53 protein-coding genes and 1 pseudogene (2 of these 54 running past the window's edge) are annotated in these 57,495 nt (G+C 65.0%); 22 read left to right on the forward strand and 32 right to left on the reverse strand.

All coding sequences use genetic code 11. The annotated features are described in order from the left end of the window. Positions 1–586 carry the 5' portion of an SDR family NAD(P)-dependent oxidoreductase gene (locus tag BM374_RS23465; protein ID WP_092297291.1) on the reverse strand. 173 nt of this gene lie to the left of the window's left edge, so 586 of the gene's 759 nt are visible here — the first part of the coding sequence; the start codon lies at positions 584–586; the stop codon falls past the left edge of the window. Between the two features lie 163 nt (positions 587–749). Here BM374_RS23465 and BM374_RS23470 point away from each other — a divergent pair, with 163 nt between their 5' ends. From BM374_RS23470 to BM374_RS23495, 6 genes are read left to right on the forward strand one after another with little or no spacing between them, the layout of a single operon-like run. Then, positions 750–2,009 (forward strand): ABC transporter substrate-binding protein, encoded by a 1,260-nt coding sequence (locus BM374_RS23470; protein WP_092297294.1) that lies wholly within the window; start codon positions 750–752, stop codon positions 2,007–2,009. A 2-nt stretch (positions 2,010–2,011) separates the two neighbouring features. After that, positions 2,012–2,953 carry a carbohydrate ABC transporter permease gene (locus BM374_RS23475; protein ID WP_092297297.1) on the forward strand — a complete coding sequence of 314 codons (942 nt, stop codon included), beginning with the start codon at positions 2,012–2,014 and terminating at the stop codon, positions 2,951–2,953. Next, positions 2,946–3,794 (forward strand): carbohydrate ABC transporter permease, encoded by an 849-nt coding sequence (locus tag BM374_RS23480; RefSeq protein ID WP_092297300.1) that lies wholly within the window; start codon positions 2,946–2,948, stop codon positions 3,792–3,794. Before BM374_RS23475 ends, BM374_RS23480 begins: the two co-directional genes overlap by 8 nt. A gap of 22 nt (positions 3,795–3,816) precedes the next feature. Next, positions 3,817–4,914 (forward strand): Gfo/Idh/MocA family protein, encoded by a 1,098-nt coding sequence (locus BM374_RS23485; RefSeq protein ID WP_092297303.1) that lies wholly within the window; start codon positions 3,817–3,819, stop codon positions 4,912–4,914. 10 nt (positions 4,915–4,924) lie between these two features. Then, positions 4,925–5,569, forward strand: a complete 645-nt coding sequence (locus BM374_RS23490; protein ID WP_092298007.1) for a ThuA domain-containing protein — start codon at positions 4,925–4,927, stop codon at positions 5,567–5,569. Then, a complete protein-coding gene (locus BM374_RS23495; protein WP_092298010.1) occupies positions 5,566–6,615 on the forward strand; it encodes a LacI family DNA-binding transcriptional regulator in 1,050 nt (349 codons plus the stop codon). The genes BM374_RS23490 and BM374_RS23495 overlap by 4 nt, the downstream gene beginning before the upstream one ends. Positions 6,616–6,638: 23 nt before the next feature. Here BM374_RS23495 and BM374_RS23500 read toward each other — a convergent pair whose 3' ends face one another. From BM374_RS23500 to BM374_RS23610, 24 genes are all read right to left on the reverse strand, one after another. Further along, complete coding sequence (locus BM374_RS23500; RefSeq protein ID WP_092297306.1) at positions 6,639–7,265, reverse strand: FMN-dependent NADH-azoreductase; 627 nt, start codon at positions 7,263–7,265, stop codon at positions 6,639–6,641. A gap of 3 nt (positions 7,266–7,268) precedes the next feature. Beyond that, positions 7,269–8,846: an isochorismatase family protein gene (locus tag BM374_RS23505; RefSeq protein WP_092297309.1), complete on the reverse strand. Its 1,578-nt coding sequence runs from the start codon at positions 8,844–8,846 to the stop codon at positions 7,269–7,271. Between the two features lie 22 nt (positions 8,847–8,868). After that, on the reverse strand, positions 8,869–9,717 hold the full coding sequence (locus tag BM374_RS23510) for an MBL fold metallo-hydrolase (protein ID WP_092297312.1): 849 nt from the start codon (positions 9,715–9,717) through the stop codon (positions 8,869–8,871). Positions 9,718–9,748: 31 nt separating this feature from the next. Then, on the reverse strand, positions 9,749–10,633 hold the full coding sequence (locus BM374_RS23515) for an amidohydrolase family protein (RefSeq protein ID WP_092297315.1): 885 nt from the start codon (positions 10,631–10,633) through the stop codon (positions 9,749–9,751). Beyond that, positions 10,630–11,751 (reverse strand): vWA domain-containing protein, encoded by a 1,122-nt coding sequence (locus BM374_RS23520; RefSeq protein ID WP_092297318.1) that lies wholly within the window; start codon positions 11,749–11,751, stop codon positions 10,630–10,632. The genes BM374_RS23515 and BM374_RS23520 overlap by 4 nt, the downstream gene beginning before the upstream one ends. Further along, positions 11,748–12,629, reverse strand: coding sequence for an AAA family ATPase (locus tag BM374_RS23525; RefSeq protein WP_092297321.1), 882 nt, complete (start codon positions 12,627–12,629; stop codon positions 11,748–11,750). Before BM374_RS23525 ends, BM374_RS23520 begins: the two co-directional genes overlap by 4 nt. An 11-nt stretch (positions 12,630–12,640) precedes the next feature. Further along, positions 12,641–13,663: a xanthine dehydrogenase family protein molybdopterin-binding subunit gene (locus tag BM374_RS23530; RefSeq protein ID WP_092297324.1), complete on the reverse strand. Its 1,023-nt coding sequence runs from the start codon at positions 13,661–13,663 to the stop codon at positions 12,641–12,643. Next, entirely contained in the window at positions 13,664–15,256 is a 1,593-nt protein-coding gene (locus BM374_RS23535) for a xanthine dehydrogenase family protein molybdopterin-binding subunit (RefSeq protein ID WP_092297327.1), read from the reverse strand. Positions 15,257–15,267: 11 nt separating this feature from the next. After that, positions 15,268–15,744, reverse strand: a complete 477-nt coding sequence (locus tag BM374_RS23540; RefSeq protein ID WP_092297329.1) for a (2Fe-2S)-binding protein — start codon at positions 15,742–15,744, stop codon at positions 15,268–15,270. Positions 15,745–15,750: 6 nt separating this feature from the next. Continuing rightward, entirely contained in the window at positions 15,751–16,569 is an 819-nt protein-coding gene (locus BM374_RS23545) for an FAD binding domain-containing protein (protein WP_092297332.1), read from the reverse strand. Beyond that, positions 16,570–17,013: an SRPBCC family protein gene (locus tag BM374_RS23550; RefSeq protein ID WP_092297336.1), complete on the reverse strand. Its 444-nt coding sequence runs from the start codon at positions 17,011–17,013 to the stop codon at positions 16,570–16,572. Positions 17,014–17,018: 5 nt separating this feature from the next. Further along, positions 17,019–17,456 carry an SRPBCC family protein gene (locus BM374_RS23555; protein WP_092297339.1) on the reverse strand — a complete coding sequence of 146 codons (438 nt, stop codon included), beginning with the start codon at positions 17,454–17,456 and terminating at the stop codon, positions 17,019–17,021. An 11-nt stretch (positions 17,457–17,467) separates the two neighbouring features. Continuing rightward, positions 17,468–20,368, reverse strand: coding sequence for a flotillin family protein (locus tag BM374_RS23560; protein WP_092297342.1), 2,901 nt, complete (start codon positions 20,366–20,368; stop codon positions 17,468–17,470). 28 nt (positions 20,369–20,396) lie between these two features. Next, positions 20,397–21,230: a phosphoenolpyruvate hydrolase family protein gene (locus BM374_RS23565; RefSeq protein ID WP_092297345.1), complete on the reverse strand. Its 834-nt coding sequence runs from the start codon at positions 21,228–21,230 to the stop codon at positions 20,397–20,399. A gap of 3 nt (positions 21,231–21,233) precedes the next feature. Next, positions 21,234–23,450 (reverse strand): ABC transporter permease, encoded by a 2,217-nt coding sequence (locus tag BM374_RS23570; protein WP_092297348.1) that lies wholly within the window; start codon positions 23,448–23,450, stop codon positions 21,234–21,236. Continuing rightward, a complete protein-coding gene (locus BM374_RS23575; RefSeq protein ID WP_092297351.1) occupies positions 23,443–24,225 on the reverse strand; it encodes an ABC transporter ATP-binding protein in 783 nt (260 codons plus the stop codon). Before BM374_RS23575 ends, BM374_RS23570 begins: the two co-directional genes overlap by 8 nt. Then, complete coding sequence (locus BM374_RS23580) at positions 24,218–25,306, reverse strand: branched-chain amino acid ABC transporter permease (RefSeq protein WP_092297354.1); 1,089 nt, start codon at positions 25,304–25,306, stop codon at positions 24,218–24,220. Before BM374_RS23580 ends, BM374_RS23575 begins: the two co-directional genes overlap by 8 nt. A 1-nt stretch (position 25,307) precedes the next feature. Further along, positions 25,308–26,318, reverse strand: a complete 1,011-nt coding sequence (locus BM374_RS23585; RefSeq protein ID WP_092298013.1) for a branched-chain amino acid ABC transporter permease — start codon at positions 26,316–26,318, stop codon at positions 25,308–25,310. A gap of 195 nt (positions 26,319–26,513) precedes the next feature. Continuing rightward, entirely contained in the window at positions 26,514–27,341 is an 828-nt protein-coding gene (locus tag BM374_RS23590) for a helix-turn-helix transcriptional regulator (RefSeq protein ID WP_092297357.1), read from the reverse strand. A gap of 131 nt (positions 27,342–27,472) precedes the next feature. Then, on the reverse strand, positions 27,473–28,723 hold the full coding sequence (locus BM374_RS23595) for an ABC transporter substrate-binding protein (protein ID WP_092297360.1): 1,251 nt from the start codon (positions 28,721–28,723) through the stop codon (positions 27,473–27,475). 244 nt (positions 28,724–28,967) lie between these two features. Continuing rightward, positions 28,968–29,645, reverse strand: a complete 678-nt coding sequence (locus BM374_RS23600) for a carbohydrate ABC transporter permease (RefSeq protein WP_210188590.1) — start codon at positions 29,643–29,645, stop codon at positions 28,968–28,970. Continuing rightward, entirely contained in the window at positions 29,626–29,766 is a 141-nt protein-coding gene (locus tag BM374_RS39190) for a hypothetical protein (protein WP_210188591.1), read from the reverse strand. Before BM374_RS39190 ends, BM374_RS23600 begins: the two co-directional genes overlap by 20 nt. Next, entirely contained in the window at positions 29,763–30,641 is an 879-nt protein-coding gene (locus tag BM374_RS23605; protein ID WP_092298016.1) for a carbohydrate ABC transporter permease, read from the reverse strand. The genes BM374_RS39190 and BM374_RS23605 overlap by 4 nt, the downstream gene beginning before the upstream one ends. A 164-nt stretch (positions 30,642–30,805) precedes the next feature. After that, entirely contained in the window at positions 30,806–32,593 is a 1,788-nt protein-coding gene (locus BM374_RS23610; RefSeq protein WP_177248489.1) for a peptide ABC transporter substrate-binding protein, read from the reverse strand. A gap of 441 nt (positions 32,594–33,034) precedes the next feature. Here BM374_RS23610 and BM374_RS23615 point away from each other — a divergent pair, with 441 nt between their 5' ends. Beyond that, positions 33,035–35,356, forward strand: coding sequence for a molybdopterin guanine dinucleotide-containing S/N-oxide reductase (locus tag BM374_RS23615; RefSeq protein WP_092298019.1), 2,322 nt, complete (start codon positions 33,035–33,037; stop codon positions 35,354–35,356). Positions 35,357–35,380: 24 nt separating this feature from the next. Here BM374_RS23615 and BM374_RS23620 read toward each other — a convergent pair whose 3' ends face one another. Then, positions 35,381–35,956, reverse strand: a complete 576-nt coding sequence (locus BM374_RS23620; protein ID WP_092298021.1) for a TetR/AcrR family transcriptional regulator — start codon at positions 35,954–35,956, stop codon at positions 35,381–35,383. 141 nt (positions 35,957–36,097) lie between these two features. On the opposite strand from BM374_RS23620, the gene BM374_RS23625 reads away from it, so the two are divergent. From BM374_RS23625 to BM374_RS23670, 10 genes are all read left to right on the forward strand, one after another. Then, positions 36,098–37,540: an MATE family efflux transporter gene (locus tag BM374_RS23625; RefSeq protein WP_092297366.1), complete on the forward strand. Its 1,443-nt coding sequence runs from the start codon at positions 36,098–36,100 to the stop codon at positions 37,538–37,540. Positions 37,541–37,716: 176 nt separating this feature from the next. Continuing rightward, the gene (locus BM374_RS23630) at positions 37,717–38,499 is read left to right on the forward strand and encodes a MetQ/NlpA family ABC transporter substrate-binding protein (RefSeq protein ID WP_092297369.1); all 783 of its coding nucleotides are present in this window, start codon (positions 37,717–37,719) and stop codon (positions 38,497–38,499) included. Between the two features lie 131 nt (positions 38,500–38,630). Next, positions 38,631–39,665, forward strand: coding sequence for a putative FMN-dependent luciferase-like monooxygenase (locus tag BM374_RS23635; protein WP_092297372.1), 1,035 nt, complete (start codon positions 38,631–38,633; stop codon positions 39,663–39,665). Between the two features lie 35 nt (positions 39,666–39,700). Beyond that, the gene (locus tag BM374_RS23640) at positions 39,701–40,303 is read left to right on the forward strand and encodes a CMD domain protein (protein ID WP_092297375.1); all 603 of its coding nucleotides are present in this window, start codon (positions 39,701–39,703) and stop codon (positions 40,301–40,303) included. A gap of 14 nt (positions 40,304–40,317) precedes the next feature. After that, complete coding sequence (locus BM374_RS23645) at positions 40,318–40,896, forward strand: alkylhydroperoxidase domain protein (protein WP_092297378.1); 579 nt, start codon at positions 40,318–40,320, stop codon at positions 40,894–40,896. 33 nt (positions 40,897–40,929) lie between these two features. Beyond that, positions 40,930–42,084 (forward strand): ABC transporter substrate-binding protein, encoded by a 1,155-nt coding sequence (locus tag BM374_RS23650; protein WP_092297381.1) that lies wholly within the window; start codon positions 40,930–40,932, stop codon positions 42,082–42,084. A 54-nt stretch (positions 42,085–42,138) separates the two neighbouring features. Next, positions 42,139–43,962: an ABC transporter permease gene (locus BM374_RS23655; RefSeq protein WP_092297384.1), complete on the forward strand. Its 1,824-nt coding sequence runs from the start codon at positions 42,139–42,141 to the stop codon at positions 43,960–43,962. Then, a complete protein-coding gene (locus BM374_RS23660) occupies positions 43,962–44,810 on the forward strand; it encodes an ABC transporter ATP-binding protein (RefSeq protein WP_177248490.1) in 849 nt (282 codons plus the stop codon). The genes BM374_RS23655 and BM374_RS23660 overlap by 1 nt, the downstream gene beginning before the upstream one ends. Continuing rightward, positions 44,807–45,547 (forward strand): ABC transporter ATP-binding protein, encoded by a 741-nt coding sequence (locus BM374_RS23665; RefSeq protein ID WP_092297390.1) that lies wholly within the window; start codon positions 44,807–44,809, stop codon positions 45,545–45,547. Before BM374_RS23660 ends, BM374_RS23665 begins: the two co-directional genes overlap by 4 nt. A 253-nt stretch (positions 45,548–45,800) precedes the next feature. Beyond that, the gene (locus tag BM374_RS23670; RefSeq protein WP_177248491.1) at positions 45,801–46,814 is read left to right on the forward strand and encodes a HoxN/HupN/NixA family nickel/cobalt transporter; all 1,014 of its coding nucleotides are present in this window, start codon (positions 45,801–45,803) and stop codon (positions 46,812–46,814) included. Between the two features lie 28 nt (positions 46,815–46,842). On the opposite strand, the gene BM374_RS23675 is transcribed toward BM374_RS23670, so the two are convergent. From BM374_RS23675 to BM374_RS23690, 3 genes and pseudogenes are all read right to left on the reverse strand, one after another. Continuing rightward, positions 46,843–48,354 (reverse strand): helicase HerA domain-containing protein, encoded by a 1,512-nt coding sequence (locus BM374_RS23675; RefSeq protein WP_092297396.1) that lies wholly within the window; start codon positions 48,352–48,354, stop codon positions 46,843–46,845. Positions 48,355–48,593: 239 nt separating this feature from the next. Continuing rightward, positions 48,594–49,658, reverse strand: a complete 1,065-nt coding sequence (locus tag BM374_RS23680) for a ketopantoate reductase family protein (RefSeq protein WP_092297399.1) — start codon at positions 49,656–49,658, stop codon at positions 48,594–48,596. Positions 49,659–50,400: 742 nt separating this feature from the next. After that, a pseudogene (locus BM374_RS23690) lies at positions 50,401–50,768 on the reverse strand (MarR family winged helix-turn-helix transcriptional regulator); the annotation flags it as partial. Positions 50,769–51,082: 314 nt separating this feature from the next. Between BM374_RS23690 and BM374_RS23695 the strand changes: the two are divergent. Both BM374_RS23695 and BM374_RS23700 read left to right on the forward strand, forming a co-directional pair. Then, a complete protein-coding gene (locus BM374_RS23695; RefSeq protein ID WP_244552676.1) occupies positions 51,083–51,454 on the forward strand; it encodes a hypothetical protein in 372 nt (123 codons plus the stop codon). An 88-nt stretch (positions 51,455–51,542) separates the two neighbouring features. Then, on the forward strand, positions 51,543–52,430 hold the full coding sequence (locus tag BM374_RS23700; protein ID WP_092298024.1) for a dienelactone hydrolase family protein: 888 nt from the start codon (positions 51,543–51,545) through the stop codon (positions 52,428–52,430). 25 nt (positions 52,431–52,455) lie between these two features. On the opposite strand, the gene BM374_RS23705 is transcribed toward BM374_RS23700, so the two are convergent. The 3 genes from BM374_RS23705 to BM374_RS23715 all read right to left on the reverse strand — a co-directional run bounded on the left by BM374_RS23705 (position 52,456) and on the right by BM374_RS23715 (position 55,340). Next, a complete protein-coding gene (locus BM374_RS23705) occupies positions 52,456–53,313 on the reverse strand; it encodes an SDR family oxidoreductase (RefSeq protein ID WP_092297401.1) in 858 nt (285 codons plus the stop codon). 90 nt (positions 53,314–53,403) lie between these two features. After that, positions 53,404–53,811: a nuclear transport factor 2 family protein gene (locus BM374_RS23710; protein WP_092297404.1), complete on the reverse strand. Its 408-nt coding sequence runs from the start codon at positions 53,809–53,811 to the stop codon at positions 53,404–53,406. Positions 53,812–53,900: 89 nt separating this feature from the next. Continuing rightward, the gene (locus BM374_RS23715; RefSeq protein ID WP_502689457.1) at positions 53,901–55,340 is read right to left on the reverse strand and encodes a mannitol dehydrogenase family protein; all 1,440 of its coding nucleotides are present in this window, start codon (positions 55,338–55,340) and stop codon (positions 53,901–53,903) included. Between the two features lie 171 nt (positions 55,341–55,511). Between BM374_RS23715 and BM374_RS23720 the strand changes: the two genes are divergently transcribed. The 3 genes from BM374_RS23720 to BM374_RS23730 all read left to right on the forward strand — a co-directional run. Next, entirely contained in the window at positions 55,512–56,306 is a 795-nt protein-coding gene (locus BM374_RS23720) for a FadR/GntR family transcriptional regulator (RefSeq protein ID WP_092297410.1), read from the forward strand. An 87-nt stretch (positions 56,307–56,393) separates the two neighbouring features. Next, positions 56,394–57,353, forward strand: a complete 960-nt coding sequence (locus BM374_RS23725; protein WP_092298027.1) for a sialic acid TRAP transporter substrate-binding protein SiaP — start codon at positions 56,394–56,396, stop codon at positions 57,351–57,353. Positions 57,354–57,485: 132 nt separating this feature from the next. Beyond that, on the forward strand, positions 57,486–57,495 hold the 5' end (the start) of the coding sequence (locus BM374_RS23730) for a TRAP transporter small permease (protein ID WP_092297413.1). It continues 569 nt past the right edge of the window; the window shows 10 of its 579 coding nt (coding positions 1–10); its start codon is at positions 57,486–57,488; its stop codon lies beyond the right edge, outside the window.

Consider the following 57,495-nt stretch of genomic DNA (forward strand, 5'->3'; position numbering starts at 1 on the left):
GCTCCGTCATGATCCAGCCCGGCGCGATCGCGTTGACGCGGATATTGTAGGGACCGTAATCGCGTGCCAGCGAGCGCGTCAGGCCGATCACGCCTGATTTGCTGGCGGTGTAGGCCGCCATGCCGCCTTGTCCCGCGATCCAGGATACCGAGCCGAAATTGATGATGGCGCCGGCGTTCGCGGCCTTCATGTCCGGCAGCACGGCTTGCGATGCGAAGAACTGGTGCTTCAGGTTCACCGCGATGCGGTCGTCCCAATATTCGGGCGTCATCTCCTCGGTCGTGTGCCGTTCGTCATGCGCGGCGTTGTTGATCAGGATGTTGATCGCGCCGTGTGCCTCGCGCGCCTCCGCGACGCCCGCGCGCAATGCGGGGATGTCGGTCAGGTCGACGTGCTGGAAATACGCAGCCAGTCCCTGATTGGACAGCTCGCGCGCCAGGCGCTGGCCTTCGTCGGCCTTGATGTCGAAGAATACGACCTTCGATTTCTGTTCTGCGAACCGCCGCACGATCGCAGCGCCAATTCCCGCTGCACCTCCGGTGACGAGCACGACCTTGCCGGCGAGGTCGGAATAGATGGCAGCCATGGGAACCTCTCAGTTTTGCTGCGGACGCCGCGACGGGCCCCGACTCTTTTCCAGACCCTATAGCCACTCCGCTCGTGAGGTGCATAGGTCAGAATTTTAGTTGCGCACCTCAAAAACTGAAGGCAGGATTGCAGTCAACAATAAACGTCGTCGGGAGGATGTGATGAGGCTGCTCGCCAAGCTCGGACTCACTGCTGCCGCATGCCTGCTTTGGGCGGGTTCCGCGTCGGCCGATACGACCGTCAAATGGCTGCACATCGAGGTGAATCCGGCCCAGGTGAAGATCTGGGAGGAAGTCGCGCGTGCCTATGAGGCATCGCATCCCGGCGTGAAGGTTGAGATGCAGTTCCTCGAGAACGAAGCCTACAAGGCCAAGCTGCCGACCATTCTGCAGTCCAAGGACCGGCCGAACATCATCTACAGCTGGGCCGGCGGCGTGTTGAAGACGCAGATCGATGCCGGCGTGCTCGAAGACATCACGGACCAGGTCAAGGGCTATAGTGACAGCATCACGCCTGCAGCGCTCGCTGCGTTCACGAGCAATGGCCGCGTCTATGGGCTGCCCATTTCGCTGTCGCAAGTCGGCTTCCTCTGCAACAAGGACTTGATGGCCAAAGCGAAGGTAGATCCGGCGGCCATCAAGACGTGGGACGATCTGCTGGCCGCGGTGAAGACGATCAAAGCCGCAGGCGTGACGCCGATCGTGGTCGGCGGTGCCGACAAATGGCCGCTGCACTTCTACTGGACCCACCTTGCCGTGCGCATCGGTGGTAAGGCGGCATTCGATGCGGCGCTGCGCGACGAGAATGGCGGCTTCGCCGGCGAGACCTTCCAGAAATCCGGCGAGCTGTTCAAGCAGCTCGTGGATCTCCAGCCGTTCCAGAACGGGTTCCTCGGCTTCAAGAACCCGCAGGCCGTCGGCTATTTCGGTGACGGCAAGGCGGCGATGACGCTCGCGATTAGCTCAGTCTACAATTTGCAGCGCGCGCTGGCCGCCGACAAGGTCGGATTGAGCGAAGACAAGATCTGCTGGTTCGATTTCCCTGTCATCCCGGGTGGCAAAGGCGCGCCGACGGATACGCTCGGCGGCATCACCGGCTGGCTGGTCACCAAGGACTCGCCGAAGGAGGCGGTTGATTTCCTGAAGTACTTCATCTCCAAGGACGTGCAGACGCGGCTTGCTGCGGGCAATTTCATCATCCCCGTGGTGCAGGGCGCGGAGGCCGGCCTCAACAACTCCTTCATGAAGATGATCGCGGCCAATCTCGCAAAGTCGCAGTATCACCAGAACTTCTATGACCAGAGCCTCGGCCCCTCGGTCGGTCGCGTCGTCAACGACGTTTCGGCGGAGATTGCCGGCGGCAGCATGAGCCCGCAGGACGCGGCGAAAGCGATCGAAGCGGCGTACAAGCAAGGTAACTGACCGTGGCGCGACGGATCGCGATGTCCTCGCCGGTCGGTGTTGCCGGCGAGGCGGCCCCTCTGGCCGCCGTGCGCGGCCCGAACTGGGACAGTCGTTTCACGGTTCTGATCCTGTTCCTGCCGCCGGCGTTGCTGCTGTTCACGCTGTTCGTTGTGCTGCCGATCGGCGAGGCGGCATGGTACTCGGGCTTCAACTGGAATGGTTTCGGCAGGCCGACCCATTGGATCGGCTTCGGCAATTATCGCTTCGTGCTGGAGACGCGCGCCTTTTGGCTGGCGCTGCGCAACAATGCGTTGATCATCGCGGTCTCGCTCGCGATCCAGCTGCCGCTTGCGCTAACTTTGGCCTTGATGCTCGCCGATCGCTTTCGCGGCGCGGTGGCGCTGCGCATGCTGTTCTTCATGCCCTATATCCTGGCCGAGATCGCAACCGGGTTGATCTTTTCGTTCGTCTATGACGGCGATTACGGCCTCGTCGCTTCGATCTGGCGGACCTTCGGCGCCGACCCGCCGCATCTCTTGGCCTCGACCGACACGGCCATGCTGGCGGTGCTGATCGTGATCGTCTGGAAGTATTTCGGTTTCCATATGATGCTGTTCATCGCAGCGCTGCAGAGCCTCGACAAGACTCTAGTCGAGGCAGCGCGGATCGACGGCGCTACGCGCACGCAAGCCCTGCGCCATGTCGTCATCCCCCTGCTGTACCCGACGATCCGCTTGTCCGTCTTCTTCGCGGTCGTCGGGTCGCTGCAGTTGTTCGATCTCGTCATGCCGCTGACGCGCGGAGGACCTGCGGATTCCTCCAATACCATCGTGAGTTTCCTCTACAACAACGGCATCTCCCGCATGCGGGTCGGCTATGGCAGCGCCATCGGTGTCATCCTGTTTGTGATCTGCGTGACCTTTGCCTTCACCTACAAACGATGGTTCATGCGCGATGAGTAGTGCCGAGGCGAGCCGTGCGCCGTTCGATCCCGCCGTGCTGTTCAAGGCGGCGTTCCTCGCTGCCGTTGCCATCTTCGTGCTGGTACCGCTGCTGGCGACCTTGCTCGGCGGCTTCAAATCGCTTGGCGAATTGCGCGTCCATCCGTTCGGCCTGCCGCAGCACTGGGAATGGCAGAACTACGCCGACATTTTGTTCTCGGGGCGCTACTGGCAGCTCTTGCGCAACTCGTTGATCATCTCGACGCTCACGGTGACATTGACCCTGATCACAGCCTCGATGGCGGCGTTTACCTTCGCCCACATCAAGTTCTTCGGCAGCTCGATGCTGCTGAGCTATCTGACGCTTGGCCTGCTGTTTCCGGCCGCAACCGCCGTGCTGCCGTTGTTCATCAAGGTGCGGGATCTCGGACTGCTCGATACCTATTTCGGCGTCGCGCTGCCGCAGGTCGCGTTCAGCCTCGCCATGAGCGTGCTGCTGCTGCGGCGCTTCTTCAGGGACATTCCCCACGAACTGCTCGAAGCCGCACTGGTCGACGGCTGCAGCTACATCAAGTTCTTTCGCTACGTGACGCTGCCGCTGTCGCGGCCGATCCTGGCGACCGTCGGGACCATCACCTTCGTCAACAGCTGGAACGCTTATCTTCTGCCGCTGGTCATGCTCAACACCGATGCGCTCTATCCCTGGCCGCTCGGCATCATGGTCTATCAGGGTGAATATTCGTCCGAATGGCACCTGATCCTGGCCTTCATCACGCTCACCATCCTGCCGACGATCATTCTGTTCCTGCTGGCGCAGAAGCACATCGTCGCCGGCCTCACGGCGGGCGCCGTCAAAGGGTGAGCAGGATTTCACGGAGATAAAAATGAGAAAAGTCGGCGTTGGAATCATCGGCTGCGGTGTGATCAGCACCGCCTACCTCAAGGCGGCGCAGCGCTTCCCGGTCATGGAGGTGAGGGCGCTGGCCGACATGCGCAGCGATGTCGCGGAGCGGCAGGGCGCTGCCTTCGGATTGCCGGCGATGCGTGTCGACCAGCTGCTCAAACGCGAAGACGTTGAGATCGTCATCAATCTCACCGTGCCGCTGGCCCACACCGATGTCAGCCTTGCGGTGCTCAATGCCGGCAAGCACGTTCACTCCGAGAAGCCGCTCGGCATCAATGTCACCGAGGCGCGCAAGGTGATGGATCTCGCCGCGCAGAAGGGCCTCCGCGTCGGCTGCGCGCCCGATACCTTCCTCGGCGGCGGCCACCAGACCGCGCGCAAGCTGATCGACGATGGCGCCATCGGCACGCCAATCGCCGGCAGCGCCTTCTTCGGCTGCCCCGGTCACGAGCGCTGGCACCCGGCGCCGGGGTTCTATTACCTACGCGGCGGTGGGCCGATGCTCGACATGGGGCCCTATTACATCACCGATCTCGTGCAACTGCTCGGCCCCGTCGCCAGCGTGATGGGCTCGAGCGCACGCCCGAAATCCGAGCGCCTGGTCACCAGCCAGCCGATGAGCGGCACTTTGATCCCGGTCGAGGTTGCGACCCATGTTGCCGGCACGCTCGAATTCGAAAGCGGGGCGGTCGTCTCGATCGCCATGAGCTTTGATGTGCCAAAACACCGGCATACGCCAATCGAGATCTATGGCGACAAGGGCAGCATGCTGGTGCCGGATCCAAACCGCTTCGGCGGCGAAGTGCAAGTCGCGAAGACCGGCGGCGAATGGGAATCGATGCCGCTGACGCACGCTCATGTCGAAGGCGAGTTCCGTTCGATTGGTGTCGCCGACATGGCCTCCGCGATCCTGAACAACCGGCCGCATCGTGCGAGCGGCGCGCTCGCATTCCACGTGCTGGAGGTGATGGAGGCGTTCCAGACATCGGCCGACGAGGGGCGGCGCGTCAAGATCGAGAACCGCGTCGAGCGGCCGGCGATGCTGCCGGCCGGACGTGACACCGGACAGATCGACTGAGGGAATGACCATGCGCAAGGCAATGATTGTATGGGGCGGCTGGCCGGGGCACGATCCCGATCTCTGCGCTTCCATGATCCGCGGCTGGCTGAAGGCGGAAGGTTTTGAGGTTCGGATCGAAACGACGACCGAGGCATTCGGCGACCCCGGGATTCACGACCTCTCGCTGATCATCCCGATCTACACCATGTCGAAGATCGAGAAGGCGGACGCGCTCAATCTCTGCGCCGCCGTGCGCGGCGGCGTCGGGCTCGCCGGGCATCATGGTGGCATGTGCGATGCGTTCCGCGATTCTGTGGATTACCAGTTCCTGTGTGGCGGGCAGTGGGTTGCGCATCCCGGCAACATCATCGATTACAAGGTCGACGTGACCAGGCCCGACGATCCCATCATGAAGGGCCTGACGAGTTTCGAGCATCGTTCCGAGCAATATTACATGCATGTCGACCCCGCCATCGAGGTGTTGGCGACCACGACCTTTACCGGCGAGCACGCATCCTGGATCGAAGGCGTGGTGATGCCGGTCGTCTGGAAAAAGCGATATGGCGCGGGCAGGGTGTTCTATTCCTCGCTTGGCCACCGTGCTTACGAACTCGACGTGCCGGAGATCCGGACGTTGATGACCCGCGGCATGCTATGGGCGGCGCGCGAATGACTGCTGGTGCGACGCAGCCGGCGCCTCGTGCCACGCTGGAGGACGTCGCGCGTGCGGCGGGCGTTTCTCTCGCCACTGTCGATCGTGTCGTCAACCGGCGCGAGGGCGTCCGTGCCAAGACCGTCGCGCGTGTCGAGGCCGCCGTCGCCAAGCTCGGCTACCGAGCCGACGTTGCGGCAGCGCGGCTGGCGCGCGGACAGACGTTCCGTTTCGCGTTCGTGCTGCCGACCGGCAGCAACAGCTTCATGACCAACCTGACCGAGCAGGTCCAGCGCACGGCGGACTGGCTCGCCGGCCAGCGCGGCTTCATCGACATCGTTCATGTCGACGTGTTCGATCCGGACGTACTGGCTCGCGCGCTGGAGAACCTTTCTCCGGCCTATCAGGGGGTCGCCGTCATCGCGCTCGATCATCCCCGGGTGCGCGCCGCGATCGACGAGCTCACCGCGCGCGGCGTCGCCGTGGTGACGCTGGTGTCGGACGCACCGAGTTCGCGCCGTCTGCACTATGTTGGTATCGACAACCCGGCCGCGGGGCGAACCGCGGCAACGCTGATGGGGCGCTTTCTCTCTGGCCGCGAGGCAAAAGTCGCCGTGGTCGCGGGATCGTTGTCGCTGCGCGATCACGCCGAGCGGCAGTTCGGCTTCCATCAGATATTGTCCAGCGAATATCCCAACCTGACGGCATTGCCTGTCATCGAGGGCCGCGACGACAGCGAGCTGACGCGGGAGCTCACCGCCGCGCTGCTCAAGCGTCATGCGGACCTGCGTGGCATTTACTGCTGCGGCGCCGGCAATCGCGGAATCGCCGAGGCGCTGGAAGCGTCCGGCCGCGCGCGCGAGGTGGTCTGGATCGCCCATGAGCTCACCCAGCACACGCGGCGCTTCCTGGTTCGCGGCACGCTCGGTGCCATCATCAACCAGGATCCCGGCCACGAGGCGCGCTCCGCGGCGCGGGTGTTGCTGGCGCATTGCATGGGAGAGCCGATCAGCCCCGATCAGGAGCGCATCCGTATCGACATTTTCCTGCGGGACAATCTGCCGTAAGCTCCAGCTCGCGCGCATCTCGCTCAGAATCGCTTCGCCATCTCCGCCAGTCGGCGGTGGGCAGAGCTGCGGGCAGCGCGGACCGGTTCATCAGGGCCCGTCGTTGGCCCGATCGGCACGAAGCGCACGTCGCTGACGCCGATGAAGCGAAGCGCCTCGCGCAAGTACGGCGTTGCCATATCGATCCGGCCGCGGTTCATGCCGGTGGCGAAATCGCTGCCGGAGGCGAGGATGATGATGGTAGGTCGGTCCTTCAGGAGAGGGAGATATCCCTGTGCCGGGTCGAACCGGAACGTCAGGCCCGGCTGAATGACAATGTCGAGCCACTGCTTCAGCTTGTAGGGAATGCCGAAATTCCACATCGGCGTCGAGATCAGCACGCGCTCGGCCAGCGAGAACCGCAGCGCCATTCGTTCGGCCTCGGCAAAACTGTCCCGCTGCGTGTCGTTGAAGGCCTGCGCCTTCATGCGTGCATATTTTGCATCGACGATGGGCCCCGCGAATTCCGGCATCCGCTCGCGCCAGAGATCGACGACGTCGATGTCCCAGTCGGGGCGGGCCTGGCGGAACCCGTCAAGGAAGGTGCGCGCGCCGGCGCTCGACTCCGAGTCGGCGCGTGGCGAGCAGGACAGGTGCAGGAGCTTTGCCACTGCTCATCCCAGCGCTCTGATGACGGCATCTGCCCGGGTGACGACCGCAACGTTCTGCATGGCGAAGTTGATCGAAGCTGAGTGCCAATCGGCATTCATGGTCGAGCAGCAATCTTCCGGCACGATCATGAAATAGCCCTTGTCGGCACCGGTGCGAGCGGTGTGCTCGACCGACATGTTGGTCCATGCGCCGGTATTGATGATCATGTCGCGGCCTGTGGCCTTGAGAATCGTCTCGAGCCGCGTGCCTTCCCAGGCGCTCATCCGCATTTTCTCGACGACGAAGTCGCCGGGACGCGGCTCGAGGCCCGAGACGGGCGCCGCACCCCAGCTTCCGCGCACCATCGCCTTGCTGTCGACGAGACCCTCGAACAGCGGCGCGTTCAGCGTCACGCCGGGCGCGCCGGGCTCGACCACGAACCAGACATGGATGATGACAACGCCGCGGGCGCGGGCCGCCTCCGCGAGGCGCCGGACGTTTTCGACCACATGCTGCTGCTTCGCGTGGCGGGGTGCACCGGACTCGGCGAATGCACCGCCGTCCATGATGACGTCGTTCTGGAGATCCTGGATGATCATGGCGCAGCGGGCTGGATCGAGCCGCATCTCGCCGTCGGCGAGGATCGGTGCGGTGGCCGCAGGGCCCGCGCTCGTCGCCCCGCTGCCGACGCGCCTGCCGCTCATATAGGGTTCGTGCCGCGGTCCGGTCCTGGTCGGAATCGCATAGACCGAATGCGTCGCGGTGAGATAGAGCGTGCGGAAATCAGGGCCGCCCCAGGCGAGATTGGCAACCAGCTCGGGCACGCGGACCTTGCCGAGCAGCTCACCACGCGGCGAATAAACCCAGACGCCGCCGGGGGCGGTCACCCAGACGTTGCCGTGCTGGTCGCACTTCATGCCGTCGGGCACGCCCGGCTCCAACTCGGAGCGGATGCCGGTTGCGAACACACGTGCGTTCGCCAGCGTGCCGTCGGCATTGACGTCGAACACGCGGATCAGCGCCTGCACGGTGTCGTTGACATAGAGCAGTGTTTCGTCGGGCGAAAAGCATAGTCCATTGGGTTGATCAAACAGGTTGCGATCGACCACGAGCTTGGGCTCGCCGCCGGGCACGACGCGATAGACGCCCTGGAATCCGAGCTGGCGCGGTCGCTCGACGCCGTAGACTGGCATACGGCCGTACCAGGGGTCCGAAAAATAGATCGCGCCGGAGGAGTGCACGCAAACGTCGTTGGGACTGTTGAGCTCCTGTCCTCCAAAGTGCGAGGCGAGAACCTCGCGCTGTCCGTTCGGCCGTTCACGGATCAGCGACGAGGTCGCGTGTTCGCAGACGATCAGATTGAGCTCGGCATCATAGGTCATGCCGTTGCACTTGTTCGACGGACGCTTGACCTCGGCGACGCCCCGCCGCGCGTCCCAGCGCCTGCGCACGTCGCCGGGCATGTCCGAGAACAGCAGATAGTGATCGGCTGGATGCCAGATCGGCCCTTCCGTGAAGTCAAAGCCGGTGCCGACCTGCGCCACGGGCGCATAAGGATCGATCAACGTTTCGAAGTCCGAGCGCAAGGTGACGTGGGTCATCGGCCGATATCCTCAGGTCATGTCAGGCTGGGAACCAGTTGCGCGCGGGCAGGGACTGCACGATCGGTCCGGGGACCTGGTCGTGCAGTCGGCCCACGACATTGCCGCCTTCGATCCTGGCGGGGCGGTCGTGCACCGGCAATAGATAGCGCGAATTGCTGAGCAGCTTCTTGATGGCGGCCTTCTCGGCGCGCTTGCTGGTGCCGTGATTGCCTGTCGTGCGTGGCTCCCAATCGTGGATTTCGTTGAACGGCGTGACGATTTGGTCGTTGAAATCGTAGATCACGTCGCCGCAGATGGTCGCGATGCCGTCGGCGGTCTCGACGATGATGTTCATCGAGCCCTCGGTGTGGGCGCCGGCAGCGTCGCAATAGACGCCGGGCATCAGCTCGATCGGGCCGGTGATCTCCAGGTCCAGGAAGCGCAGCGCGCTCTTGGTGTGCAGGCGGTCGATCAGATGCTTGATATCGGGTGCCGGGTATTGCGGATGCATCAGGCCGGAGACGGAATATTCGAGCTCCTTGCGGTTGAGCACGACGGTCGTGTTCATCGGGAACAGATCGTCCTTGCCGGCGTGGTCGATGTGGAGATGGGTGTGGCAGACGAAGCGGACATCGCCCATGCGCACGCCGTGGCGGGCCAGCTGGTTCTCGATCATGTTCTCGTGGTACTGCAAACCGCGCATGCCCAGCGTCTCCATGATCTGGTTGGAGCGATAGCCAGTGTCGACCACGACAGGATATTTGCCGCCGAGAATCAAAAAGCCCAGCGTGAGGACGCGGCGGACGCGGCCGCAGTCGCGACCGAGCACCAGAAAGCTCGATTCCAACTCGATATCGCCATAGTCCAGGATCTTGATCTCCAGCGCCATTCGTTCCTCTCCCTAATCGGTTTCTTGTCCGTCAAAGCCGGTAGACGCGCATTGCGGTGCTCCGGAAGATCGCGTCCTGTTGCTCGGTGCCCAGCGGCGCGGCCGCGGCGCGAAATGCGTCGACGAGCTCGCGGTAGCTGGTCCACAATTTCTCGATCGGAAAATTGGAGCCGAACAGGCAGCGCTCGGCCCCGAAGATTGCGACGGTGTCGCCGACCACGGCAGCGATATGCGCGGGGTCGTTGCGATGGATGAAGGTGCCGAGTCCGGACAGCTTTGAAACCACGTTCGGGCAGGCTGCGAGCCGGGCCATGCCGGCGCGCCAGGCGGCCCGGCCCGCCGGCGAAAGATCTTCGAGCATGCCGGCGTGCTGAAGGATGAAGGTCACCTTGGGGCAGGATTCGGCAAGCTGCGCTCCGTCGGGCATCTGCGGCGTGAAGAGCTGCAGATCAAAGCTCCAGCCATAGTCGGCGAGATGCGCAATGTTGCGGCGGATGATGGGATCAATGCAGAGGTCGGGCTTTGCCGCGAAACGATAGAGCGGGTTCTCGTGCCAGTGCAGCTGCATGCGCACACCGCGCACGAGAGGATAGCGCTTCAGGCGGTCAAGCTGCGGGCGGACGTCATCAACCGCGAAATTGGCATAGGCGACGACGGCGTGCGGCCAGCCGTGCTCGTCGGCGGTCCGCTGCACCCAGGCAGTCTCGTCCTCGAAACGGTCGTTGGCCCAGTTGGTCTGGACATAGACCGAGCGGGTGACGCCGCTGCCCTTGAGATCGTCGAGATATTCCTGGATCGGATAGTCACGCCGGATGGCCTCGTACGGTCCGAAGATGCGGGGCTGCATCGGGCCGACCAGCCAGGGCAGGTCGCCCTGCCGCCAGATGTGATGATGGCCGTCGACAATCCCGGTCACGCAACCCTCCTTCGTCCCAATGCCAGCACATGCGCGACGATCGACGCGGTGGATCCGCCGTCGACCAGGTCGTCGACGAAGCGTTCGATGGCAACGAGCGCTTCGGTCTGCGGACGGAAACCGGGGCCGCTCGCCAGCGGCGTCAGCCAGCTCACGCGCCAGGCCCGTCGCGACAGCTTTGCCACGGCGTCCCGTAGCGCATCGACCTCACCGCGCTCGAGCCCGTCCGAGACGATGATCACGGCCGCCCCGCGCGCATAGCCGCCGAACCGAGGCACCGCGAGGAAAGCCTGCAGCGCGTCGCCGATGCGGGTGCCGCCATCCCAATCGCTGACGAGATGCGCGGCCGCATTCAGCGCCTGCTCGCGCCGCTTCAGCCGCAGCGCGCGCGTGACGCGGGTCAGCCGCGTGCCGAAGGTGAAGACCTCGACGTTGGGCGCGGCCTGCACCAGCGCATGCGCGAGCTTCATGTTCTCCTCGGTACGGCTTTTCATCGAACCGGAGACGTCGATCAGCAGCAGGAACTTTCTCGGGCGCTGGCGCCGCTTCATGTGGCCGAGGCGCAAGATCTCGCCGTCGCTTCGGACAGAGTCGCGCAAGGTGCGGCGCAGGTCGGCAAAGGGACCATTGCGGGCCCGCATGCGGCGGTGACCGCGCCGCCTGGGCAATCGCCGCGGCGCTTCGCGCGCCAGGCGCCGTAGCGCGTCGGTTGTGGAGAGCTGGGCGAAGCGGCGCTCGACCAGCGCCTCGGTGCGCGTTGCCGTCAGGCCGGATTCATTGGCCTCATCGGAGAGCTGCGGCTCCTCGTCGCCGCGGCCTTCCTCCTGGAGGCGAACGGTCTCGTCGTCCTCGCCCTCGTCGGAATGTTCAATCGCCTCGCTGCCGCGGAAGTGGAGATCGAACAGGCGGTCGAAGGTCGCGCGGCGCTCGGGCGGCGGGGCGAGGGTGGCCAGGGCCGCCTGCCTGACATCGCCGACGTCGCGCGGGCCGAGCAGCTCGATCGCAGCGAGGAACGCGGTGGTTTGCTCCGGCGCGATGGCAAAATTGTTGGCGCGCAGCAGCGCGACGAAGGAGACGAACACGCGCGCGGCGCGCGGCAGCTGCGGCTCGGTGTTCATGCGGTCGCCTCCGCAAGCATGGCGTCGAGCCGGGGCGAGATGAAGTGCAGATCCTCCTCGTCCTTCAGCGCGACACCGATCGAGCGCTTGAACGCGTCGGGCCAGCGCGCGCCGCCCTTGTATAGAAGGGTCGCGGCTTCGGCCCAATCGACCGCCTCGGCAATCCCCGGGGCCTTGCTGAGCGGTTCGCGGCGCAATTTCTCGACTGCCGCCACCACGGCCCGTGCGGTAGCCTCCGCAACACTGGAGGCGCGCATCATGATGATCCGCGCCTCGCGCTCGGCGGTCGGATAGTCGATCCAGTGATAGACGCAGCGGCGGCGCAGGGCCTCGTGCAGGTCGCGCGTCCGGTTCGACGTCAGCACCACGACCGGGCGCTCGGCAGCACGCACGGTGCCGCGCTCGGGGATCGAGATCTGGAAGTCGGACAGGAATTCGAGCAGGAATGCCTCGAACTCCTGGTCGGCGCGATCGATTTCGTCGATCAAGAGCACCGTGGAATCGGGCGCACGCAGCGCCGCCAGCATCGGGCGCTCGATCAGGAATGTCTCGCCATAGATGTCGACGCTCTCGTCGCCGGCCTGGCGGATCGCCAGCATCTGCCGCGGATAATTCCATTCGTAGAGCGCCGCGGAGGCGTCGATTCCCTCGTAGCATTGCAGGCGGATCAGGCGGCGCCCGAGCACGGCAGCGATGGCTTTTGCGGCTTCGGTCTTGCCGACACCGGGTGCGCCCTCGAGCAGCAGCGGCTTGCCCAGCGCGAGACCGAGATAGGCTGCTGTGGCAAGACCCTCGTCGGCGAGGTAGTAGGCCGCGCGCAGCGCCTTCTCCAGCGCCTCCGGGCTATCGATGCCGACGATGTTGCTGCGGACCGCCATGACCCAAACCTTTAGCGCCGCGCCTGCGGCCGCGCGCCGCCTTGGGCCTTGATCGCGCGCAGCACTTTTTCAGGTGTGATCGGCAGATCATCGATGCGGACGCCGACGGCGTTGAAGATCGCATTGGCAACCGCCGGCAGCACCGGGTTGGCGCACATCTCGCCGGGTCCCTTGGCGCCGAACGGGCCGTCGGGGGCAGGGCGCTCCAGCACGGCAATGTCGTGCGGGCAGATGTCGCCAGGGCCGGGCATCAGATATTCGACGAAGTCGCGCGGCCCGTGTACGGGCTCGGGATAATACGGCTCCGGCGTCTCGTACAACGCGTGGCTGACGCCCATCCAGGCGCCACCGACGAGCTGCTGCTCGACGAGGCGCGGATTGAGCGCGCGGCCGAGCTCATAGGCGGAATCCATCCTGACCATCGCGACCTCGCCGGTCTCGTCCTCGACCTCGACCTCGGCGACGAGACAGGCATGGGCGTAGCAGGTCGCGGGCGACATCTCGCCGGTTTCCGGATCGACGTCCGAGAGCGGCACCAGGAAGATGCCGCGACCGGAGATGGTCTTGCCCTGCTTGAACTGCGCGGCAATCGCGACGTCCTTGGTCGAGATCGAGCGATGCGGCGCGCCTTTGACGTGGATGTTGCCGCGACCGTCGGTCTCGAGATCGGCGGCGTTGACCTCCAGCTCTTCAGCGGCAGCTTCCATCATCACGCCGCGAGCTTCGCGCGCCGCCGTCATCACGGCATTGCCGACGCGGTGCGTGCCGCGCGAGGCGAACGAGCCCATGCAATGAGGGCCGGTGTCGGAATCGGCGGTGTCGACATAGACGTCCTCGATCGGCACGCCCAGCGTTTCTGCACAGATCTGCCGCGTCACCGACTTCATACCCTGGCCGAGATCGATCGACGACAGCGCCACCGTGAACTTGCCGCTCGGGTTGGAATGCACCAGCGCCTGGCTGGGGTCGCCGCCGAGATTCATGCCGATGGGATAGTTGACCGATGCGATGCCGCGTCCGCGATGCCGGGCCATCTAGCGCCTCCTGGTGCCGAAGACAGAGGAGAAGCGGGTGGCGCCATGCGAGGGTGCGGCCGGCCGCGGCGGAGTAGGCGGCGGCGCGGGCGGTGGCGGCTCGCGCGGCGGTTCGCGGGTGACGGTCGGCGGGAGCCGGTCGTAGCTGGTTCGCTGCTGAACAGGGACAGTTGGCCTTGCGCGGGAGTCCGTTGGGGTCGGCGGGATCACGGCGCGGTTGCCGCCGCCATCCTTGCGCGAGGACGCGCGCTTGAACTCGTCGCGCAGTGGCCATTTGGCCTTCTCGGCCGCGACCTGGACGCATTCGATCAGCGCAGTGTTCTTGGCCTCGCGCCGGTGCGCCTTCATGTCGCCATCGCGATAGGCGTTGAGGATCCGGAATTCCATCGGATCCATGCCGACGAGGTTGGCGAGCTTGTCCATCTGACACTCGATGGCAAAATCCATCGCGGTAACGCCGAAGCCGCGCATGGCGGTGGCCGGGGTGCGATTGGTGAAGACGCAATAGACGTCGCCGTAGACGTTCGGGATGGTGTAGGGCCCCGGCAGATGCGCCGCACATTTCACGGCGGCGTAGCTGGACAGGCGCGTATAGGCGCCGCTGTCGAAATAAGCGCGGACCTTGCGCGCGACGATGCGGCCATCGCGCATCACGCCGTCCTTGATGTAGATGCGCTCGGCGCCGCGCGGTGGGCCGTATTGCATTTCCTCCTCGCGGCCGAACACGTAGCGCACGGGCCGCCCGGTCAGCATTGCCCCGAGGATGGCGAGCGGTTCTGTCAAGGTGTCGACCTTGCCGCCAAATCCGCCGCCGACCGTGCCGCCGATGAAGTGGAAGGTGTTGGAGGGCACGTCCAGGATCTTGGCGCAGGTGTCGACCGAGAAGAACAGCGCCTGGGTCGAGGTGTAGACCACGTAGCGCCCGTTGGTATCGGGCGCCGCAATCGCGCCGTTGGTCTCGGTCGGCGCGTGCTCGATCGGCGACATCTGATAGCGCTGCTCGAGCACGTGATCGGCGGTCGCGAGCGCCGCGTCGGCATCGCCGAAGCGCAGCCTCTGGTGATCGTAGGTCTCGTGATAGGTGAACGTGTTCTTCGGATAGGTCTCGTTGACCACGGGGGCGCCTGGCTTCAGCGCGTCCTCGACGTCGAACACAGCCGGCAGCGGCTCGTAGTCGATCCTGACTTTCGCGATCGCCTCGAACGCCTCGCGCTCGCTGTCGGCGACGATGGCAAGGATCGGCTCGCCCTTGTAGCGGACCTTGTCGACCGCGAGCGACGGCTCGTCGTCCTTGCCAAAATTGATCAAGCTGAGCAGCGTGTTGAGATTGACCGGCACATCAGTGCCGCGAATGATCCGGCGCACCCCGGCCGAACGCTCGGCCTCTGATGTATCGATGCGGCGAATGCGTGCATGGGCCTGCGTTGAGCGGACGACCTTCAGATGCAGCATGCCCTGGAGCTTGTGATCGCCAAAGTAGCTCGACGTGCCCGTGACATGGCCGAGCATGTCCTGGCGCTGCGTGCCCTTGCCGATTTCCTTCAAATTGTCGTCGCGCTCGTCGACGAAAATGTCCTTGCGCAATTCCAGCATGATCGCACTTCCTAGGCACTGATCCGGCCGCCGGCAGCGGCGAGAATGGCATTGATGATCGGCTCATAGCCGGTGCAACGGCAGATATTGCCCGAGATGGCCTCGATGACCTCGTCACGGCTTGGCGCGGGATTGCGGTCGAGCAGCGCCTTCGCGGCCATCAGCATGCCCGGCGTGCAATAGCCGCACTGGGCCGCGAAATTGTCGGCGAAGGCGCGTTGGAGCGGGTGCAGGTTGGGGCCCTGTTTCATGCCGTCGAGCGTCTCGATGGAGCGGCCCGCGACCGTCTCCGCCAGCGTCAGGCAGGAGAGGTGGAGCTCGCCGTCAACAAGCACGCTGCAGGTGCCGCAACCGCCCTGGCCACAGCCGAATTTGGGTGTCATGTCGCCGATCAGCTCGCGCAGTGCGACCAGCAAATTGGTGCCGCCGTCGACGAAGATCGCGACGTCGCGGCCGTTGTGACGAAATTGCAGGGGAATCTTCGACATGGCGATCTAGTCCTGTCCCGACAGCAGGCGGCGCAGATGCACGCCGACGATCTCGCGGCGATACCAGGCGCTGCCGAGTGCGTTGTCGGCTGGTGATGTTCCCTCGGTGGCGGCGGACGCAGCGGCTGCGATGGTTGCGGCATCCAGCGAGCGACCCTCAAGGGCCCGCTCGGCAGCGCGGGCACGGATCTGCGTTGGCGCCATCGAGCCGAGCGCGACCCGCGCGCCGGCGATGCGGCCGCCGGAGATTGGCAGATGCGCGGCCAGCGTGATGACCGAGCCGCCCTTCGGCTTGATGCGCGCGATCTTGCGATAGCGGAACGCCTCGGTGCTCGCCGGTCGGGTGCAGGAGACCGATAGCACCAGGGTCCCGGCCTGCCGATCGCGCGATTGCAAGAACTCCTCGATTGGAATATCGCGCGAGCCGAAGCCGCCAGCGACAGCGACGGACGCATCGAGCGCCAGCAGCGCCACGGTGAAATCGCCATAAGGATTTGGTGCGAACAGATTGCCGCCGACGGTGCCCATATTGCGGACCGCGGGGCCGCCGATCGAACGGGCAGGGGCGTGCAGGAAGCCGAGGTCGCGTTCGGCAAGCACGCGCGCGAAGGTCACGCCGGCGCCGAGCGTGATGCGCGGGCCCGAGGCGTCAATGCGGGTCAGCGCTTGGTCCTGGGCGCGGACGACGGTCGAGATCGACACATCGCCCTCGTTCAGCGCCCGCATCACCAGCGTGCCGCCGCCGAGATAGCGCGCGCTGCGGTCCGAGGACAGCGCACCGGCCGCCTCGCTGGCGCTTGAAAAGGTCTTCACGGTCACGGCCATCTAGGCGGCCTCCTTCAGTTGCCGGCGGATTGCGTCGAACCCGGCCTGGTAAATGTCCTCGGCCACCATGAGGGTGATGCGGTCGCGATCCTCGGGCCTGGTGGTGAAGCGCGATTCCCAATGCCAGAAGGTGCGATCGCCGTCGGTGACCGGCAGCAGGCGGACATGGGCGACGTAGTTGAACATCGGAATCGGGGTGTCGAGCAGGCAGTAGCTGAAGCTTTGTTCGAGGTCCGACAAGGCCAGCAATTGCTCGCGCAGCTCGGCGCCATCCCTCAGCTTGAATCGCCTGATACAGCCGATCTTGTCGGAAGGATGCGCGCGCTCGATCGAAGAGGTCGCAACCGCCGGATGCCAGCGATCATGCCCGTTGAAATCGCGCAGCAGCGCCCACGCTGCATCTGTCGACGCATCCAGGATGGTACTTTTGACGATATGCGGCACAGCCGTCAGCCTCCGAAAACGCGCTTCAGGGCATCGAACCCGCCCTGGAAGACGCCGCCGCCGATATTGCCGACGAGCTCGGCCTCGCGTTCCGGCGCGCAGTCGAACTCGGCGGTCCATTCGACAAAGGTCTGGTCGCCGTCGGTGACGGGCGTGAGCCGCAGGGTCGCGACGTAGTTCTCGACGCCCATCGGCGATTCCAGGATCGAGTAGGTGCAGAACATGTCGTAGTCGGAGAGGCCGAGCAGCTTCTCGCGCATGCGGTCGCCGTTGCGCAGGCGAAAATCGCGCACGCATCCGATCTTATCCGAGGGCTCGCCGCCCTCGATCCGGCTCTCGGCGATGGCCGGATGCCAGTTCGGCAGTCCGTTGAAGTCGCGCACGCGTGCCCAGACGCGGTCGTTGCGCGCATTGACGACGGTAGAGACGTAGACGCGGGCCATGGGGTCAGACCTCAGCTCTTCTTCCGCGGACCGCGCTCGGCCGGCGGTTCACCGCCACCTTCTGTCGTGGGTGGCGCTGCCGCCGGCTTGTCGCCGCTGCCCTTGCGTGCGGAATCCTTGATGCCCTGCATGTCCCGCGCCTCGCGGATCAGTCCCGGCATCTTGGCGAGGCTGCCGCCCTCGACGCCAATATCCGACAGGATGGAGTCGATCAGCGGCGCCTGGACGCGGTAGCGCAGCGCGGAGTCGATCACCTCGTCGGTGGCGCTGCGGCCGCCATTGCCGCCATTGCCGTTGCCGTTGAGGCCGTCGACCTGGAGGATGCGGATGCCTTCGATCTTCTCCATCGGTTTGACGCTCTCGCGCACGATGCCCTCGATGCGGTCGAGCAGTTTTCTGCGGAACAGCGAGTAGCGCGCCTGGTCGGTGAGCACGTTCTCGGCCTCGTTGAGCATCCGCTGCGCCTCGGCCTCGACCGCGGCGCGGACACGCTCGGCTTCGGCGGCGATCCGCGTCTCCTCTGCCTGCTTCTCCGCGAGAAGCACCTCGACCGTCTTGCGGCGTTTTGCGATCTCGCTCTCGCGGGCGGTGACGACGCGCTCGGCCGCTTCGGTCGCGCGCATGCGGGCCTCTTCGGCCGCGGCACGCGCTGCTGACTCTTCGAGCGACTTCTGATGAATGGCAATCGCCTTCTCCATCAGGACGGTCTCGACCTCCTTCTCGCGATTGACCTCCAATTTGCGCAGCTCGCGCTCGCGGCCGATCCGGGCCTCGTCGAGGCCGCGATCGGAAGCGATGCGGGCGCGTTCGACCTCCTCGCGGGAGGCGATCTCGGCCTCCTGCAGCGACTGGACGCGTGCGACCTCGAGCTGCTCGATCGCGCGCCGCCGTTCCAGGCGCGCGGCTTCCAGCGCCTGCTCGCGCGAGACATCGGTGGTCTCGACCTCCTTGCGGGCGACGATCTCGGCCTGCCGCACCTGTCGGTCCGCATCGATCCGCTCGGACTTCTTCGCCGAGAGGGCGATGACGCGGTCCTCGTCCGCGATCTCGATCGCTTTCTTCTGCTCGATGTTGAGCACCTCACGCTTCTTGGACGAGTTGATCCGCTCGGCCTCCAGCGCGAGATCGACGGTAATGCGCTGGCGCTCGATCGCGTCGCGCCGCTTCAGCTCGGCCGCCTCGAGAATGCCGGTCCGTTCGATTTCCAGTGAACGCGTGTCGCGTTCGGCCTGGATCCGCTCGGCGGCGACCGCCTTCTCCTGGGCGATGCGGGCTGCTTCGATGGCCTCGCGGGAGGCGATGTCGGCTTCCTCGACGGCGCGGTTGCGGGCGATCTCGAGCGAGCGCACGCGCTCTTCCTGCGCGATGCGGCTGGCCTCGGTGGTCTCGCGCGCGGCAATGCCGGCGACATCGAGCGCCTGATTGCGCTCGATTTCCAGCTGCCGCGTGTTCTGTTCGGCGGCGATGCGCTCGGCGGCGAGGGTGCGTTCGCGGCCGATGCGGGCGGCTTCGACCGCGCGCTGCGCCTCGATTTCGGCCTCCTGGATGGTGCGCACCTGCTGGATCTCCAGCGCGCGGGTGCGCTCGTCGGAGGAGATGCGCTCGACATTGACGATCAATGTTTGGGCGATGCGCGCCTTTTCGGTGGCCTCACGCGCGGCAATCTCGGCTTCGTCCACGGCTCGCGTGCGCTCGATCTCGCGTCGCCGCGTTTCCTCCTCGTTGGCGATGCGGGCATCGGTGACGACGCGGTCCTGCTGGATGCGGGCCTTCTCGATGGCTTCGCGCGCCGCGATTTCGGCTTCCTCGACGGTGCGCATCCGCTCGATCTCGCGCTGACGGACCTCGCGCTCGGAGGCGATGCGGGTCGTGTCGATCGAGCGCTGGTTGGCAATCCTTGTCTTCTCGATCTCCTCGCGCGCCAGCAGCTCCTTCTCCTCGATGGTGCGGGTGCGCTCGATCTCCTTCTGGCGCGTCTCGCGCTCGGAGGCGATGCGGGCTTCTGCAATGGCTTGGTCGTTGGCGATGCGGGCACGCTCGATGGCTTCGCGCGCGGAAATCTGCGCCTGCTCGGCCTCGGTCTCGCGCAGGGCCCGTTCGCGGGCGACTTCCGTGCGCTGCAGCGCGCGGCGCATCTCGATATCGCGTTCCTGCTCGAGGCGCGCTGTCTCGCTTTCGCGCTCGATCTGGAGAGCCTGCCGCTCGGCTTCGAGATTGCGGGTGCGGATCTTGATCATCGAGTCCTGCTCGATGTCGTTGCGCAGCTTGCGCCTTTGTTCGATATCCTCCATCAGCCGGGTCAGGCCTTCGGCGTCGAAGCGGTTCGAAGGATTGAAGAATTCGAGGTCGGTCTGGTCGAGATCGGTGATGGCGACGGATTCGAGTTCGAGGCCGTTCTGGGCGAGGGCTTCCGCCGCATTGGTCTTGACCCGGGCGACATAATCGCCGCGGCGCTCATGCATCTCCTCCATGGTCATTTCGGAGGCGACGGAGCGGATCGCGGAAATGAACTTGCCTGCGAGCAACGTGTGGAGCTGTTCCGGCTCCATGGTGCGGCGCCCGAGCGTTGCAGCTGCAATCGAGACGGCTTCGCGGGTGGGCTGCACGCGGACGTAGAAGTCGGCCTCGATGTCGACGCGCATGCGGTCGCGGGTGATGACGGCATCCTGCCGCGACCGTACGATGCCCATGGGCAGCACGTTCATATTCACGGGCGTGTAGGCGTGGATGAAGGGCAGCACGAAGGCGCCGCCGTTGATCACCACGCGCTCGCCGAGGAAACCGGTCCGGACGAACGACACCTCCTTCGAGGAACGTTGATAGAGCCAGTTGACGATATAGACGCCAACCACGATCACGATAACAGCGACGATCAGCCAGAGGATGAGCTCGCCGACCAGGATCCCTGACATGTGTTTCCCTCCCTCGATCTTTCAGGCGTTATGGCGCGCCGATCGCCTTGAATTTGCGGACCTGCTCCGTCAAAGCGCGCTCCACCGGCAGTCGCTCCATCGAGGAGGCGCCGTAAAAGCCGTGGCAGTAACGGGTGTTCTTCATGATGAAATCTGCGTCCGCGGGGTCGGCGATCGGGCCGCCATGAGCGAGCACCAGGATGTCCGGATTGACGCTGAGTGCGGCCGAGGCCCAGGTGTCGATACGCGCGGGGCAATCCGTCAGCTTGGGCGCGGTCTGCGCGCCGATCGTGCCGCCGGTTGTGAGCCCGAGATGACAGACGATGATGTCGGCGCCGGCGATCGCCATCGCGGCGGCTTCCTTTTCGCTGAAGACGTAAGGAGTCGTCAGGAGGTCTTTCTCGCGTGCCTTGGCGATCATGTCGATCTCCAGCGCATAGGACATGCCGGTCTCTTCGAGATTGGCGCGGAAGACACCGTCGATCAGCCCGACGGTCGGAAAGTTCTGCACGCCGGCGAAGCCGAGCGCCTTGAGCTGGTCGAGGAACACGTCCATGTCGCGGAACGGATCGGTGCCGTTGACGCCGGCGAGCACCGGCGTCTTGCTGACCACCGGCAGCACTTCGCCGGCCATCTCCAGCACGATGGCATTGGCGTCGCCATACGGCATCAACCCTGCGAGCGAGCCGCGCCCGGCCATGCGGTAACGCCCGGAATTGTAGATGACGATGAGATCGACGCCACCGGCTTCCTCGCATTTGGCCGACAGGCCGGTGCCGGCGCCGCCGCCGACGATGGGCTCGCCGCGCTTCGCCATCTCACGAAACCGTTTCAACAAGGCTGCGCGTTCAAACCGGGCCATCTATCACCTCGCTAATCTCCGGCGCGCCCCGGCACGGCCGAACAGCGTTCGGAATGCACTCACGATGGTCGAGGCGAACTCGGGATCGTTGATGTTTTGCTTGAGGCGGATCAGTTGCCGGTTGCCGGTCTGCCGCACGGTGCGCTCCAGCGCGCGGAACAGGGCGGCATCGGCTTCCGGATCCCAGAATGGCTGGCCGCGCGCATCGAGCGCGGAGACGCCGCCCTCGGGCAGGAAGAAGCGCACCGGGCCGTCCATCTGGTTGAGCCGCTCGCCGATCCAGCGCCCGATACGCTCGTTCTCCCCCACTGTCGTCCGCATCAACGTCACCTGCGGATTGTGAACGTGGAATTTGCGGCCGCGGTAGCGCTCGGGGATGGTGTCGGGTGCGCCGAAATTGACCATGTCGAGCGCGCCGACCGAGCCGACATAGGGCACGCGGGTGCGGATAACGGCGCCGAAGCGGTCTTCGGTGGCGGGGAACACGCCGCCCATCAAGAGGTCGCAGATTTCCGTCGTGGTGAGATCGATGATTCCGGCGAGCTGGCCGGACTCCACCAGCTTTTCCATCGAGCGGCCGCCGACACCGGTAGCGTGGAAGACGAGACACTCGAAGTCGTCGCGCAAGTCGGCGGCAATCCTCTGCACCGACGGCGTGGTGACGCCGAACATGGTGATGCCGACCGACGGCAGGGCGGCGCTCGCACTTCGCTCGCTGGTCTCACGCTGATCGAGTCGCGCCTTGACCATGCCGGCGATCGCATGGGCGCCATTCGACAGCACGGCGCGCGAGATCGAATTGAGACCCTGCACGTCGGTGACCGAATACATCATGGTGATATCGGCAGGACCGACATAGGGCCCGACGTCGCCCGAGGCGACCGAGGAGATGATCAGTTTTGGCACGCCGACCGGAAGGGCGCGCATGGCCGGCGCGACCAGCGATGCCGCGCCCGAGCCGCCCGCCGAGATCACGCCGGCGATATTGCCCTGGCGCTTGGTCCAGTTCGCGAACGCATCCGCCATCGCCGTCACCGCAACACCGCGGTCCGGGCCGAACACGGCAGAGCCGCCGCGGCCGTGATTCAGCGCGATCTCCTGGGCCGAGACATCGCATGTGGCCTGCTTGCCGCTGGTGGAGACGTCCACCAGCCGCGTGCGCAGGCCGGTCTCGGCGACGATATCTCTGATAAAGCGCAGCTCGCTGCCCTTGGTGTCGAGCGTGCCGACGACCAGCACGACCGGCGGTCCTGATGTCTGCGCCGTCGCCGGCTCCCGCTTGCGCCGCGCCGTCTCGTCGAGGCGCGCGACCTGCGTCGAGAGCGTGCGAGCCGCCGCCTCGATGCGTCCGATCGGGACCGGCTGCGACCAGCGGGTCGGCGGCACAGGGTTGGAGATGTAGATGCGGATCGGGCCGCCAGCGCGTGACGGCTGCGGGGCGGGCTTGGTTTCGCCGTTATTGGCGGGCGCATCGATCTCGGGCTCGAGCTCGGCATGAAGCCCGACGCCGAGCAGCCGCTGCTGCAGCTCGCGGTCGGCGGCCAGCCGCACGGAGTCGATGATGCGGTTGATGCGACCGTTGACCATGATCGCGACATTGCGCGAGATCGCAGTGGCGACGCCAATGTTCTGCTCGATCACGAGCACGGACATGTCGCCGTCCTCGCCGAGCTGGATCAGCATCTCCTCGACCTGGGCGACGATGACGGGCGCAAGTCCCTCGGTCGGCTCGTCCATGATCAGCAGATGCGGATTGGTCAGCAGCGCGCGCGAGATCGCGAGCATCTGCTGCTCGCCGCCGGAGAGCTGGCCGCCGCCGTGATCCCGCCGCTCGGCGAGCCGCGGAAAGGTGTCGTAGATGCGCTCGACCGTCCAGGCGCCAGCGCGTATGCCGCCGGCCAGCCGCAGATGTTCGTCGACGCTGAGCGAGCGCCAGAGCCGGCGGCCCTGCGGCACATAGCCGACGCCGAGGCGCGCTATCTGGGCCGGCGGTCGCCGGGTGATGTCCTCGCCGCGCACGCGGATCGAGCCCCCGCTGACGGGCACCAGGCCCATGATCGCCTTGCACAGCGTGGTCTTGCCCATGCCGTTGCGGCCGACGACGGAGAACACGCCGGTATCGAGCGAGAGATCGACGCCCTGCAGCGCGTGCGAATGGCCGTAATAAACGTCGAGACCCCGGACCTCGAGTGCTGCAGGGGAGCGGCGGACCTCACTCATGGCCGCCTCCGAGATAGAGTTCCTGCACCTCGGGGTCGGACTGGATCTCTTCCGGCACGCCTTCCTTGAAAATGCGGCCGTTGTGCATCATCGTCACGCTCTCGACGACGCGCAGCGCCACGTCCATGTCATGCTCGATGATGATGTAGCCGATATGGGCCGGCAGCGAGGTGAGGATCTCCACCAGCTCGGCCCGTTCGGTCGGCGAGAGACCGGCGGCCGGCTCGTCGAACAGCACGAAACGCGGGGCACCGGCGAGCGCCAGCGCGATCTCGAGCTGGCGCTGCTGCCCATGCGCAAGCTCGGCGACGCGCTGGTCCTTCACCCCACCCAGATGCACGGCCTGCACCAGGCTGTCGGCGGCGTGCATCAGCGCATCGTTCTGACCCGGCCGCAGGAAGGAGAACCTGCCGCGCGAGACGCCGCGGCAGGCGAGATAGACATTGTCCTGCACGGTGAGGCCGGGAAACAACGCAGAGATCTGATAGGTACGCCTGAGCCCGCGCCGGATGCGCTCATAAGGCGGGAAGTGCGTGACGTCCTCGCCGAAAAAGCGGATCGTGCCTGAGGTCGGCGGGAAGTCGCCGGTGATGCAGTTGAACAGCGTGGTCTTGCCGGCACCATTGGAGCCGAGCACGGCGCGCCGTTCGCCGGGTCGCACCGTGATGGTGATGTCGGTGAGCGCCGCCAGCGCGCCGAACAGCCGGGTGACGCCGCGCAGCTCGAGCGCTGCACCGGCACCGACCGCGGAGAGGCGCTGGGCGACGCTATCCATGGCTGCGCCCTCCACCCGGGCGATCCGGCTGAAGACGATGGCTCTGGCGCCAACGCTGCCACAGGCCGATGACGCCGTCCGACGACCAGAACACGATGGCGAGGAAGCCGAGCCCGATCAGCAGGCGAAAGCGATTGCCGTCGAGCCCGATCTTGACCAGGAAGTCGAGCGCAAATGTCCGCAGGAGTACGAACACCAGCGCGCCGATATACGGACCGACCGGCCGCGTGATGCCGCCGACGACGGCAATGATGAGGATATCGATGCAGGCGCCGACGCTGACCGAGCCCGGCGAAATCTGGCGATAGTTCCAGACTTGGAGGACACCCGCGAGGCCTGCGATGAAGGAGGCGACCGCATAGGCCGCGACGCGATGCGCATTGACGTTGAAGCCGAGCGCGGCCATGCGGCGCGGATTGTCGCGGACGCCCTGGAGTGCCAGGCCGAACGGTGCACGGGAGATGTAGTCCACCGCGAAGTAGCAGAGCGCGGCGATCGCCAGCACGACATAGTAGAAGGGAATGTCGGCCCGCCAGTCGACGCCCCAGAAGTGCGGCGTTGCGACATTGTTGATGCCGGTGTGGCCGTTGAAGATCGCCCAGTTCTGGTTGGTGAAGTAGTAGAAGGCCGCGCCGATCGCGAGCGTGATCATGATGGTGTAGATGCCCTCGGTGCGCACCGCGAGCGCGCCGCCGAGCGTGCCGAAGATCGTCGCCAGCGTCAGCGCCAACGGCACGGCCAGCCACCACGGCCAGCCCAGGCTGATATTGGCATTGCCGCTGACGCCGAACACCGCGACCATATAGGCGCAGAAGCCCGCAATGGTGAGCTGCATCAGGCTGACCATGCCGCCATAACCGGCGAGAAACATCAGGCTGAGCGCCATGGTGCCGAGGATCAGCGTGGTCGCAAATATTTCGATCAGAAAGAAGCCGTTGGCGATCAAGGGCATGATCAGGAGGATGATCGCCACGATCCAGACCGCGGGATTGTCGGCGTCGGGCCAGCTGCGAACGGCCGGCCGCTGCACCGTCGAGGCGGGGGGGCGGATCTGAATGCGCGCATCGTGGGTGACCGACATGTCAGCGCCTCGCAAGCAGGCCCTGCGGCCGAAGCGCCAGCACCAGCACCATGATCAGGAAGGTCACGACGATGGCGTAGGTCGGGATGTAGACCGAGCCGAGCTGCTCGGCGAGGCCGATGATCAGCGCGCCGAGCGCGGCCCCCGGGATCGAGCCCATGCCGCCGACGATCACGACGACGAGGGAGGCAAGCAGGAAGCGGATATCCTCGCCGGGTGAGAGCGACTGGAAAGTGCCCCCGACCACGCCGGCAATGCCGGCAAGCCCGGCGCCGAGGGCGAAGACCAGCACGAAGACGATCTGGATGCGTACGCCGGTTGCGGCAAGAATGTCGCGATCATCGACGCCGGCGCGGATGATCATCCCGATCCGGGTGCGGTTGAGTGCGAGCCACATCGCGATGCCGATGATGACCGAGGCCAGGAAGATCACGAGCCGCACCAGCGGATAGCGCAAGTAAACCGGCTCGCCCGAGGATTTCACCGCGGTGATCAGCGGCAGCTCGATCGGACCGATCAGCCAACTCGGAGTCTGGATCTGGTAGAAGTCGCCGCCGCAAGCCCACAACATGAGATCGGCAAACACGATCGAGAGCCCGATCGTCACCATGGTCTGGCGCAGATCCTGGCCCTCCATGCGGCGGAACACGAGGACCTGGAGCAGCACGCCGACCAGCGCCGTCAGGACGAAGGCGACGATGAAGGAGAGAATCCAGGACCCGGTCGAGGCGCTGATGGCATAGCCCACATAGCCACCGAACAGATAGAGCGAGCCATGGGCAAGGTTGACGTTGCGCATCAGGCCGAAGATCAGCGTGAAGCCGCTGGCAACGAGAAAATATAGGCCGCCGAGCGTGATGCCGTTGAAGAGCGCGTTGAGGAACACCCGCTTGCGGCCGATGGCCTCTTCAAGTCCGGGCGGCCACACCGCGAAGATCAGCCACAGCGCCACTGCGACCGCGATGATGACGATCAGTGCCCAGGCAGGATGGCGCTCGACAAAGCGGGTCATGGCGTCACTCGCCCCGCTCGTGACGGCCGCCATCACACCTCAAATGCAGGTCGGACAGCCCTGTGCAGGCTGCGTACCTCGCCATGGACGTGCGTCCTCCCCGGACATGCGATCCTCTTTTCGGGATCGCGTTCTGCCCATCTTAATAGCGGTGGCGGGGGCGCATTTGATCGTGAGTATCTTTTCGCGCGCCCGTCAGGCGCGCAAAACCTTGGCCGCGCGGCGATAATCGGTCGGCGCCATGCCGACATTGGCAGCGAAGAAGCGGGTGAAACCACTCTGCGAGGAGAAGCCGAGATCGAAGCCGATATCGGCGATCGCCGCCTCGCTCGCCACCAACGCCTCGAGCGCCTGCTCCATCATCAGCGTGTTGAGATAGAGGTGGGGCGTCACGCCGGTCTGGGTGCGAAACAGCCGGTAGAAGTGCGGCCGCGACAGCCCGGATTCGCGTGCGATGGTGTCGAGCTCGATCTCGGCACCTGGGCTCTCCGACATCATCTTGATGCATTTGCGCACCCGGAAATCGGTGACGGCGCCGTTGGCACGCGGATCGCGCGCGATCCTCGCCTGCTGCCAGCTTTCGTCGTAGCACACGTCGATCAGCCGTCTCAGCTCGCCATCGAGGCTGCTGAGCGAGGGGGCACCGCACACGAGTGCGGCTGCGTGCCGGATTTGCCTGTCCAGCGCCGCCGAGCGCGTGAACTGCGTCCGACCGAAACGCAGCCGGTCGGCGCCGGGCACATCGGGCGCGAACCACTCCGCATTGACGTAAAGCACGAAGAAGACCGCGCCGCCGTCGAGGTCGGAGGGCAGGAAATTATGCGGCTCCCATGGATTGACTGCAACCACGGAACCTTCGGTGAGCTCGTATCGTCCATCGCTGACATCGATGGATGCGGGACGCCCTCCGACATGGAAGATCAAATGACCCTCGCGATGCGCGTGGATATTGAAAGGGCGGTTCAACTGATAGACCGTCGCCCGGCCGAAGCGGCCGTGGAAGACGGCGAGCGCGCGGCTCATGCCTTCCCTCCCGGTAGCTCTTGCTTTTTTTGTAGCGTTCAACAACCTGGGAGAGAATGCAAGGGGATGCAAATATCGCACCCCTTTACAAATCTCTCCCTGGTCAGTCATCGCTCGCGAACGAGACTACGTCAGTACTTCTTACATTCCGGCACTGTACGGCTTGGCAAACCGATTTTGGCGAACACCGCGGGGTCGTAGCCCAGCGTCTGGTTCACGTTGGGGATCACCTTCACGACCTTCGAGAACAGTGCGCCCTTTCCATCGTCGACCACCTCAGTGACGAAGTTGGTGCCGATCGCCTGGCGGTTGGAGTCGAGCTTGATCTTGCCGTTGGGAGCATCGAGCTCGATCTTGGCCAGGGCTTCCTTGTACTTGGCCTGGTTATTGGAGAGATCTCCATTGACCTGACGGAGCGCCAGGATCAACGCCATCGTCGAGCCATAGTAATTGGTGGCGAGCAGCGACGGGCTCGGGAAGCGCTTGTTCGGCGGGAAGGCGTCCTGATAGTCCTTCACGAACTTCTGCCAGCCGGGATCCTCCCAGGTATCGGCCTGGCCGCTCGCGGCCAGCGTGCCGATCAGGGCGCTCTTGGCATTGCCCTTGGACGACAGGATGGTCTGGTCGATCATGATGGAGCCACCCATCAGATGCGCCTTACCGCCGGCCTGCTGATACTGGTTGAGGAAGTTGACGGCATCCGCGCCGCCAAGGCCGAGATAGATCGCATCGACATCGTCGGGTAGGGCGGCGATGACCGAGGCAAAGTCCTTGGTGCCGAGTGGCACCCATTGCCGGTTGGTGACCTGGCCCCCGGCGCCGCAAAATTCGAGCACGAGGCCGAACACCTGGGTGTAGATGAACGAATAGTCCTCCCCGACGGTCGCGATCTTGCGGTAGCCCTTGGTTTCATAGGCATATTTGCCGAGGCCCACCTGCCACTGAGCGCCGTCCATGTTGTAGCGGAAGAAATTCGGGGCAGGATCGACATAGGTCGTTTCCTGGGCGCCCGAGGCGGCGTTGATGAAGGTCAGCTCGGGGTGGGTCTTGGCGAAGTTCTTGACCGCGATGCCTTCGTCGCCGGACAGAGGCGACAGCAGGATCTGCACCTTGTCCTGCTCGATCAGCTTTCGCACGGCGCGGACCGCGGAGTCCGGCGTTGCGTCGGTCGAGGCAATGACGAATTCGAGTTCCTTGTCGCCGACCTTCTTGCCGAGGACGTTGAGAGCGGTCTGGAAGCCACGGATGCCGTCTTCGCCAAGTACGGTGTAGGTACCTTCGAGCGTCGCGGTGACGCCGACCTTGATCTTTTCCTGTGCGAAGGCGGTGCCCGACAATAGCAGGCTGCTCAACGCAATCAGTCCTAGACTGCCTTTCAACATTGCTCTCCTCCCTGGGGCGTCCTCGTCGTTGTTTGTCACGGTACCCGCGAGTCCGCCGCATGGTGCGGCGTTCCTGCAGGGCCAGCGCTTCTTGGGATCAAAGCTAACCGAACTCGGATGCAGTGCACGCGTCGAAGCCTTGTGTGGCTTAACGGGTAGTCTCATTTTGAATGGTGCGTCGCAAATCGTTCCGCGGTGCAATAGGCTCGCCATAGGGTGGAACGGGCCGGCGTTTCGTCTGACGTCACGTGCGGATCACAAAGCCCTTGGCGAGGTGATTCCGCACGAAATAGATCAGTGCGATTCCGGGGACGAGGGCGAGGACGGTCATGGCCATGACGAGGCCGAAATCGGTGCGGAAGCCGAACAGAGCATTGATGGCCATGGTGATCGGCTTGCCGCCTGTGGTCGTCAGGATGCGGGCCAGCACCACCTCCACCCAGGAGAAGATGAAGCAGAAGAACGCAGTCACGCCGATGCCTGGCCTGATCGCCGGAACAAGGTGGCGGAAGAAGAAGCCGGGCAGCGAATGGCCGTCCAGGAAGGCCATCTCGTCGAACTCGCGCGGCACCGAGGCGATGAAACCCTCCAGGATCCAGATCGCGATCGGAATGTTGAAGACGCAGTGAACCAGCGCGATGCCGACCGGGGTGTTCTCCAAGCCGATCTGCGCGAACATGACGAAGATCGGCAGCGACAGCACGACCGTCGGCGTGATGCGAAACACCAGCAGCAGGAAGAACAGCTGCCGGTCGCCGACGAAGCTGTAGCGGGCGAACGCATAGGCGGCGGGCAATCCGACGCCGAGGCAAAGTGCGACGTTCAGGACGACATAGATTACGGAGTTGAGAATCGATTGTTTCAGAACCGGCGAATGCAGGATGTTCTGGTAGTTGACGAGGCTAAAATGCCCCCCCTGCAATTCCGGCTCTGGGCAAGGTGGATATGAGGCTGGTGATGATCGTCTGCGCCAGCGGCACCAGGACGAAGGCGCCGACCAAGGTGAACAGGGCGATCCGCCCGGCCGATGTCAGCGACTTCACCTGGCGGGCTCCATCGCGACGGGCGCCCTTGTGCTCGTGGCCGCCTTGAAGGTCCACGCGACCGTCAGGACGATCAGGAAATAGACCATCGAGCGGGCGGCTGACGGTCCGTAGTTGAACGCCTGAATCTCCTCGCCGAGATCGAGACTGAGGAATGCGGTGGCGCTGTCGGGGCCTCCGGCGTTGATGCGGAAGGCTTCGACGTAGATCATGAAGCTGTCCATGAAGCGAAGCAGAACCGCCATCGACAGCACGGTCTTCATCTTCGGCAGCTGGATGAAGCGAAACACCTGCCATTGCGATGCGGCATCGATGGCTGCGGCCTGATAGTAGGCGGGCGAAATGCTGGAGATGCCGGCATAGGCCAGCACGACGACCAGGCCGAGCCAATGCCAGGTGTCCATCACGACAAGCACGATCCAGGTGTGCAGCGCATTGAACTTGTAATCGAAACCCGCGCCCAACCAGGCCAGCGAACGGCCGGCAAGACCGGCATCGGGATTAATGAAGTTGAGCCAGATCACCGGGATCATGTTCCAGGGCACCACCAGCGGCAGGGTGATCAGGACGAGGACGATGCTGACGATGAAGCGATGCGATCGCTGCAGCAAAAGCGCAATCCAGATGCCGATCGGCAACTGGATCGAGAGCACGATGGCCGAGAACAGAAAGCTTCGCGCCAGGCTCGCGTAGAAGCGCTCCGACGCGACGATGTTGTGGTACCAGTCGAGGCCGACCCAATAGGGATTGTTCAGGCTGAACAGGTCCTGGAAGGAGTAATTGGTGACGGCGATCAGAGGGAGGATGCCGACGAAGGTCATGATGATCAGCGCGGGGAGCACCAGGAACCAGGCTCTGTTGTCGTAGGGCTTCATTTCGAACGATTGCAACGGGGACGCGCCCGGGCACGAAAAAAGGGCCTCGATTGACACCGAGGCCCTTCAGCATTCCCGATCGAGCGTGAGTTAGCGCCTCACACGGTCCAAATCCAAGAGACAGCAGCGCAGCCCAGTTCCGCGCGGTGCTCATGCGCGGTTGGTCAGCTCCGATACCAGCTCCCCAGATTCCAAGTCGTGACATCCCAGCCCGAGATGTCGGTCATGAGGTTGTTGACAGCGCCGCCGACGATGTAGCGCGACAGCAGCGGGAGAAATACGTCTGCTTCGCAGAAGATCTCGTTGACCTTGATCAGCAGCGCGGCGCGCTTGACCGGGTCGAGCTCCTGCTGCGCGGCCTTGTAGGCCTTGTCGGCTCCGGGATCGGACCAGCGCGAGACGTTGCGTCCGAGCCATTTATTGTCCTTATTGGCGATTTCCCAGGAGACGCATTGGTTCAGGAACCGCTCGGGGTCGGGCTGCGGCATCGTCGTGTTGTACATCTCCATGTCGCAATAGAATTTCGAGTAGGTGTCGGGGTTGCCGACATCAGACGAGAAGAACACTGATGCGGTGACCGACTTGAGCTCGATCTCGATGCCGGCTTTCTGGCAGGCCTGCTTGACGATGGCCTGCGTCTTCTGCCGGGGGGCGTTTGTCGAGGTCTGGAAGACATATTTGAGCTTCTTGCCGTCCTTCTCTCGGATGCCGTCCGCGCCCATCTTCCAGCCGGCCTCGTCGAGAATCTTGTTCGCCTTGTCGATGTTGAACTCGTAAGCAAGCTTGGGCGACTTGAACTGCGTGGGCTGGTTGACGAAGCTCGCGGTTGCGACGGCGGCGCGGCCGTATATGAATTTCTGGATTCCGTCGCGGTCGATCAGCAGGTTGAGCGCCCGGCGCACCGCCGGGTCCGACAGCGTCGGATGCTTGGTCTTCGCGTTGGAGCGCTCACCATCGACCTCGGTCCATGGATCGGTCGTGTTGAGGATGATGAACTCGACACCGCCGGCCGTCGTGAACTCCACCTTGCCCTTGCCGCCGGCCTCCATGCGCTTGAGGATCTCGTCCTCGACCAGCAGGTTCCAGGCATAGTCGTATTCGCCGGTCTGCAGCACGGCGCGCGCCGCAGAGACCGCGTCGCCGCCGCCCTTGATCTCGAACGTGTCGAAATACGGCTGGTTCTTGACATGATAGTCGGGATTGCGTTCGGCCCGGACCAGATCGCCCGGCTTGAACTCGACGAATTTGTAGGGACCGGTGCCGACCGGCTTCAGATTGCCCGGCGCATCGCGCGACTTCGCGCCGACGTAGTCGGCGAAATGATGTTTCGGCAGGATCTGGCCGATCGCACCGACGAAGGGATCGGCCCAGAACGGGGTCGGCGCCTTGAAGACCACCTTGACGGTGTGATCGTCGATCTTCTCGACCGTGATGTTCTGATAGGACCCGGTGGTGTAGGCAGCGGTGGCGAGATCGGCGGCGTAAGCCCACGTGAAGACGACGTCGTCGGCGGTGAACGGCTTGCCGTCATGCCACTTCACGCCCTGCTTCAGCTTCCAGATCACGCTGGTGCCGTCGGCCGAGAGGCCGCCACTGGCTTTGGTCGGGACTTCGGCGGCAAGGCAGGGGATGAGGTTGCCGTCCCTGTCCCAGCCGGCGAGCGGCTCGAAGAAGACGCGTGAGGCGACCTGGTCCTTGGTGCCGAGCGCGAAATGCGGATTGAGCAGGGTGGGGGCCTGCCAGACCAGCATCTTGAGCGGACCGCCGCCGCCGGCCTTGGTCGGCTTGTAGGCGAGCGTGGCGTCGGCCATCGCCACGTCGTTCCAGAGCAGGATCTGGCTGGCGACCGGCGCAGCGATCCCGACCGCGGCCATGGACTGGATGAACGAGCGCCGCGACAGCGTCCCCTGCTTCACCTCCGCGATGAATCCGCGGATGTCGTTTTCGTCCATCAGATGACCTCCACCTGCCGCAAGAACAGTCGTCACCGGCAGGTCATCATGTTGCATCGGGCACGAGGCGGCAATGCCGACGATGGTGGAAAGCGGTGCGACGAAATGGCGAGCAAGGACCGCGGGCTGTCCACCCAGAGAATGAGAAGGCGCATCTCCAAATTCGAACGCAGACAGAAGATCGATGCCGTTGCACCTTGCTCCGTCATTGCGAGCGCAGCGACGCAATCCAGGATTCCTCCGCGGAACGACTCTGGATTCGCTGCGCTCGCAATGACGCGGTGGAAACCGCGTGCCCCAAGGCCTGCAATCAGTGGATGCCGCCATGCGCGCGGTTCCGCGCATCGGTATTCCGTTGCCCTGCACACGGGCCTCATTATATTGGCGCAACGATTGCAACCGGAGCTGCCTGCGCGGCGCTCCGCGAGTGAGGGCCACGCGATGGACGATACGATTGGCTTCCCCGACCCCGGCCTCGATTTGTCGGATGGATTCAAGCCGCATACCTCGCATTGGGGCGTGTTTTCGGCGCGCAACGGCGCGGCCGGGCTGGAGGTGAGGGCCTATGCGGGCGATCCCGATCCGAACGGCATCATCGACAATTTCCCGGGCGCCTTGCGCCATCAGGCACGCGTCGCCCAGCCGGCCATCCGCCGTGGCTGGCTCGAGCGCGGACCCGGTCCGGATAACAGGCGCGGCCGCGACGAATTCGTCTCCGTCAGCTGGGAGAAGGCGCTCGATCTGCTCGGCGACGAGCTGGCGCGCATCCGCGACACGCGCGGCCCCGGCGCCGTGTTCGGCGGCTCCTATGGCTGGGCCAGCGCGGGCCGCTTCCATCACGCGCAGAGCCAGGTGCACCGCTTCCTCAACATCGCGATGGGCGGCTATGTCCGCTCGGTGAATTCCTATTCCTCCGGCGCCTCCTCGGTGCTGCTGCCGCAGATCATGGCGGGCTATGAGGACATCACCAAACGCAACGTCACCTGGCAGCAGATCGCTGCTGAGACCGAGATCGTGCTCGCGTTCGGCGGTATGGCGCTGAAGAACTCCATGGTGGCCGGCGGCTCGATCAGCAAGCATGTCGAGCGCGGCGCGATGGCGGCGGCGCGCCGGCGCGGCTGCGAGTTCATCCTGATGAGCCCGCTCCGCGAAGACCTGCCGGTCGAAGCCGGCGCGGAATGGATGACTTGCATCCCCGGCACCGATACCGCGCTGATGCTCGGCATGGTCCACACGTTGGTCAGCGAAGGCCTGCACGACCAGGCCTTCCTCGATCGCTACACCGAGGGTTGGCCGGTGTTCTTGCGCTATCTCACCGGCGAGGGCGACGGCCAGGCCAAGGATGCCGCGTGGGCGGCTGCGATCTGCGGTATCGACGCCAATGCGATCCGCAACCTGGCGCGGCGGCTTGTCGGCAAGCGCGCGCTCATCACCGTCTCGCATTCGCTGCAGCGCGCCGAGCACGGCGAGCAGCCGGTGTGGATGGGCATGGTGCTCGCGGCGGCGCTCGGCCAGATCGGCCTTCCCGGTGGCGGGTACGCCTATTCGCTGGGCGCGATCGGCTATTATGGGCGCCGCGTCAACGACGCGCCGGGGCCGACGCTCGGGCAGGGGCGCAACGGCGTCAGGGATTTCATTCCGGTCGCGCGCATCGCCGACATGCTGCTCAATCCCGGCAGCACCTATCGCTACAATGGCGAGACCCGTACCTATCCGGACATCCGCCTGGTCTACTGGGCCGGCGGCAATCCCTTCCATCACCACCAGGACATCAACCGCCTGCGCAAGGCGTTTTCGCAAGTCGACACGCTCGTGGTGCACGAGCTCGCCTGGACCGCGACCGCGCGCCACGCCGATATCGTGCTGCCCTCGACCATGACGCTGGAGCGCGACGATATCGGCTATTCCAGCAACGACCCGCTGATGGTCGCGATGCACCGCATCGCCGAGCCGTTCGGGCTTGCGCGTGACGATTACGAGATCTTTGCCGACCTCGCCGATCGCCTCGGCGCCCGCGAGCCGTTCACCGACGGGCGCACCTCGCGGCAATGGCTGGAGCATCTCTACGAGCCGACTCGCGCCTCGCTGGCCAAGCGCGGCCTGGAAGCTCCGAGCTTCGAGGAGTTCTGGCGGCGCGGCAGCCTGGTCGTGCCGCAGCAGCCCGATGATGGTGGCCGCTTACGCAGCTTCCGCGAGGATCCGGTTGCGCATCCGCTGCCGACGCCGAGCGGACGCATCGAGATTTACTCCGCGAAAATCGCCGGGCATGGCGATGCGGATTGTCCGGGCCATCCGGTCTGGCTCGAAAAGAGCGATATGCCGAGGCCCGGTGCGCCGTGCTTCCTCGTCGCCAACCAGCCGGTGACGAGGCTGCACAGCCAGCTCGACTTCGGCGGACATTCGCTTGGCGCCAAGCACCGCGGCCGCGAGGTCGCGCGGATGAATCCGCGCGATGCGAACGCGCGTGGCATCGTGGAGGGCGACATCATCCGCCTGTGCAACGAGCGCGGCGCCTGTCTCGCCGCCGTTCACGTCACCGACGACATTGCACCTGGCGTCGTGCAGCTGCCGACCGGCGCCTGGTACGATCCGATGGATCCTGAAGACGACGCCCCGCTCTGCGTCCACGGCAATCCGAACGTGCTCACGCGGGACATCGGCACCTCGTCTTTTGCGCAAGGCTGTACCGGCCAGCTCACGACGGTGGAGGTTGAGAAGTTCACCGGCAATCTGCCGCCGATCCGGGCGTTTGATCCGGTGTAGCGGTCTTACGCGCAGGCCCACGCGTCAGCGCTCGCTCGCGATTGTCACCGCCGCCTCCGCCGCATTCTCCAGGATCTCGTCGGACAATTTCTTGTCGTTGACCGCGCGCGCCAATTGCAGCGCACCGACCATGGTCGAATAGATCGCGATCGCCTTGCGCCGCCGCTCTTTCGCCGAGCCCTGCCCGATCTGCTCGGCCATCAGCCCGATGATGTCAGCGACCTTGCCGGTGAAAGCATCGCGCGTCGCCTTGGGATGTCGCGCGATCTCCGCCACCAGCGCGGCGGTCGGGCAGCCGTTGCCGGCATGGTCGCGATGCCGCGTCGAAAGGTACTCGCGGATCGTGGTCTCCAGCGCGATGCCGTTCTCGAGGTTGGCCTTGTGCCGCTCCTCGCGCCTTGTGAGCGCGTCATTCAGCACTTCTCGCACCAGGTCCTCCTTGGAGGCGAAGTGCGTGTAGAAGGCGCCGTTGGTGAGTCCCGCCTCCGACATGATGCCGGCGAGGCCGACTGCGGCGATCCCACTCTCGCGGAACTGGGCGGAGGCGACATCGAGGATGTGCCGGCGGGTTTCGTCCTTGTGACCTTTGTCGTAGCGCATGGTCCTCACTCGCTCCTGACGCCGGCCTCGGGGCACGGCCACGGGATCGTGAGCGATCTGCTATTGCATTACGGTCATAATAGCGCATTATGATCGTAATGCAATGGGCTGCAGCCCGGAAAAGACAACAGGACCGCAGGAATGTCAGTCGAGGACGCTATCGCCCCGCCCGTCTCCACAATGGACACGCCTGCGCCCGGCGCGATCGCGCCCCGTCCCGTCGCAACGTCCGCCGACCAGCGCCGCGCTGCGTTGCTGACCGCCCCGATCCTGCCGACGTTGTTCAAGCTTGCGGCGCCGACCGTGACCGTCCTGGTGGCGCAGACCGCGGTGAATATCGCCGAAGCCTACTATGTCGGCCTCCTCGGCACCGATGCGCTGGCCGGTGCGGCGCTGGTGTTCCCGATCTTCATGCTGATGACGATGATGTCGAACGGCGGGTTCGGCTCCGGCGTCGCCTCGTCGGTGGCGCGCGCGGTCGGCGCTGGCCGCCGGGGCGATGCCGATGCGGCGCTGTTCCATGCGATCGTGCTTGCGATCATCGCGGGTGCGGTGTTCACGCTGGGCATCCGGCTCGGCGGCCCGGCACTGTTTCGCATGCTCGGCGGCCGCGACGGTGCGCTCGATGCCGCCATCACCTATTCCGATAATCTCTTCGCCGGCGCGATTCCGGCCTGGATCGTCAATCTCCAGGCGGCCGCGCTGCGCGGCTCCGGCAATGTCAAGGTCCCGGCGCTGGTCACGCTGGTCGGCGCGGTCGTGACGATTCCGGTCTCGCCGCTGCTGATCTTCGGCTTCGGACCCATCCCGAGCCTCGGCATCGCCGGTGCCGGTCTCGCTTTCGGCCTCTATTACGGCGCGGCGATGCTGTTTCTGTTGCGCTACATGTCCTCCGGGGCGTCGGGCTTGCGGCTGCACATCGTGCCGCTCCGTGCAAAGATCTTCGGCGATATGCTGAAGGTCGGCATCCCCACCGCTTTCAACGCCGTGTTGACCAACCTCACCGTCATCCTCGTCACCGGCGCGGTCGGCCTGTTCGGCACCTCGGCGCTCGCCGGCTACGGTATCGCCTCGCGGCTCGACTACATCATGATCCCGCTGCTGTTCGGTATCAGCACGGCGACTCTGACCATGGTCGGCGTCAACATGGGCGCCGGCCAGACTGCGCGGGCGCAAAGGATCGGCTGGGTCAGCGGCGCTGCCGGCCTGATCATGACCGGCTCCATCGGTCTGCTGGTCGCGATCTTTCCGACAGCCTGGCTTCATCTATTCAGCCACGACGCTGATGTCGTGAGCGAGGGCATGACCTACTTGCGCATCGTCGCGCCGGCCTATGCGGCGCTGGGTTTTGGTTTCGTCACCTCGTTCGCAGCGCAGGGCACGGGCCGGGCGATGGGCCCGCTGATGTCCGCGGTCGCACGCATCCTGATCGCCGCCGGCGGTGGCTGGATTGCGGTGACGTATTTCGGTGCGGGCATGGCCGGGCTTGCCGCCATGGTCACCGCGGCGATTGCCGCCTATGCCGTGATCTGCGTGCTGATCATGCTGTCCCCGTCGACCTGGCGCGCCGAGCCGCGGGCCTAGGTAGGGCTTGCGCGCGGCTGGCCTCGGCGCCAATCTGCATTCGTTTCCCGTTTGATGGCGAATGGAGAAGCGTTGCCCGCAGCAGGCGGTCAATATGGATTTTCATTTCATTGATTTCGCCCGGCGGAGAAGCGAATACGGTTCGTGTTGCTATTGCCGTGTTATGGAGACCATCGATGTCGTTTCGTCCCGCCTTGATCCTCGCAACCGTGCTCGCCGCATGGTCGGCAGCAAGCTCCGCCGAGACCATCAAGATCGGCGTGACGCCAGGCCCGCACGCCCAGATCTTCGAGGCGGTGAAGCCGGTCGCGGCCAAGCAGGGCCTCGACATCCAGCTCATCGAGTTCTCCGATTATGTGGTGCCGAACGCTGCGCTCGACGCCGGCGATATCCAGGCCAATTCGTTCCAGAACCAGCCTTACCTCGACAACCAGAAGGCTGACCGCGGCTACAAGATCGAGTCGGTCGGCCTTACCGTGAACTTCCCGATCGGCGTCTATTCGAAGAAGCACAAGAGCTGGGCCGACATTCCCGACGGCGGCAAGGTCTCTATCCCCAACGATCCCACCAATGGCGGTCGCGTGCTGCTGCTCTTGCGCGACAAGGGCGTGATCAAGCTGAAGGACGGGGTCGGCTTCAAGCCGACCGTGCTCGATGTCACAGAGAACCCCAAGAAGCTGAAATTCGTCGAGGTCGATGCGGCGCAGGCGCCGCGCGCGCTCGATGACGTCGACGCCGCCGCGATCAACACCAATTATGCAACCCAGGCGGGACTCGATCCGGTCAAGGATCCGATCCTGCGCGAGGACCCCAAGGGTCCGTATGTCAACCTGATCGCGGTGCGCAGCGCCGATAAGGACAAGCCCTGGGTCAAGATCCTGGTCGATAGCTATCACACGCCCGAGGTGAAGGAGTTCATCCTCACCAAGTTCAAGGGCGCGGTGTTGCCGAGCTGGTAGGCAGCCTGCCTAGCCGAAGCTCAGCGCGGGGGCGCGATCCCGGCGGGCAGCCTTGCGCATTGCCCGCTTGTCTCGGGCCTCGTCTGCCGACATCATTGGGCTCGTGGCCATCCTCGCTCCACAGGGGTCGTATGAAACGCTTTGCCAATCTGAAACGACTGGGATTCTTCACACGTCTGCTGGACGAGGCGCCGCCGGCAGAGCGCTATCGCTTTGCGGCCGAGCAGATCGTATGCGCCGAGAAGGCGGGGCTCGATTCCGCGTGGATCGCGCAGCACCATTTTCACGAGCGCGAGGGCGGCTTGCCGTCGCCCTTCACCTTCCTCGGCTACGTCGCCGCTCAGACCTCTCGGATTCGCCTGGGCACCGGGATCGTCACCCTGCCGCTGGAGAGCGCGGTGCGGGTGGCGGAGGACGCCGCGGTACTCGACCTGCTCTGTGGCGGCCGGTTCGAGCTCGGCGTCGGCACCGGCGGCAATCCGTCCGCCTTTGCCGCCTTCGGCCTCGATGGTGCCCAACGTAACGAGATATTTGCCCGCAATCTCGACGTGGTGCGCAAGGCGCTGACAGGCAAGCCGCTCGAGGGTGGCGACACGCTCTATCCGCAGCGGCCGCAGCTCGACAAGCGCATCTGGCAGGCGACGTTCTCGGTGGCGGGCGGCGCCCGCGCCGGCAAGGCCGGCGATGGCCTCTTGCTCTCGCGCACCCAGCCGCGGGCCAAGGAGGCGCCAAGCGCCACGCTCGCCGAGATCCAGAACCCGATCATCGATGCCTATCTCGCAGCGCTGCCATCAGGCGCTGAACCACGGATCATGGCATCGCGCAGCGTATTCGTCGCCGATGATCATCGTGAGGCGCTGCGGTTGGCCGATATCGGCCTGCGTCGCGCGCTGCCACAGTTCATGAAGGGTGGTCATCTTCCCCCCGGCGAAACGCTGCAGGAGATGATCACGGCATTCGACACCCATGTCGGCGGCGCTGACGAGGTGATCGCCTCGCTGCGCACGGATAAGACGCTGGAGCGGGTGACTGATCTCGTCTTCCAGGTCCATTCGGTCGATGCGCCGCACCCCTACGTCCTGCGCTCGATCGAGCTGGTGGCTGACAAGGTTGCGCCGGCGCTGGGCTGGATCCGGACGGCGCCCGATGTGGCGTTGGCAGGCTAGTCGACATGAATATGACTGACGTTGCGCGAGGCTGAATGATGGCACCGACTGATATCATCGACACGCTCGCCGGAATCGAACCGGGATCGGCGCTGGACGCCATTCGCGCCAAGCGCCTGCAGGCGCGCGAGAATGCGCAGAAGAGCTATCTGTCCTTGTTCGAGCCGATCGAGGCCGGCGAATTCTCGCTGCTCGAACGTGCGGCGGTCGCGGCGTTCGTGACCGGACTGCATGGCGAGTCCCCCGTTGCGACGTTCTATCGCGACAAGCTCGCGGCGACCGCAGGCGGCGCGACTCTGCTTGAAGCCATCGATGCCGAGATCGCGCGTGGCAAGACTTCCGGTCCGTATGGCTCGTTTCCGGCGGGGCCGCTGTCGATCGAGAATACGGCAGGCCTGATCTACCGCGTGAGCGTGGCAAGCAAGTCCGTGCTCGGCGTCAGGCTCGTCGCGGCGCTCGAGCATGCGCACCTCCTGGTGTTCCGGCCGCGCGATGCGGCATCCAGCGATATGAAGGCGCTGCTTGCCGCCGGTTGGTCGACCACCGGCATCGTCACGTTCTCACAGCTCGTCGCATTCCTGTCGTTCCAGGTGCGCGTCGTCAGCGGCCTGCGCACGCTCGCCGCCGCGAACGCATAAGAGGAGGCTGCCACATGAGCGCCACCGTCAATCCGCCCGTCGTTTTCACCCAGGACGAGCTCGGCTGGGTCTCCTGGATCGAGCCGCTGTCCGAAGCCGAGCTCACCGAGAGGCATTTCGCGGGCCTGGTCGATCGTGCCCGCGCCAAGTCGGAATATTTCCGCCTGCTGGTGCGCGATCCCGAGGTGCTGGAAGCCCGCACCAAGACCGACAAGGACATCTTCTACAACGTCGCCGACGGCCTGCCGCGCGCCGAGCGCGAGCTGGCGGCGGCTGCGACGTCGCGCTACAACGGCTGCATCTATTGCGCCTCGGTGCATGCGCGCTTCGCCAGCACCTATTCCAAGCGCCGCGACGACGTGCAGAAGCTGCTCGACGAGGGCGTCAACGCCGACCTCGGTGAACGCTGGAACGCGGTGGTCAAAGCCTCGGTGGCGCTGGCTTCGACGCCGATCGCGTTCGGCCCTGACAACATCAAGGAGCTGCGCCGGGCGGGCCTCGACGATGCCGAGATCGTCGACGTCATCAACGGCGCCTCGTTCTTCAACTGGGCCAACCGGCTGATGCTGTCGCTTGGTGAGCCCTCGAAGTAATCCGTTTCAACACCTGAGTGGATGGAGCCTCACATGAGCAACATCAATCGCCGAGTCCTGATCAAGAGCTCAATCGCCGCTGCAATTGCGGGAACGTCACTTTCGCGCGCCGCCTTCGCCGACGCCGATCCGATCCTGCTCGGCGTCAGCGGTCCGCTGACGGGACCGAACGCGCAATATGGCACGCAATGGAAGCAGGGTTTCGATCTCGCGCTCGATGAGATCATGGCCGCCGGCGGCATCAACGGCCGCAAGCTCGCCTATACTTTTGAGGACAGCCAGAGCGACCCGCGCCAGTCGGTGGCGATCGCGCAGAAGTTCGTATCCGATCCGCGCATCGTGCTGGAGCTCGGCGATTTCTCCAGCCCCGCCTCGATGGCGGCTTCGCCGATCTACCAGCGCGGCGGGCTCGTGCAGTTCGGCTTCACCAATTCGCACCCCGATTTCACCAAGGGCGGCGACTACATGTGGAGCACCTCGGTCAGCCAGGCCGACGAGCAGCCGCTGCTGGCGCGATATGCGGTGAAGCGCCTTGGTCTGAAGAGGCTTGCGGTACTGCATCTCAACACCGATTGGGGCCGCACCAGCCGCGACTACTTCAACAACGCGGCCAAGGAGTATGGTGCGGAGATCGTCGTCACCGAAGGCTATATCGCCGAGGAGCGCGACTTCCGCTCCACGCTGGTGCGCGTGCGCGACGCCAATCCTGACGGGCTGGTGCTGATCTCCTATTATTCCGACGGCGCGCTGATCGCGCGCCAGGCGCGGCAGGTCGGGCTGAAGCAGGTGATCTGCGCCGCGAGCTCGGTCTATTCGCCGAAATTTCTCGAGCTCGGCGGCGATGCCGTCGAGGACGTCCATGTCGGCACGCGCTACTTCCCGGAGGACCCGCGGCCCGAGGTGCAGAACTTCATCGCCGGTTTCAAGAAGAAGTACAATGGGCAGGAGCCCGACGCCTTCAACGCCTACGCCTATGACGCCATGAACATGGCTGCGGCCGTGATCAGGATCGGCGGTACCGATCGCAAGGCGATCCGCGATGCCTTCGCCAAGGTCAAGGACGTCCCGAGCGTGATCTTCGGCCGCGCGACGTTCAACGTCGCGACCCGTCGCATCAACGGCGCGATGAATGCCGAGCTCGTCGTGCGCAAGGGCCAGTTCACGCTTTGGGACGGCAAGCCCACCTGATCTCCCGGCCGGAGCCCTTCGCTCCGGCCTTTCTCCCTTCATTAGGAACCCTGCGTGTCCTCCTGGCTCGACTACACCATCAACGGGCTGATCGTCGGTAACGTTTACGCCCTCGTTGCAGTCGGGCTCGCGCTGATCTTCGGCGTCAGCCGGCTGATCAATTTCGCACAGGGCTCGATCTACCTGGTCGGCGCCTATATCGGCTGGGTCGCAGTGGTGCAGCTGCACACGCCGCTGCCGCTCACCATCATCTTCGTGGCGGTGTTGGCGGCACTGGTCGGACTGATCATCGAGCGGTTCGGGCTGCGGCCGCTGCAGAATTCGGTGCGCATTGCCCCGCTGCTGGCGACGATCGGCATCAGCTTCGTGCTGGATCAGCTCGTCATGCTGACCTTCTCGCCCAATCCGCGGGCGCTGCCGAGCCAGTTGCCCGATGTCCGTTTCCAGGTCGGCGGCGGCACGATCGGGCCACTCGATCTGCTCATCGCCGGCGTAGGCATCACGAGTGCGCTGCTGCTGTTCGTGTTCCTGCGCTACACGAGGCTCGGCTGGGCGGTGCGCGCCGCCTCGCAGGACCGCGACGCGGCCATGCAGATGGGCGTCGACGTCAACAGGGTCAATCAGACGGTGTTCGGCATTGCCGCGGCGCTCGGCGGCGTCTCCGGCCTTCTGGTCGGTATGTACTACAACCAGATCGACACCGCGATGAGCCTGCAGGCGACGCTCAAGGGCGTCGTCGCCGAAGTCGTCGGCGGCGCCGGCAACGTGCCTGGAGCTGTCGTCGGCAGCCTGCTGCTTGGCCTCGTCGAGAGCTACGGTGTCGCCGTGTTCGGCACCAGCTATCGTAATCTGTTCGCCTTCCTGCTGCTGGTGGTCGTGCTGGTGCTGCGGCCGAACGGCCTGTTCGCCAGCGCGCGGCAGGCGCCGCCGGAGCCGCTCACCGGCACCTTCATCGCGCCGAGCCGGCCGGTCCGCATTCCGCGCTGGGCCCTGGCTGTCGTGACCGCCGCATTTGCGGTCCTGCCTCTGCTGCCAGTGTCGTTCTACATGCTCCAGACCCTGATCAACGCCTGGCTGCTGGGCATGCTCGCGCTCAGCCTGACGCTGGTGGCCGGCACCATCGGGCAGGTCTCGCTCGGCCACGCCGCGCTGCTGGCGATCGGCGCCTATACCTCCGCGCTGCTGTCACTGACGTTGAACGTCCCGGTCGGTCTCGCCATCATCTCCGGCGGGCTGATGAGCGCCGCGCTTGGTACGATCCTGATCTCGCCGTCATTCCGCCTGCGCGGCCACTACGTCTCGATCGCGACGCTCGCCATCGGCGAGATCGTCTCGCTGGTGATCCTGAACTGGGAGGGCGTGACGCGCGGACCCATTGGCATCTCCGGCATCCCGCCATTGTCGCTGTTCGGCTACGATCTGATCAGCCCCGCCTCGGTGTACTGGTTCGCCTTTGCGGTGATGGTCGTGCTGGCGCTGCTGCAGGCGCGCCTTCTCGGCTCGCATCTCGGCCGCAGCTTTCGCGCCATTCGAGACGACGATATCGCCGCGCGCGCCTATGGACTCGGCCTGAACCGCTACAAATCGCTCGCCTTCATCTTCGGCGGCTTCGCGGCCGGCGTCAGCGGTGGTATCGCCGCGCATCTCTATTCCTACATCAACCACGAGACCTTCAACACGCAGCAATCCATCCTGGCGCTGACCGTCGTGATCCTCGGCGGTCTCGGCAATGTCGTCGGCGCCATCGTGGGCGCGGTCGCGCTGGTCGGCCTGCCGGAAGTGTTCCGGATCGCGGCCGAGTATCGCATCCTGATCTACGGCATCGTGCTGCTGCTGCTCGTGCGGTTCAGGCCGCAAGGCCTGTTGGGGACGATCTGATGGGGCAGCCGCACGCACCGTTATTGTCCCTGCGCGGGCTGACGCGCCGCTTCGGCGGCCTCACGGCTGTCGATGGCATCGATCTCGATCTCGCCAAGGGCGGGCTCGTCAGCATCATCGGCCCGAACGGCGCCGGCAAGACCACGCTGTTTAATCTCGTCACCGGGCTCGACCGGCCGGATGCAGGCGAGGTCCGTTTCGAGGGAGAGGACATCACCGGTCTCTCGCCGGAACGGCTCGCCGGCCGCGGCATCGCGCGCACCTTCCAGCTCGGCCGCGTCTTCGGCAATCTCAGCGTGATGGACAACGTCCTGATCGGCGCTCACACACGCCTGCGCGCGGTGAAGCCGGCGGTGCCCGTGATCGGTCCGTTGCTGGAGCTGGGCCTCGCGCTGCTGCGTCCTGCAAGCGTCAGGGACGAGGAAGAACGGCTGCGCGAAGAGGTCAAGGCCATCCTCGGCCGTTTCGGCGAACGGCTCTTGCCGCGGATCGACCAGCCGGCCTATAGCCTCTCTTACGCCAATCGCCGCCGGGTCGAGATTGCGCGCGCGCTGGCGTTGAAGCCGCGCCTGCTGCTGCTCGACGAGCCCACGGCCGGCATGAACCCGAGCGAGACCGCGGAGATGCAGGCGCTGGTCGCCGAGCTGAAGGCGGAGGGCCTGACCATCCTCCTCATCGAGCACAAGCTGGAGATGGTGATGCGCCTTTCGGACCGCGTCATCGTCATGGACGAGGGCAAGAAGATCGCGGAAGGACCGGGCGAGGAGGTGCGTGGCGATCCCAAGGTGATCGAGGCCTATCTCGGTCACGGCCTGTCGGGCGGGGCAGAGCAGGAGAGTGCGGCATGAGCACGAGCGCAGCCGAACCGCTGCTGGAGCTGACCAACGTCAACACCTTCTACGGCCAGGCCCAGGTGCATTTTGATCTGTCCATTACGGTTGGCCGCGGCCACATCGTGTGCCTGCTCGGCGGCAACGCCAGCGGCAAGTCGACGACGATGAAGATCATTCTCGGCCTGGTGAAGCCGCGCTCGGGCGAGGTGACGTTCGACGGCGCTTCGCTGATCGGGCTCACGACGCCACAGATCGTCCGCCGCGGCATCGCCTCGGTGCCGGAGGCGCGGCGGCTGTTTGCGGATATGAGCGTGCGCGAGAACATCCTGATGGGCGCATTCGTGCGCAACGACCGCAGCGCCGTGACGCAGGATCTCGACAAGATGCTGACGCTGTTCCCGAAGCTCGGCCAGCGACTGTCGCAGCGCGCCGGCTCCCTGTCCGGCGGCGAGCAGCAGATGGTCGCAATGGCGCGCGCGCTGATGAGCCGGCCGCGCTTGATCGTGATGGACGAGCCGACCATGGGGCTGTCGCCGCTCTACGTCGATCGCGTGCTGGAGCTGATCCGCACCATCAACCAGGAAGGCGTCTCGGTGTTCATGGTCGAGCAGAACGCCAGCCTCGCGCTCGAGATCGCGCACGAAGCCTATGTGCTTCAGACCGGCAGGATCGTGCTCTCGGGTCCGGCGCGGATGTTGAAGGATGATCCCCGCGTGCGCGATGCCTATCTCGGCGGTCCGGAGGCGGCGTAGCAGGCTAGTTGCCTCCGCACCGTCACGGCCCGGGCTTGACCCGGCCATCCACCTCTTTCTTTGCTCGCGCCGAGAACGTGGATGCCCGGGGCAAGCCGGGGCATGACGACCTCGCAGATTCGCATATGCGGCCATCTATCCGGCTATGGCACTGGTCAGTATGATCATCCCACGAAAAGATCATACTGTTGGCGCAATGGACGTACGGCGGAATGCGTGTTTTGACGGGATGGTCTATGCGGGCGGGCCTGGAATGATGCTGCTGTTCGGCGGGCTCGTCGCCGCCAATGTTGCCGCATGGGCCTGGGCTTTCGCGGCATTCGGCGACCAGCCCGCGGTGACGGCGACCGCCCTGCTTGCCTGGGTGTTCGGCCTGCGCCACGCCGTCGACGCCGATCACATCGCCGCCATCGACAATGTCGTGCGCAAGCTGATGCAGACGCGCGAAACGCCGCGCAGCGTCGGCCTGTATTTCGCGCTCGGCCATTCCAGCGTGGTGGTGATTGCGACCATGCTGCTTGCGTTTGGCGTGGTCAGCCTTGGCGGCGACAGCCTGTTGAAGGACGCTGGCAGCCTGATCGGCACATCGGTGTCGGCGCTGTTCCTGCTGGCGATCGCGGCGATCAATCTCGCCATCTTCGCCGGCCTGTGGCGGACCTTTCGTGCGGCGCGCGAGCAGGGCATTCATGACGCCGCCGGGTTGGACGCGCTGCTCGCCCATCGCGGATTTCTCGCGCGCCTGCTCGGCCCGATGTTCCGCCTGGTGACCAAGCCCTGGCACATGTTTCCGCTTGGATTGCTGTTCGGTCTCGGCTTCGACACCGCCACCGAAATCGGCCTGCTCAGCATCTCCGCCACGGAGGCCGCGCGCGGTGCATCGTTCACCGACATCCTGGTCTTTCCCGCGCTGTTCGCGTCAGGCATGGCGCTGGTCGATACCGCCGACTCCGCGCTGATGGTGAGCGCCTATCGCTGGGCCTTCGTCGATCCCATGCGCAAGCTCTGGTACAACCTGACGATAACAGGCGCGTCCGTCGCGGTGGCGCTGTTGATCGGCAGCATCGAGGCGCTCGGCCTGATCTCCGACCGGCTTGGACTTTCCGGCGGCGTGTGGGCGCTGGTCGATAGCCTCAACGAGTCGCTCGCCAATGTAGGCTTTGTGGTGATCGCGCTGTTCGTGATCGCCTGGCTGGTCTCGCGCCTGCTCTACCGCCGCATGTTCGCCGATGAGGCGCGCCGTTTGCCTGATGCGACCGAGGCCGTGTAACTGACGAGGCGTCCCTGAATCTGCCGAATTAGGCCGACGCCGCGCTCGCTATCTGCTCCGCCGGCTGGTCGTCGCCATTGGGATCGCCCGGCGCGGTCGCCCAGGCCAATTCCACCAGCGTGATGAACCTGCGTCCGCCGCCGTCGAGCTGAACGACGATCAGGCCCTGCTCCTCCATATAGCCGAGCAGGCGCTGCGCGCGGCGCAGCGAGTGCGAGCCATAGGCGCGCGCGATCGCGGCATCGCCGGGGCAGGGCCACCCTTCCTTGGCGGCCCGTGCGATCATCATGAACACGCCCTGCATGTCGTCGGGCAGGATCGAGGCGCGTAGCGTCACCTCCTGCCAGGCATCGTCCTCGGCGATGTCAGTGCCGACCCCAGCGCGTGCATGGGTCAGCATGCGGCGGAATTCGCTCAAGTCGGGCACGGCCGCGCCGAGACCTTCGATGCGGCAGCGGACCACGAACTCCTGGTAGAGCACGCCGATGGCGCGGAAGCCGGCGTCGGGCGCGGCCAGCACGGCGCGCAACGTCCGATCCACGCGCTCGCGCCGTTCCGCGAGCTCCTCGGCGCTGACCGCGACCTCGACCGCCTCGGGGCTGATCTCGGGAGCCGCCGCCTTCGCGGCACGGAGCTGCTCGAGCAGATCAGGCGCCGGCCGACGCTGCGGCCGGCTGGCATCGGGCGGCGGCGCAGCCAGGATCACCGCGCGTGCATCTTCAAGCGTGGCTTCGGGCAGCGGCATCAGCCGCGGAGTCGAATTGCGCGGGCTGGTTTCGGTGGAGCCGATGTTCAGCCGTAGCGGACGCCGTGATAGCGCAGGTCCCAGCGCCATGAATTGTCCGCGTTCGAGATCGCGAAAGGCTTCCGCCTGCCGCCGCTCCATGCCGAGTAGATCGGCGGCACGCGCCATATCGATATCGAGGAAGGTCCGGCCCATCAGGAAGTTCGAGGCTTCCGCCGCGACGTTCTTGGCGAGCTTTGCCAAACGTTGCGTGGCGATGATGCCGGCGAGCCCGCGCTTGCGGCCGCGGCACATTAAATTGGTCATGGCGCCGAGCGACAGCTTGCGCGCCTCGTCCGAGACTTCGCCGGCGACGGCCGGCGCAAACAGCTGCGCCTCGTCGACCACGACCAGCATCGGGTACCAATGGTCGCGCTCGACGTCGAACATCCCGCCAAGGAAGGCGGCGGCGCGCCGCATCTGGTTCTCGGCATCCAGTCCTTCGAGATTGAGCACGGTGGAGACGCGATGCAGCCGCGCGCGTTCGCCCGCCACCTGAAGTCCGCGCTCGGTATGATCCTCGGCGTCGATCACGAGATGGCCGAAACGTTCGGCTAGCGTGACGAAATCGCCTTCAGGATCGATGATGGCCTGCTGCACCCAGGGCGCGCTCTGTTCCAAGAGGCGCCTGAGCAGATGCGACTTGCCGGAACCGGAATTGCCTTGCACCAGAAGCCGGGTCGCCAGGAGTTCCTCGAGGTCCATGGCCGCCGCGGCGCCCGCCGTGGTCAGCCCCATCTCGATCGCAACCGTCATGTCCCCGACTCAAATTCCACCATTCGCGGACAGGGGCTTATCAATCGGATCGGGATGCGTCGAGCGAAACAGGGCGAATCACGCCCCGTTGCCCACGGCGGATTCAAGCCTGGCTTCGGAGCCCGTAGATGCGCGGGCCGGTTGTTTTGGCACCGGGCCGGAGCTGCCGAAGTCATTGCGCCGGCCCGTTGCTCAGGTGATCGCGTGAGGCGCGAAATAGCGCTGCCGCGCTAAAGCCGTCACTGCGCGCCCGATCCGCCCTGCACGATCTTCTCGTTCAGCTTCTGGTCGACGGTGTCGACCGTGCGATCGATCTCGGCATTGGGCACGCCGAGCTGATGCGAGATCAGCTTCACCAGGAGATCGACACGCTCGATGAAGGGCGCGCCGCTGGCCACGGCCCGCGCCGCCGACGACGGCTTCAGCAGGCTTTCGGCGGCCTTGGCGTATTTCGCGAACGGCACCTGGTCCGCGGGATCGGCGCCGAGGCGGCGCGCGATCGCGTCGACATGGTCGTAGATCGTCTGCGAGCGCTTGAGGTCACCATGCACGGCATCGCGGATCGACTGCGGCTCGTCCGGCGTGATGCAGCGGTAGTTGCCGGTGAGCAGCATCGACCACTTCGCCAGCGGCACGAACAGCGAATCGAACACCTTCAGCTTGACCGGCACATCCTTGCCGTCGAGCGTTACCGCGTCGATGTCGGCCTCTAACTCGCGCAGCACCTTGTTGTGCTTCTCGTCGGCAAAGACGGATGCCTTGAAGTTCGTGGGCAGCCCGACATGCAGCACGTTCGCCGCTTCCTCCGGCGGACGGAAGGCCTGCGGATCGGGCGAGCACAGCGTCACCAGCCCTGGCTCGAACCGCTCCCACACCTGCGCATTGGTGTAGGCCTCCTCCAGGTCCATGTCTGATAGCGCCGGGATACGCTTCAGATACGGCAGCGGCGGCATATTCATGATCGAGAGGCACGGCAGCTTTGCCGCGGCGATCTTGACCATGAGCATGCGGACCGTGTGATTGGTGTATTGCGGCTCCTGCATCGCCAGCCCGACCATGTCGTAGCGGGAGACGTCGACATTCTGCGGTGTCACCGCATCCAACTTGCCGGGCAGGTCACGCGAGAAGATCGCGCGGTGCACCGCTTCGTCGCGCAGCTTGATGCGCACCTCGGTACCGTCACGGTTGATCAGCTCCGCGGTCTTGGCGCGGCAGACCAGGGTCACATTGTGGCCGGCCATCAGCAGCTTGGTGCCCAGCAGGGAGCCGTAGGAAGCTCCCAGAATCAATACGTTACGCGCCATGTCTCGTCCCCTGGAATGTCATGTGATTGTTGCGCCCCGGCCGCGGCCCGAGGACGGTTGGAGGCATGTAAAACGAACAACTCCGCAATGGCAACTGGGATAATGCATACAAGCAACTGCGGATATTCCGTAGCCCGAACGGAGCGAAACACCTGTAGGAACGTGTCAAGTATCCCTGGCAAAAATATTCCGCTTTACCGAAATTCGGAAACGGCGTATGTGTCGGCCATCCCGGCTCGAGCTTGAGGGGCGATCGTCCATCGTCACGTTCGCGAGCCGGGGATGCGGTGGACGCGGCAGCGTCGGCACGAGAAGGTGCGGGCAGGGCGGGTAGTCCCTGTGAGCCCGTAACCGCATGGGGACGAACGAGGCTATTCAGTTCGTTGCGCCAACATTCCTGCAGCGCGTGTGCACACTGCTGCAAGACCCTGTGGCCGGCGAATGCGCGTACGGCAAAACCGTGTGGTCCTGGCCGTCGTTGCTACGGTCAAGCTGTCGCGGAGGTGCAGGGCGCCCAACCGGGTTAACTGCATCGTCAATTCGCGAGGGCGAGGGAGGCCAGAGGGAAAATCGGCTCCCGGGAGAGCGCGGCATAAGCCGTCAAACCACTGCGCAGGGAAGGCCGAGTGATTGGCACCACCTGTATGCTGTTGTGCGGTCTTTTTGCGCTACGTCTTCGCGCAGCAGACCGCGGGTGCGAGGTCAGCACCCGGCCTTCCCTGCGCCCTCTTGAATCAGAGGGACGCGAGCGGATCTTGCCGTCCTCCTCGAGGACGGTGATGGCCTCGACCAGGCCATTGACGGGATCTCGCGCCAGAAACTTTTTTCCTGCAGCGTCACGCTCAGCGTCACCGAGCGCTTGTCTTTGGCGGAGCGCTTCCGTTCCAGATAGCCGAGCCGCTCGAACTCGCCGATGATGAAGGAGGCGGTGCCGCGCGTGGTACCGACATAGCTCGCCAGCGCCGATGGTGTCCTGGAGAAGCGGTTGGCACGGGAGAGGAATCGTAGTGCCATCCACTCGCGATCGCGCATGCCGTGCTTGGTGCCTTCGAACCACAGGAGTCGCGCCACCTGTCCCAGTAATTCAATCGCTTCGCGAGCCAAATTCATATCGGTGCCAGATCAGATAAAGCTTTATTCAATTGAGCCTCTGGGTGCGCGATCACTGCGGGTCACAATGATGCTGTCGAGCGTTGCTTCGCCCGAAGCGAAAACAATTGCCGCGCTTGGAAGACGCTTCTCCGTTCTGGAGATGGAACATTCGGGAGTGGAACTAGAGCGCCATGAAGAAAGTTCGAGTAAATATGACGGCTCGACTGATCTGAAAATTTCACTCAAATCGCGCGGGCTTGCGCCCGATTGTCGGGCGCTGTGCTGTGCCAAGCAACATGATGTGTCGATGCGGCCACCATCGAGCCTGTCAGTTGCGGCAAAGCGTTGCGAATTGCGCGAAGCCGCACAGTTTCCGCAACACGCATTGGGGTGCCGCGGGATGGGAGCTCGGCCGCAAGCCCGTGATGATCTGGCCGCAGCTCGCGACCCTGCTGCTGACCTATCCGGTCTTCCTCTGGATCGTTCATGCGCCGGGTATGCTGTCGCTGCTGGTCGGCTTCGGCTTGCTCTCGGTCATCGGCTCGCTGCCGTTCACCGCATTTTACGCCCCTTTCCCGACGATCGCCGCCAGCAAGAGGTACCAGGCCGGCGCCAGCGGTCGCGATGAGTCTGATGCCGGAAACTGCCCCAGTGAAGCAGCGCGATCGTCGAGTCTGAAGGGCCCTGCACTCGCAGGCTGGTGATTTGCGTTTCGCCGGCAATTGTTGGCGAATGCGTCGCCTGACGGATCAAGGCAAGGCACCAGGGCAAGCCATCAGGAAGGATCAACCGATGAGTATTGAAACCACTGTCACGGCCGACGTCATCGGGCTGACGAAAGTCGCTCCGGTCTCGCGTCGCGGATTCATGAGCGCCAGCGCGGCCGTTGCCGCCGGCTACACGCTTGCGGCAGGTCCCGTCCGCGCCGAGGTGATCACGACCGACACCAACGGCCTGCAGGCCGGCGACGCCAGGATCAAGGTGGGCTCCGAGGATATGCCGGCTTATTTCGCCCGTCCCGCCGGCAACACCAAGGCACCGGTGATCATCGTGGCGATGGAGATCTTCGGGCTGCACGAATACATCAAGGATGTGACGCGGCGTCTCGCCAAGCTCGGCGCCTTCGCAGTTGCGCCCGACTATTACTTTCGCAAGGGCACGGATCTCACCAAGATCACCGACATCAAGGACCTGTTGCCGATCGTCAATGCCAAGCCGGATGCCGAACTGCTGTCCGATCTCGATGCGACGGTGGCGTGGGCGGGATCGCAGGGAGGCGACACCACGAAGCTCGGCATCATCGGCTTCTGCCGTGGCGGCCGCACCGTCTGGGAATATGCCGCGCACAGCAGCGCGCTCAAGGCCGGCGTCGCATTCTACGGCCCGCCGGTCGATGCGCCCAATCCGCTCTGGCCGAAGAGCCCGCTCCAGCTCGCGCCCGAGATGAAGGCCCCAGTGCTCGGCCTCTATGGCGGCGCCGATACCGGCATTCCCGTGGCGCAGGTCGAGCAGCTCAAGGCGGCGCTCGAGCAGAACAAGAAGACGGCCGAATTCAAGATCTATCCGGATGCGCCGCACGGCTTCCACGCCGACTATCGCAGCAGCTATCGCAAGGATGCGGCGGAAGATGCCTGGAAGCAGGCGCAGGCCTGGTTCAGGAAATATGGCGTGCTGAGCTGACGCAGGGCGGCCGACCGGCAGCCCTTCAGGGCGCAAGCTTCGCCTCGCCTCCACGCCACAGCGCATCGAGGCCGTGCCGGTAGGTCGGATAGGCCTGCGCGACACCGAGCTCGCGCTTCAGTCTCGCATTGGAGACACGGGCGCTGCTTGAATAGAAGCTGCGCGCCATCGCCGACATCTGGGCGGTCTCGAACGCCTCTTCGGGCGGCGGCGCAATGCCCATGAGCTGCGCGGCATAGGCGATCACGTCCTGCGGCGGCGCGGGCTCGTCGTCGCAGACGTTCCACGTGCCGCCGTTCTCGTGGCGGATGGCGGCCATGATCGCGCTCGCGATGTCGTCGACATGGATGCGGTTGAAGACCTGGCCGGGCTTGATGATGCGCCGGGCCGTGCCGCTGCGCAGCGCCATCAGCGCGTTGCGGCCGGGACCGTAGATGCCGGCAAGCCGCAGGATCGCGACATTGCCTTGCGCCGTCTCGGTCCAGGCCTGCTCGGCCGCGGCCCGCATCCGCGCGCGGTCGAGCGACGATTGCGGTGGCGTGCTCTCGTCGACCCAACCGCCGGCGTGATCGCCGTAGACGCCGATGGTGGAGAGATAGACCACCTTGCGGCGACCCGTCGCCAGCACGTCGCCGAGCGCCGTGAGCGCGGGATCGCCCGTGTTCCCCGGCGGGATCGATACCAGGAGAACGTCGGCGTCGCGGATGCGATTGATCGTCGCGTCAGCCGGTCGGCTGCCGGAAAAGCCATGCAACTCCAGGCCGGCAAGGTCGTCCCGCCTGGCCGGATCGCGCACCGTGCCGGCGAGATGCGAAAAGCGGTCGCCGAACCTGCGGACGAAGTGCCGGGCGCTATAGCCGAGGCCAAGGATAAAGAGCCGCATGCGTCATCCGTGCAGTCGGAACTCGCCGTCAAACAAAAAACCGCAAAACAACCCCATGCACAGTAGATCACGCCGGCGTGAGGATCGTCGTCAGTGCACCCGGTGGCTCGCCCTATCGTCCTCGGCCTGCTCGACAATCTGCGCGATCGGGCTCGACTGGTGGTGAACCAGGCGCCAGCCGTCGCCGACGCGGCGAAAATGGTTGGCGGCGGCGAGCGCGGTGCCGTCGACGATTTCGATGCAGAGCACGCGGGCGCTGTCGCCATCGATGATGGCCTGCGGCTCGGCGCAGACGATCTGCGGCCGCTCCGGATTCTGCAGGATGTCGCGCCAGCTTCCGATCACCGTGGCATGGCCGACGATCGCGGGCCAGCCGGGATGAATGCAGGAAATGGCGTCGTCATCCGCCCACATCCGCTTCATCTCGTCAAAATCGCCCGTCGAGAAGGCGGCGTAAAAAGCCGCGTTCGCGGCGATGACCTTGCTGTCCTTTGCCATGCCTCTCGGGTGGGCCAATGGCAGGCAAAAATCAAGCGCGACTTCAGGCGCACTTTGAACGCAGTGCAGCATTGCTGCCCAGTTTGTGGTCACACCGAAACCAGCCTCTCCACCGCGCGCCGCGCGCCGTCCTTGTAGAGCTGTCCGAGCGCCGCGGTCACGGCCTCGCGCAGGCGCGGCTCGGCACCAAGCGGTCCAAACACTTTGGCAACGCCGAGCAACGCGGGCGCGAGCCGCTCGGCGACCGGGCCGGCTTCGTGTGCCAGACTTGCAAGCTCGGCGGCGAGGGGATCGCGCACGTCGATCGCGCGGCCCTGCTCGTCGATCGCACTGACGTAGCGCATCCAGCCGGCCACCGCGAGCGCATGGGTTGCGATCGGCAGGTTCCTGGCGAGGCGATCCTGTATCGCACCGAGCAGGCGCTGCGGCAGCTTCTGCGAGCCGTCCATCGCGATCTGCCAGGTGCGGTGATGCAGTGCCGGATTGGAAAAACGTTTCAGCAGTGAGGCGCGATAGGCCGCAAGGTCGGTACCAGCAGGCATCGTCAGCGTCACCGCCGCCTCTTCCATCACCCGCGCGGCGAGGCGGGCGAAATGCGGATCCTGCATGGTGTCGGCGATGGTCTCGTAGCCGGCGAGATAGCCGAGATAGGCCAGCGCCGAATGGCTGGCATTGAGCAGCCGCAGCTTCATCAGTTCGAACGGCTTGACGTCGGTGACGAGCTCGATGCCTGCAGCGGCGAGATCGGGACGGCCTGCGCAGAAGCGATCCTCAACCACCCATTGTGTGAAGGGCTCGGTCATCACGGGCCAGGCGTCGCGCAAGCCGAGCGCCGCGGCGAGCGCCTCGCGATCGGCCTGTGTGGTTTCCGGCACGATGCGGTCGACCATGGTGCAGGGGAATGCGACCGTATCGGCGATCCATTTGCCGAGATCCTTCGAGCGAAGCGCGGCGAACTGGGTCACGATCCGCTGCACGGTGTGGCCGTTGGCAGCGAGGTTGTCGCAGCACAGCACCGTGAAGGGTGGAATGCCCAGCGTCCGCCGGCGTGCCAGTGCGGCCACGATGAAGCCGGGCGCCGAGCGCGGCGCGTCGATATTGTTGAGATCGTGTACGACATCAGGATGGCGCTCGTCGAGGTCACCGGTCTGTGGCGTGTGGCAATAGCCCTTCTCGGTGACCGTGAGCGAGACGATGCGAATGGCGGGATCGGCCATCCGCTCGATCAGCGCCGCCGGATTTTCGCGCGCGACGACGCTGTCGAGCAGCGCGCCGATGATACGGTGCGCGGTGCCCTCAGCGGCGCGTACGGCGACCGTATAGAGATGATCCTGCGGGGCGAGGGCGTTGCGCGTCTCCGGGCTGCGCAGGCTCGCGCCGATGATACCCCATGACGAGCTGCCTGCGCCAAGACAATCGTCGATGACGACGGCTTGATGGGCGCGATGAAACGCGCCCAATCCGAGATGCACGATCCCCGACGTGACGCGCGAGCGGTCGTAGACCGGGCGGCGAATGCCAGCTGGCAGCCGATCGAGATTGGCGTTTCCAAGCCGCATGGTCATTTCCCCTTTGCTCGGCGGCTGCTTGACATGGCGCCCGTATCAGGTCAATGCTCCGGTCAATTGGTAAGGCCAATTATCCAAAATTGGCCGCCGGGCTGGAATCCTTCCCGGCGAGACCCTTTCGGGAGGACCAGCGTGCCGCTGGAAGCTGTGGAGGCGAGACGGCTTTATCGCCAGGTCGCCGATCAATTGCGAAGCCTGATCGACAGCGGCGAGTACGCGGTCGGAAGCCGCTTGCCGACCGAGCGTGAGCTCGCCGATCAGCTCAAGGTGTCGCGGCCGACGGTGCGCGAGGCCCTGATCGCGCTCGAGGTGGAAGGGCGCGTCCGCATTCGCGTCGGCTCCGGCATCTATGTGACCGAGCCCGCCGACGCCACGCCGGTTCCTTCAGCCGTCATCGAGGGGCCGTTCGAGCTGCTGCGCGCCCGCGAATTCCTGGAAAGCGCCATCGCCGAGCAGGCCGCACGGGTCGCGACCAAGGATGATGTCGCGCGCATCGACGCCGCTCTCGTCGCGATGGAGAATGTCGACCACCCCGGCGAAGCCTCGATGGTCCACGATCGTGCCTTCCACATCGCCATCGCCGGGTGCCTCGGCAACGCCGTGCTGGTGCGCGTGGTCGGCGAGCTGTTCGACCAGCGTCTCAATCCCTATTTCGCGCAGCTTGCGCATTATTTCGAGAACCCCTCCACCTGGCGCACCGCGCTTAGCGAGCACCGGGCCGTGCGCGACGCCATTGCGGCGCGCCGGCCAATGACGGCGCACGACGCCATGCGCGACCACCTTGCGCATTCGCAGGAGCGCTTTGCGCAGAACTTCGGCGCCGAGACATCAACAGGGGCGCCGGCGGTGCGATCCGGGGCTGAGCCGGGCAAATCAAAGCGACCGTCGAACAAACAGGCCAAGAGCGGCGGCGGTCGACGGCGATGAGATTGGGCGACCCGCTTCGATTCCAGGGCGGGTGAACAAGAAGCAGACTTAATCAGTGGAGGATATTCAGTGTTGAAGACAATGACGATGGTGCTGGCGATGTCGGTCGCCGCAACGTTTGCGACCACCGGCGCCGGCTTGGCGCAGACCAAGCTGAAATGGGCCCATGTCTACGAGACTTCGGAACCATTCCACACCGCGTCGGTCTGGGCCGCGCAGGAGATCGGCAAGCGTACCAACGGGCGCTACCAGATCGACGTCTATCCGGCCTCCCAGCTCGGCAAGGAAGCCGACATCAACCAGGGCCTTTCGCTCGGCTCGGTCGACATCATCATTTCCGGCTCGAGCTTCGCCGCCAAGAGCTTTCCGCCGATCGGCGTGACCTATTATCCCTACACCTTCCGCGATGCCGATCATCTGCTCGCCTACACCAAGAGCGACATCTTCAAGGAGCTAGCCAAGGGCTATGAGGACAAGAGCGGCCACCACATCGTCGCGGTGACCTATTACGGCGTGCGCCAGACCTCGTCGAACAAGCCGATCAAAACCTGCGCCGACATGAAGGGCCTGAAGATGCGTGTGCCCGATGTGCCGGCTTACCTTGCGATGCCGCGCGCCTGCGGCGCCAACACCGCGCCGATCGCGTTCGCCGAAGTCTATCTGGCGCTCCAGAACGGCACGGTCGAGGCTCAGGAGAATCCGCTGACCACGATCGAGGCGAAGAAGTTCTACGAGGTGCAGAAGCACATCGTGCTCACGGGCCATATCGTCGATCACCTCAATACGGTGATTGCGGGCGCGCTCTGGAAGAAGCTCAGCGACGAGGACAAGAAGATCTTCACCGACGTCGCGCAGGAGGCCGCTGCCAAGGCGACCGAGGAGATCAAGCAGAACGAGGCCAAGCTCGTCGCCTTCTTTAGGGAGAAGGGCCTGACCGTGACCGAGGTCGACAAGAATGAGTTCCGCGACACCGTGCTGAAGAACGTCTCGTTCGAGAGTTTTGGCTATCGCAAGGCGGATTGGGAACGGATCCAGGCGGTGAAATGACTCGCACGTCGTTCCGGGGCTCGCGAAGCGAGAACTATGGTGCGCAATTGCGCACCTGAGAATCTCGAGATTCCGGGTTCGGCTCTTCGAGCCGCCCCGGAATGACGGTTGAGAGATTGAAGGAGTAACCACATGTCCACCG

Source organism: Bradyrhizobium sp. Ghvi (assembly GCF_900115265.1).
Classification (GTDB): Bacteria; Pseudomonadota; Alphaproteobacteria; order Rhizobiales; family Xanthobacteraceae; genus Bradyrhizobium.

Excerpts from the sequence above, each read along its gene's own strand:
- BM374_RS23470 (WP_092297294.1), top strand. The coding sequence starts at position 750 with ATGAGGCTGCTCGCCAAGCTCGGACTCACTGCTGCCGCATGCCTGCTT.
- BM374_RS23480 (WP_092297300.1), top strand. The coding sequence starts at position 2,946 with ATGAGTAGTGCCGAGGCGAGCCGTGCGCCGTTCGATCCCGCCGTGCTG.
- BM374_RS23485 (WP_092297303.1), top strand. The coding sequence starts at position 3,817 with ATGAGAAAAGTCGGCGTTGGAATCATCGGCTGCGGTGTGATCAGCACC.
- BM374_RS23490 (WP_092298007.1), top strand. The coding sequence starts at position 4,925 with ATGCGCAAGGCAATGATTGTATGGGGCGGCTGGCCGGGGCACGATCCC.
- BM374_RS23495 (WP_092298010.1), top strand. The coding sequence starts at position 5,566 with ATGACTGCTGGTGCGACGCAGCCGGCGCCTCGTGCCACGCTGGAGGAC.
- BM374_RS23505 (WP_092297309.1), bottom strand. The coding sequence starts at position 8,846 with ATGACCCACGTCACCTTGCGCTCGGACTTCGAAACGTTGATCGATCCT.
- BM374_RS23510 (WP_092297312.1), bottom strand. The coding sequence starts at position 9,717 with ATGGCGCTGGAGATCAAGATCCTGGACTATGGCGATATCGAGTTGGAA.
- BM374_RS23520 (WP_092297318.1), bottom strand. The coding sequence starts at position 11,751 with ATGAACACCGAGCCGCAGCTGCCGCGCGCCGCGCGCGTGTTCGTCTCC.
- BM374_RS23525 (WP_092297321.1), bottom strand. The coding sequence starts at position 12,629 with ATGGCGGTCCGCAGCAACATCGTCGGCATCGATAGCCCGGAGGCGCTG.
- BM374_RS23530 (WP_092297324.1), bottom strand. The coding sequence starts at position 13,663 with ATGGCCCGGCATCGCGGACGCGGCATCGCATCGGTCAACTATCCCATC.
- BM374_RS23535 (WP_092297327.1), bottom strand. The coding sequence starts at position 15,256 with ATGCTGGAATTGCGCAAGGACATTTTCGTCGACGAGCGCGACGACAAT.
- BM374_RS23540 (WP_092297329.1), bottom strand. The coding sequence starts at position 15,744 with ATGTCGAAGATTCCCCTGCAATTTCGTCACAACGGCCGCGACGTCGCG.
- BM374_RS23545 (WP_092297332.1), bottom strand. The coding sequence starts at position 16,569 with ATGGCCGTGACCGTGAAGACCTTTTCAAGCGCCAGCGAGGCGGCCGGT.
- BM374_RS23555 (WP_092297339.1), bottom strand. The coding sequence starts at position 17,456 with ATGGCCCGCGTCTACGTCTCTACCGTCGTCAATGCGCGCAACGACCGC.
- BM374_RS23560 (WP_092297342.1), bottom strand. The coding sequence starts at position 20,368 with ATGTCAGGGATCCTGGTCGGCGAGCTCATCCTCTGGCTGATCGTCGCT.
- BM374_RS23565 (WP_092297345.1), bottom strand. The coding sequence starts at position 21,230 with ATGGCCCGGTTTGAACGCGCAGCCTTGTTGAAACGGTTTCGTGAGATG.
- BM374_RS23570 (WP_092297348.1), bottom strand. The coding sequence starts at position 23,450 with ATGAGTGAGGTCCGCCGCTCCCCTGCAGCACTCGAGGTCCGGGGTCTC.
- BM374_RS23575 (WP_092297351.1), bottom strand. The coding sequence starts at position 24,225 with ATGGATAGCGTCGCCCAGCGCCTCTCCGCGGTCGGTGCCGGTGCAGCG.
- BM374_RS23580 (WP_092297354.1), bottom strand. The coding sequence starts at position 25,306 with ATGTCGGTCACCCACGATGCGCGCATTCAGATCCGCCCCCCCGCCTCG.
- BM374_RS23585 (WP_092298013.1), bottom strand. The coding sequence starts at position 26,318 with ATGACCCGCTTTGTCGAGCGCCATCCTGCCTGGGCACTGATCGTCATC.
- BM374_RS23590 (WP_092297357.1), bottom strand. The coding sequence starts at position 27,341 with ATGAGCCGCGCGCTCGCCGTCTTCCACGGCCGCTTCGGCCGGGCGACG.
- BM374_RS23595 (WP_092297360.1), bottom strand. The coding sequence starts at position 28,723 with ATGTTGAAAGGCAGTCTAGGACTGATTGCGTTGAGCAGCCTGCTATTG.
- BM374_RS23605 (WP_092298016.1), bottom strand. The coding sequence starts at position 30,641 with ATGAAGCCCTACGACAACAGAGCCTGGTTCCTGGTGCTCCCCGCGCTG.
- BM374_RS23610 (WP_177248489.1), bottom strand. The coding sequence starts at position 32,593 with ATGGACGAAAACGACATCCGCGGATTCATCGCGGAGGTGAAGCAGGGG.
- BM374_RS23615 (WP_092298019.1), top strand. The coding sequence starts at position 33,035 with ATGGACGATACGATTGGCTTCCCCGACCCCGGCCTCGATTTGTCGGAT.
- BM374_RS23620 (WP_092298021.1), bottom strand. The coding sequence starts at position 35,956 with ATGCGCTACGACAAAGGTCACAAGGACGAAACCCGCCGGCACATCCTC.
- BM374_RS23625 (WP_092297366.1), top strand. The coding sequence starts at position 36,098 with ATGTCAGTCGAGGACGCTATCGCCCCGCCCGTCTCCACAATGGACACG.
- BM374_RS23630 (WP_092297369.1), top strand. The coding sequence starts at position 37,717 with ATGTCGTTTCGTCCCGCCTTGATCCTCGCAACCGTGCTCGCCGCATGG.
- BM374_RS23635 (WP_092297372.1), top strand. The coding sequence starts at position 38,631 with ATGAAACGCTTTGCCAATCTGAAACGACTGGGATTCTTCACACGTCTG.
- BM374_RS23640 (WP_092297375.1), top strand. The coding sequence starts at position 39,701 with ATGATGGCACCGACTGATATCATCGACACGCTCGCCGGAATCGAACCG.
- BM374_RS23645 (WP_092297378.1), top strand. The coding sequence starts at position 40,318 with ATGAGCGCCACCGTCAATCCGCCCGTCGTTTTCACCCAGGACGAGCTC.
- BM374_RS23650 (WP_092297381.1), top strand. The coding sequence starts at position 40,930 with ATGAGCAACATCAATCGCCGAGTCCTGATCAAGAGCTCAATCGCCGCT.
- BM374_RS23660 (WP_177248490.1), top strand. The coding sequence starts at position 43,962 with ATGGGGCAGCCGCACGCACCGTTATTGTCCCTGCGCGGGCTGACGCGC.
- BM374_RS23665 (WP_092297390.1), top strand. The coding sequence starts at position 44,807 with ATGAGCACGAGCGCAGCCGAACCGCTGCTGGAGCTGACCAACGTCAAC.
- BM374_RS23670 (WP_177248491.1), top strand. The coding sequence starts at position 45,801 with ATGATGCTGCTGTTCGGCGGGCTCGTCGCCGCCAATGTTGCCGCATGG.
- BM374_RS23675 (WP_092297396.1), bottom strand. The coding sequence starts at position 48,354 with ATGACGGTTGCGATCGAGATGGGGCTGACCACGGCGGGCGCCGCGGCG.
- BM374_RS23680 (WP_092297399.1), bottom strand. The coding sequence starts at position 49,658 with ATGGCGCGTAACGTATTGATTCTGGGAGCTTCCTACGGCTCCCTGCTG.
- BM374_RS23700 (WP_092298024.1), top strand. The coding sequence starts at position 51,543 with ATGAGTATTGAAACCACTGTCACGGCCGACGTCATCGGGCTGACGAAA.
- BM374_RS23705 (WP_092297401.1), bottom strand. The coding sequence starts at position 53,313 with ATGCGGCTCTTTATCCTTGGCCTCGGCTATAGCGCCCGGCACTTCGTC.
- BM374_RS23710 (WP_092297404.1), bottom strand. The coding sequence starts at position 53,811 with ATGGCAAAGGACAGCAAGGTCATCGCCGCGAACGCGGCTTTTTACGCC.
- BM374_RS23725 (WP_092298027.1), top strand. The coding sequence starts at position 56,394 with ATGGTGCTGGCGATGTCGGTCGCCGCAACGTTTGCGACCACCGGCGCC.